General features: G+C 39.0%; 46 protein-coding genes and 1 tRNA gene (2 of these 47 cut by a window edge). 17 read left to right on the top strand and 30 right to left on the bottom strand.

The features are described 5' to 3' along the window. Both mrdA and rodA read left to right on the top strand, forming a co-directional pair. Positions 1–1,840 carry the 3' portion of a penicillin-binding protein 2 gene (gene mrdA, locus ML462_RS15145; RefSeq protein ID WP_240714674.1) on the top strand. Its footprint begins 32 nt before the window's first position, so the window shows 1,840 of its 1,872 coding nt (coding positions 33–1,872); its start codon lies off the left edge, out of view; its stop codon occupies positions 1,838–1,840. Then, positions 1,841–3,088 (top strand): rod shape-determining protein RodA, encoded by a 1,248-nt coding sequence (gene rodA, locus ML462_RS15140; RefSeq protein WP_240714673.1) that lies wholly within the window; start codon positions 1,841–1,843, stop codon positions 3,086–3,088. Between the two features lie 135 nt (positions 3,089–3,223). On the opposite strand, the gene ML462_RS15135 is transcribed toward rodA, so the two are convergent. Then, positions 3,224–5,377, bottom strand: coding sequence for a carboxy terminal-processing peptidase (locus ML462_RS15135; protein ID WP_240714672.1), 2,154 nt, complete (start codon positions 5,375–5,377; stop codon positions 3,224–3,226). A 148-nt stretch (positions 5,378–5,525) separates the two neighbouring features. Here ML462_RS15135 and surE point away from each other — a divergent pair, with 148 nt between their 5' ends. The 5 genes from surE to ML462_RS15110 all read left to right on the top strand — a co-directional run bounded on the left by surE (position 5,526) and on the right by ML462_RS15110 (position 10,404). Beyond that, positions 5,526–6,308, top strand: coding sequence for a 5'/3'-nucleotidase SurE (gene surE, locus ML462_RS15130; RefSeq protein ID WP_240714671.1), 783 nt, complete (start codon positions 5,526–5,528; stop codon positions 6,306–6,308). After that, complete coding sequence (locus ML462_RS15125; RefSeq protein ID WP_240714670.1) at positions 6,301–6,582, top strand: hypothetical protein; 282 nt, start codon at positions 6,301–6,303, stop codon at positions 6,580–6,582. The genes surE and ML462_RS15125 overlap by 8 nt, the downstream gene beginning before the upstream one ends. Before the next feature lie 83 nt (positions 6,583–6,665). After that, the gene (gene lpxB / locus ML462_RS15120) at positions 6,666–7,781 is read left to right on the top strand and encodes a lipid-A-disaccharide synthase (RefSeq protein ID WP_240714669.1); all 1,116 of its coding nucleotides are present in this window, start codon (positions 6,666–6,668) and stop codon (positions 7,779–7,781) included. Between the two features lie 7 nt (positions 7,782–7,788). Further along, a complete protein-coding gene (locus ML462_RS15115; RefSeq protein ID WP_240714706.1) occupies positions 7,789–8,334 on the top strand; it encodes a C40 family peptidase in 546 nt (181 codons plus the stop codon). Between the two features lie 75 nt (positions 8,335–8,409). After that, positions 8,410–10,404 (top strand): ComEC/Rec2 family competence protein, encoded by a 1,995-nt coding sequence (locus tag ML462_RS15110; RefSeq protein WP_240714668.1) that lies wholly within the window; start codon positions 8,410–8,412, stop codon positions 10,402–10,404. 11 nt (positions 10,405–10,415) lie between these two features. Here ML462_RS15110 and ML462_RS15105 read toward each other — a convergent pair whose 3' ends face one another. From ML462_RS15105 to ML462_RS15095, 3 genes are all read right to left on the bottom strand, one after another. Further along, a complete protein-coding gene (locus ML462_RS15105; protein ID WP_240714667.1) occupies positions 10,416–10,958 on the bottom strand; it encodes a thioredoxin family protein in 543 nt (180 codons plus the stop codon). 80 nt (positions 10,959–11,038) lie between these two features. Further along, positions 11,039–12,619 (bottom strand): peptide MFS transporter, encoded by a 1,581-nt coding sequence (locus ML462_RS15100; RefSeq protein WP_240714666.1) that lies wholly within the window; start codon positions 12,617–12,619, stop codon positions 11,039–11,041. A 17-nt stretch (positions 12,620–12,636) separates the two neighbouring features. Then, on the bottom strand, positions 12,637–14,850 hold the full coding sequence (locus ML462_RS15095) for a S9 family peptidase (RefSeq protein ID WP_240714665.1): 2,214 nt from the start codon (positions 14,848–14,850) through the stop codon (positions 12,637–12,639). 184 nt (positions 14,851–15,034) lie between these two features. On the opposite strand from ML462_RS15095, the gene ML462_RS15090 reads away from it, so the two are divergent. Both ML462_RS15090 and ML462_RS15085 read left to right on the top strand, forming a co-directional pair. Beyond that, complete coding sequence (locus tag ML462_RS15090; protein WP_240714664.1) at positions 15,035–16,351, top strand: hydroxymethylglutaryl-CoA reductase, degradative; 1,317 nt, start codon at positions 15,035–15,037, stop codon at positions 16,349–16,351. After that, complete coding sequence (locus ML462_RS15085; protein WP_240714663.1) at positions 16,351–17,274, top strand: GYDIA family GHMP kinase; 924 nt, start codon at positions 16,351–16,353, stop codon at positions 17,272–17,274. Before ML462_RS15090 ends, ML462_RS15085 begins: the two co-directional genes overlap by 1 nt. Positions 17,275–17,325: 51 nt before the next feature. On the opposite strand, the gene ML462_RS15080 is transcribed toward ML462_RS15085, so the two are convergent. The 7 genes from ML462_RS15080 to ML462_RS15050 form a co-directional block, all read right to left on the bottom strand. Beyond that, positions 17,326–19,446: a peptidylprolyl isomerase gene (locus ML462_RS15080; RefSeq protein WP_240714662.1), complete on the bottom strand. Its 2,121-nt coding sequence runs from the start codon at positions 19,444–19,446 to the stop codon at positions 17,326–17,328. Between the two features lie 94 nt (positions 19,447–19,540). Beyond that, the gene (locus tag ML462_RS15075) at positions 19,541–20,827 is read right to left on the bottom strand and encodes a hemolysin family protein (protein WP_240714661.1); all 1,287 of its coding nucleotides are present in this window, start codon (positions 20,825–20,827) and stop codon (positions 19,541–19,543) included. A 5-nt stretch (positions 20,828–20,832) separates the two neighbouring features. Then, the gene (locus ML462_RS15070) at positions 20,833–21,024 is read right to left on the bottom strand and encodes a hypothetical protein (protein WP_240714660.1); all 192 of its coding nucleotides are present in this window, start codon (positions 21,022–21,024) and stop codon (positions 20,833–20,835) included. Then, complete coding sequence (lptC, locus tag ML462_RS15065) at positions 21,017–21,586, bottom strand: LPS export ABC transporter periplasmic protein LptC (RefSeq protein WP_240714659.1); 570 nt, start codon at positions 21,584–21,586, stop codon at positions 21,017–21,019. Before lptC ends, ML462_RS15070 begins: the two co-directional genes overlap by 8 nt. After that, positions 21,587–22,960, bottom strand: a complete 1,374-nt coding sequence (locus ML462_RS15060) for a hypothetical protein (RefSeq protein WP_240714658.1) — start codon at positions 22,958–22,960, stop codon at positions 21,587–21,589. 23 nt (positions 22,961–22,983) lie between these two features. Further along, positions 22,984–24,228, bottom strand: coding sequence for a BamG family beta-barrel-assembly machinery protein (gene bamG, locus ML462_RS15055; protein ID WP_240714657.1), 1,245 nt, complete (start codon positions 24,226–24,228; stop codon positions 22,984–22,986). Then, a complete protein-coding gene (locus ML462_RS15050) occupies positions 24,225–24,956 on the bottom strand; it encodes a type III pantothenate kinase (RefSeq protein WP_240714656.1) in 732 nt (243 codons plus the stop codon). The genes bamG and ML462_RS15050 overlap by 4 nt, the downstream gene beginning before the upstream one ends. Positions 24,957–25,060: 104 nt before the next feature. Here ML462_RS15050 and ML462_RS15045 point away from each other — a divergent pair. After that, positions 25,061–25,133: transfer RNA gene (locus ML462_RS15045), tRNA-Phe, on the top strand. A 208-nt stretch (positions 25,134–25,341) separates the two neighbouring features. Here ML462_RS15045 and ML462_RS15040 read toward each other — a convergent pair. The 3 genes from ML462_RS15040 to era form a co-directional block, all read right to left on the bottom strand. Further along, positions 25,342–25,491: a hypothetical protein gene (locus ML462_RS15040; protein ID WP_240714655.1), complete on the bottom strand. Its 150-nt coding sequence runs from the start codon at positions 25,489–25,491 to the stop codon at positions 25,342–25,344. A 347-nt stretch (positions 25,492–25,838) separates the two neighbouring features. Then, positions 25,839–27,143 (bottom strand): ribosome biogenesis GTPase Der, encoded by a 1,305-nt coding sequence (gene der, locus ML462_RS15035; protein WP_240714654.1) that lies wholly within the window; start codon positions 27,141–27,143, stop codon positions 25,839–25,841. Positions 27,144–27,220: 77 nt separating this feature from the next. Then, a complete protein-coding gene (era, locus tag ML462_RS15030) occupies positions 27,221–28,108 on the bottom strand; it encodes a GTPase Era (protein ID WP_240714653.1) in 888 nt (295 codons plus the stop codon). Positions 28,109–28,355: 247 nt separating this feature from the next. Between era and ML462_RS15025 the strand changes: the two genes are divergently transcribed. After that, positions 28,356–29,894, top strand: a complete 1,539-nt coding sequence (locus ML462_RS15025) for a SulP family inorganic anion transporter (RefSeq protein WP_240714652.1) — start codon at positions 28,356–28,358, stop codon at positions 29,892–29,894. Here ML462_RS15025 and ML462_RS15020 read toward each other — a convergent pair. Continuing rightward, on the bottom strand, positions 29,891–30,301 hold the full coding sequence (locus tag ML462_RS15020; RefSeq protein ID WP_240714651.1) for a VOC family protein: 411 nt from the start codon (positions 30,299–30,301) through the stop codon (positions 29,891–29,893). The genes ML462_RS15025 and ML462_RS15020 overlap by 4 nt on opposite strands. A 338-nt stretch (positions 30,302–30,639) precedes the next feature. Between ML462_RS15020 and ML462_RS15015 the strand changes: the two genes are divergently transcribed. Then, positions 30,640–32,100, top strand: coding sequence for a TonB-dependent receptor (locus ML462_RS15015; protein WP_240714650.1), 1,461 nt, complete (start codon positions 30,640–30,642; stop codon positions 32,098–32,100). Here the strand turns inward: ML462_RS15015 and ML462_RS15010 are convergent, their stop codons facing one another. Then, positions 32,101–32,565 (bottom strand): RNA methyltransferase, encoded by a 465-nt coding sequence (locus ML462_RS15010; RefSeq protein WP_240714705.1) that lies wholly within the window; start codon positions 32,563–32,565, stop codon positions 32,101–32,103. A gap of 149 nt (positions 32,566–32,714) precedes the next feature. Between ML462_RS15010 and ML462_RS15005 the strand changes: the two genes are divergently transcribed. Further along, on the top strand, positions 32,715–33,344 hold the full coding sequence (locus tag ML462_RS15005; RefSeq protein WP_240714649.1) for a diheme cytochrome c-553: 630 nt from the start codon (positions 32,715–32,717) through the stop codon (positions 33,342–33,344). Between the two features lie 12 nt (positions 33,345–33,356). On the opposite strand, the gene ML462_RS15000 is transcribed toward ML462_RS15005, so the two are convergent. The 4 genes from ML462_RS15000 to ML462_RS14985 all read right to left on the bottom strand — a co-directional run bounded on the left by ML462_RS15000 (position 33,357) and on the right by ML462_RS14985 (position 38,376). Next, complete coding sequence (locus ML462_RS15000) at positions 33,357–34,091, bottom strand: MIP/aquaporin family protein (protein WP_240714648.1); 735 nt, start codon at positions 34,089–34,091, stop codon at positions 33,357–33,359. Positions 34,092–34,100: 9 nt separating this feature from the next. Then, the gene (gene glpK, locus ML462_RS14995; protein WP_240714647.1) at positions 34,101–35,594 is read right to left on the bottom strand and encodes a glycerol kinase GlpK; all 1,494 of its coding nucleotides are present in this window, start codon (positions 35,592–35,594) and stop codon (positions 34,101–34,103) included. Then, entirely contained in the window at positions 35,594–37,213 is a 1,620-nt protein-coding gene (locus ML462_RS14990) for a glycerol-3-phosphate dehydrogenase/oxidase (protein ID WP_240714646.1), read from the bottom strand. Before ML462_RS14990 ends, glpK begins: the two co-directional genes overlap by 1 nt. A 176-nt stretch (positions 37,214–37,389) precedes the next feature. Then, entirely contained in the window at positions 37,390–38,376 is a 987-nt protein-coding gene (locus ML462_RS14985) for a hypothetical protein (protein ID WP_240714645.1), read from the bottom strand. Positions 38,377–38,605: 229 nt separating this feature from the next. Here ML462_RS14985 and ML462_RS14980 point away from each other — a divergent pair, with 229 nt between their 5' ends. The 4 genes from ML462_RS14980 (at position 38,606) to ML462_RS14965 (ending at position 46,581) form a co-directional block, all read left to right on the top strand. Next, positions 38,606–40,549 (top strand): alpha-1,4-glucan--maltose-1-phosphate maltosyltransferase, encoded by a 1,944-nt coding sequence (locus ML462_RS14980; RefSeq protein WP_240714644.1) that lies wholly within the window; start codon positions 38,606–38,608, stop codon positions 40,547–40,549. A 4-nt stretch (positions 40,550–40,553) separates the two neighbouring features. Then, positions 40,554–42,200 carry a maltokinase N-terminal cap-like domain-containing protein gene (locus tag ML462_RS14975; RefSeq protein ID WP_240714643.1) on the top strand — a complete coding sequence of 549 codons (1,647 nt, stop codon included), beginning with the start codon at positions 40,554–40,556 and terminating at the stop codon, positions 42,198–42,200. A gap of 9 nt (positions 42,201–42,209) precedes the next feature. Next, positions 42,210–44,117, top strand: coding sequence for a 1,4-alpha-glucan branching protein GlgB (gene glgB / locus ML462_RS14970; protein WP_240714642.1), 1,908 nt, complete (start codon positions 42,210–42,212; stop codon positions 44,115–44,117). Between the two features lie 64 nt (positions 44,118–44,181). Next, positions 44,182–46,581, top strand: a complete 2,400-nt coding sequence (locus tag ML462_RS14965) for a glycoside hydrolase family 31 protein (RefSeq protein ID WP_240714641.1) — start codon at positions 44,182–44,184, stop codon at positions 46,579–46,581. A 70-nt stretch (positions 46,582–46,651) separates the two neighbouring features. Here ML462_RS14965 and ML462_RS14960 read toward each other — a convergent pair whose 3' ends face one another. The 10 genes from ML462_RS14960 to ML462_RS14915 form a co-directional block, all read right to left on the bottom strand. After that, complete coding sequence (locus tag ML462_RS14960) at positions 46,652–50,512, bottom strand: hybrid sensor histidine kinase/response regulator transcription factor (RefSeq protein ID WP_240714640.1); 3,861 nt, start codon at positions 50,510–50,512, stop codon at positions 46,652–46,654. A gap of 300 nt (positions 50,513–50,812) precedes the next feature. After that, the gene (locus tag ML462_RS14955; RefSeq protein ID WP_240714639.1) at positions 50,813–50,950 is read right to left on the bottom strand and encodes a hypothetical protein; all 138 of its coding nucleotides are present in this window, start codon (positions 50,948–50,950) and stop codon (positions 50,813–50,815) included. Between the two features lie 3 nt (positions 50,951–50,953). Further along, complete coding sequence (locus ML462_RS14950; RefSeq protein WP_240714638.1) at positions 50,954–51,679, bottom strand: sulfite exporter TauE/SafE family protein; 726 nt, start codon at positions 51,677–51,679, stop codon at positions 50,954–50,956. Position 51,680: 1 nt separating this feature from the next. Beyond that, positions 51,681–52,130 (bottom strand): FixH family protein, encoded by a 450-nt coding sequence (locus ML462_RS14945; RefSeq protein WP_240714637.1) that lies wholly within the window; start codon positions 52,128–52,130, stop codon positions 51,681–51,683. Between the two features lie 107 nt (positions 52,131–52,237). After that, complete coding sequence (gene ccoG / locus ML462_RS14940; protein WP_240714636.1) at positions 52,238–53,659, bottom strand: cytochrome c oxidase accessory protein CcoG; 1,422 nt, start codon at positions 53,657–53,659, stop codon at positions 52,238–52,240. Positions 53,660–53,785: 126 nt separating this feature from the next. Then, positions 53,786–54,736 (bottom strand): cbb3-type cytochrome c oxidase N-terminal domain-containing protein, encoded by a 951-nt coding sequence (locus ML462_RS14935; RefSeq protein WP_240714635.1) that lies wholly within the window; start codon positions 54,734–54,736, stop codon positions 53,786–53,788. 83 nt (positions 54,737–54,819) lie between these two features. Further along, complete coding sequence (locus ML462_RS14930; RefSeq protein ID WP_240714634.1) at positions 54,820–55,026, bottom strand: CcoQ/FixQ family Cbb3-type cytochrome c oxidase assembly chaperone; 207 nt, start codon at positions 55,024–55,026, stop codon at positions 54,820–54,822. A 12-nt stretch (positions 55,027–55,038) separates the two neighbouring features. Beyond that, positions 55,039–57,234: a cytochrome-c oxidase, cbb3-type subunit I gene (gene ccoN / locus ML462_RS14925; RefSeq protein WP_240714633.1), complete on the bottom strand. Its 2,196-nt coding sequence runs from the start codon at positions 57,232–57,234 to the stop codon at positions 55,039–55,041. Between the two features lie 2 nt (positions 57,235–57,236). Next, on the bottom strand, positions 57,237–57,431 hold the full coding sequence (gene ccoS / locus ML462_RS14920; RefSeq protein ID WP_240714632.1) for a cbb3-type cytochrome oxidase assembly protein CcoS: 195 nt from the start codon (positions 57,429–57,431) through the stop codon (positions 57,237–57,239). 64 nt (positions 57,432–57,495) lie between these two features. Beyond that, positions 57,496–57,671, bottom strand: the 3' end of a protein-coding gene (locus ML462_RS14915; RefSeq protein ID WP_240714631.1) for a heavy metal translocating P-type ATPase. It continues 2,245 nt past the right edge of the window; only the last 176 of its 2,421 coding nucleotides appear in the window; the start codon falls outside the window, past its right edge — the gene reads right to left on this strand; it ends in the stop codon at positions 57,496–57,498.

Here is a 57,671-nt window from a genome sequence, read left to right as displayed (position 1 = left end):
AACTACCGGGCTCATCTTTATTGGAAGACTGTTCTATCTTCAAATCGTAGACACTTCTTTGGCTATAAGATCACAGGACAATGCTATTAAGGTTGTTTATGACTACCCTCAGCGTGGATACATTTACGACAGGGATGGTAAATTAATGGTTTCGAATCAGCCATCTTATGATGTAATGGTGATTCCGCGCAACCTGAAACCTTTCGATACTACCGAATTCTGTGGCATTCTAAATCTTTCCAGGGAAGATCTGGAAAAGAAGCTTGATAAAGCTCGGATTTATTCTCCTATGCTACCCTCAGTGGTAATACCACAGCTCACCAAAAGTGAATATGCAATATTACAGGAAAAAATGAGGAAATATGAGGGTTTCTACATTCAGAAAAGGTCACTTAGAGATTACCAGGTAGACCACAGCGCAAATGTTCTTGGATATATCGCTGAAGTGAACCAGAAAATAATAAATGAGAATCCATATTATATCTCTGGTGACCTTATTGGTCGCGCCGGGGTTGAAAGTTATTACGAGGAATTATTACGGGGCGTTAAAGGCGTGAAACATATACAGAAGGATCGCTTTAACCGTGATATTGGCCCGTATAAAAATGGAATTTACGATACTCTTCCTGAAAAAGGGAAGGATATTTCGCTTACTGTAGATGCTGAACTTCAGGCCTACGGAACGAAATTAATGAAAAACAAAAGGGGCGGAATCGTTGCCATAGAGCCGGAAAGCGGGGAAATCCTCACCTTGATCACGGCTCCTACATACGATCCTGCGAAACTGGTTGGAAGAAAACGTTCCCCGAATTTCACCGAATTGTACTACGACACCATCGCCAGGCCACTATACGATAGGGGTTTACTGGCGGAATATCCACCTGGATCTCCCTTTAAAACATTAAATGCACTTATAGGGCTCCAGGAAGGTGTAGTTGATACTAACGATAAATTCTCTTGTAACCACGGATATGCTTATGGTAGCCGTGGGAGAAAACTAGGTTGCCATGCACATAAAAGTCCGTTAGATATGATCCCGGGAATTGCCCAATCCTGTAATGCCTATTTTGCCAATGTTTACAGAAGGGTGATCGAAAAATATCCAACTTCACAGGAAGGGATGGATGTATGGAATTCTCACCTGAAAAGCTTTGGTCTCGGGGATTACCTGGGCTCTGATCTTAGTACGGGCCGCCCTGGAAAAATCCCAGATTCAGAATATTATAACAGGATATACGATTATCCCACTTATAACTGGTATGCTACCGCAACCATTTCCAACGCTATTGGTCAGGGAGAAGTTCTAATGACACCAATCCAATTGGCAAATATGGCGGCAACTATTGGAAATAAAGGCTGGTATTACACACCTCACATCCTTAAAGAAATAGATGGCAAACCAATAAAAGAAGAAAAGTACACCACCAAAAATCACACTACTATAGATCCAAGGCATTTCGATCCAGTAGTTGAGGGAATGCATGAAGTTTATAAAAGTGGTACAGCCTCTACTTTAAGGATACCGGGAGTGGAAATAGCTGGAAAAACCGGTACCGCAGAAAACTTTGCCAAGATCGATGGAAAAAGAGTTCAGCTTACAGACCATTCAATTTTTGTGGCTTTTGCGCCTGTGGATAATCCTAAGATCGCCATTGCTGTTTTTGTTGAAAATGGTTACTGGGGAAGTAGATATGCAGGAAGAATGGCGAGTTTAATGATAGAAAAATATTTAAAAGGGACGATCACCCGAACAGATATGGAAAGCTGGATTTTAAGTCACAGCCTTGAAGAAGAATATGCGAAACCAATAAGCGGAGAACCTTTCATAATTAATCAGTAAATGACCAAGAACAGCGCGGGATTTGACTGGATCAGTATCTTTATTTATTTAGCACTTATTACCTTTGGATGGGCCAATATTTATTCGGCATCCCTGGGTTCCAATGCCGGTTCATTTTTCGATTTGAGCCAACCCTACGGTAAGCAGGCATTATTCATAGGATTAAGTATTTTTCTCATCGTTATCGTATTATCACTGGAGGCCAAGTTCTACCAGCGGTTCTCGAGTGTGATATATATATTATCCTTATTATCCCTAGCCGGGCTTTTTGTATTCGGTAAGACCATATCTGGTGCCACCTCTTGGTATTCCTTCGGTAGTTTTGGAGTACAACCCTCAGAGTTCGCTAAATTTGCCACGGCACTGGCTCTCGCTAAATACTTAAGCGATATACATACCAACATCAAAAAGTTAAGCAACCAGATAAAGGCATTTATTATTATAGCCTTACCGGCATTACTAATTATCCCACAGCCAGATCCTGGAAGTGCACTTGTCTATGCAGCTTTCTTTTTTCCTTTATACCGGGAAGGTCTTTCAGGGTTTTACCTTTTTGCAGGATTATCCTGTGTAGCGGTTTTCATTCTAACGCTCTTAGCAGGCCCTATCTGGGTAAGCGCCGGAGTTATTTTAGTTGGGCTTTTCCTGTTCTTCAGAAAAAGAAAAAAACGTCCAGGGCGCATCCTAATTACCTTTTTTGGAATCATCGCAATAGGATTGAGTTTCTCGGTGAACTATATTTTTGAGAATGTCTTCGAACAAAGACACCGGGATAGGTTCAATATTGTTCTTGGCAAGGAGGTAGACTCCAAAGGAATAGGATATAATACCAATCAAAGTGAGATCGCCATAGGTAGTGGAGGCTGGCTTGGCAAAGGATGGACCCAGGGCACACAAACCAAAGGTCAGTTCGTACCAGAACAGCATACAGATTATATTTTCAGTACGGTTGGTGAAGAATGGGGGTTTCTTGGAAGCGCTACAGTGATTTTGCTTTTCGTCCTGCTTTTATTGAGACTCATAAGACTTGCTGAGAGGCAACGTAATCAGTTTTACAGGGTTTATGGCTATTCGGTAATAGGAATACTTTTTATACACTTTCTGGTGAATATAGGAATGGTAATAGGCATCTTCCCTACCGTTGGTATTCCATTACCCTTTTTCAGTTATGGAGGTTCAGGTCTATGGGGTTTCACCATTTTGCTCTTTATATTTATTAAGCTGGATTCAGACAGGTTATCTTTTTAAGAACACTTTTCAGAAAGAAGAAGAATTGTAGCTACAATAAGAATTAGTATCGGGTAGGTATATTTTCTTTTCATAATATCTAAAGCATAAAAAAACCCGGAAGAAATATTCCGGGTTTTAGTTATTTGAAATATGTTAATTCTTTACTTTTTTATTTCCATCAACATCTGCCACTTTATTCCTGGTGATATTGTTCATTTTCATATCTGATAATACATTAATCGCTTCTTCGATATAAACATCTTTACTCAGGTTCTCATGCCATCTTTCTCTTTTCTCCTTCAGGATTGTATCTGTAGTAAAAAGATCTTGTTCATAAGGAAGTGAAGTATAGGTAAGATCTGTCTTATACTCTTTGATCGCTTCGAACTGTTTGGCCATTTCTTTATCTTTTTCAGCCTGTTCAGCATATTCATTATAGTTCAACGGGTAGCTACTATCATCACTTTGATTTTTCACCCATTTTGCATTTTCTTCTATTAGTCTTAACTGATCATTAGTACTCATTCTTTCCTTACTGGCCTCGATCGCTTCATCATATCCCACATAACCATTCCAGATATCATATTTCGCTGCATCGATCTTATCCCATGGAAGCGGATTCTCCTGATCTTTTTCACCTATATCTACAAAGCTATACCTGTCTGGAACCACAACATCACTTTTTACACCCTCAAGCTGGGTAGAACCACCATTCACTCTATAGAATTTTTGGGTAGTTATTTTCAGAGCTCCCATATCTCCCATATCGTTATTTCGGAGCCATCTGTTCAGATCAATTACATTCTGAACGGTTCCTTTACCATAGGTTTGTTTACTACCTATAATAATCGCTCTCTTATAATCCTGCATAGCTGCTGCAAGAATTTCTGAAGCCGAAGCTGAAAGTTCATTAACAAGGATCACTAATGGACCATCCCATACAACCTGTGGATCTTCATCCTTAAGCACTTCTTTTCTCTGACCATTTGACTTTACCTGAACAATTGGACCTTCCTCGATGAACATTCCTGCTATATCTACAACTGTTTTCAAAGATCCACCCCCATTATTTCTAAGGTCCAGTACAAGACCTTCCATACCTTCTTTTTTCAACCTGATGATATCTTCTTTGATATCTGAAGCGGCATTACGGTTGTTATAATCTTCCATATCAAAATAGAACTTTGGTAGGTTTATAACACCATATCTTCTTCCATCCTTTTTAACCATAGAGGTTTTAGCATAGGTTTCTTCAATCTCTATGACATCTCGGGTGAGGGTTACTTCCTCGATATTACCCATTACTTTTTTACGAACGGTAAGAGTTACCTTGGTATCTTTTGGTCCTTTTATCAAATCTACTGCATCATCTAGTCTCATCCCCACGATACTTACAGCTTCTTTTTCTTCTTCCTGCTTAACTTTCAAAATCACGTCACCTTCTCCTATCGCGTCACTCCTCCATGCCGGACCTCCGGAAATCACTTCGGTAATAGTTATATTATCGCTATCTTTTACCAAACGAGCACCGATACCCTCAAGTTTTCCAGACATGGCAATATCGAATCTGTCCTTATCCTGTGGAGCGAAATAGAAAGTGTGAGGATCAAACTCCTCTACAATAGCATTTATATAAACTGAAAAATAGTCGTCCCTTTCAAGATCATCCGTAAAATCATAATATCTGTCGATGTTGGAAAGGGTGGTTTCTCTAGCCTCTTTTTCAAGTTCAGCATCAGATTTCATCTGGTAAGAAGCATCGTCCTTCTTTTTATTCTTTTCGTCCTGCTTTAAATCGTAATACGTAATTAAAGCATTGAACTTCAACTGCTCTTTCCACCTTTTTCTCATCTCTTCTTTCGAAGAAACATATTCAAGGCTGTCATAGTCTGTATTTATTTTCTCCTTTTCATTAAAATCGAATGGCTTCGACAAGATTTCTTTATAAAGAGATCTGGCTTCTTCCATACGTTTTCCCAAACGACCGTAGGTTAGATTAAAGAATTCAATATTCTTAGCTTTTATCTGATCATCTATCTTATCCTTGTAAGCATCGAATTCCTTGATATCTTCTGCGTAAAAGAATCTTTTTGAAGGATCCAGGCCTTCCAGGTAACCTTCATAGACATTCTCTGAAAAACTGTCATTTATATCCTTGGCATCATAATGTCCCTGGTTCAGGACATAAGTGATAAGGTCAATAAGTAGTTTATCCTTGTTGGGGTCATCAAATTTTTTGGTAGTAAAACTACAAGAAGCAGCAGCCATTAGGAGAACTACTGCTAAGATCTTAATATTCCTTTTCATAACTCGTTTTATTTTCTTCATCGTTTGGTTACCAATATTATAGTAAAAATTGTGCCAATAAGGTAAATTACAGCCATCAATTTGTAACACCACTAATATAAGCTTTCCTTATTTAAATTCTTATTTTAGCAAAACCAAATACTAATGCATGAATAAGAAAAAACCATTGATCCTGGTGACCAACGATGACGGGATTACCGCACCCGGAATTAGAACCCTCGTTGAGGTAATGAAAGAACTGGGAGACGTGATAGTTGTAGCCCCGGATAGTCCCCAAAGCGGAATGGGTCACGCCATCACTATTAGTGACACTCTTTTTTGCGAACAGGTTACCATCAAAGAGTCTTATAAGCATAAAGAATATAGTTGTTCTGGCACCCCGGCTGACTGTGTGAAAATTGCCACACAGGAAATCCTGCATCGCAAGCCTGATCTTTGTGTAAGCGGAATTAACCATGGTTCGAATTCTTCTATTAACGTCATCTACTCTGGAACCATGAGTGCTGCCGTTGAGGCCGGTATTGAGGGTATTCCTGCCATTGGATTTTCACTTTTGGATTATTCACTTAATGCCGACTTCGAACCGACGAGAAAATTCGTTAAAGCTATTACACGGAATGTGCTGAAAAATGGCCTTCCTAAAGGTGTGGTTCTAAACGTGAATTTCCCTAAACTTAAAGAGAAGGATATCAAAGGTATAAAAATTTGCAGGCAGGCAAATGCGCACTGGGAGGAGGAATTCGATAAAAGAACCAATCCACAGGGTCGCGAATATTACTGGTTAACCGGTACTTTCGTAAATAAAGATGAAGGTGAAGATACCGACGAAAGAGCCCTGGAAGAAGGTTATGTATCTGTGGTTCCTGTACAGTTCGACCTAACTGCCCATCATTTCATCAAAGACTTAAGTAGCTGGCCTCTTAATGATTAAACAGAATTTACTCACAGGATTTCTAACTGGCATTGCGGCTAATATTGCAGGGGTAATGCTATATATTACTTTATTTTCCCAGGCAGATATAGATACAACCTTAAAAAATGCCATTGCAAATGATTATTTAGGTAAGATCATCGCTCTTGGAGCAGTCCTGAATTTTCTTCCATTTTTTGTATTTCTGAAGAAAAAACAAAATTATCATGCTCGCGGAGTGTTACTCGCAACGGTTAGCGTGGCGGTCGCGATTGCGATCTATAAATTCATATAATTGAAAGCCCGTTTGAGGCGTTTAAAATTGGAGGACCTTTTTATTTCAGTTTTTGGAAATAGAACAACCGAAAAAATAAAAGAATGAAATATTACATCATCGCCGGTGAAGCTTCAGGAGATCTCCATGCCTCCAATTTGATGAAGGCCCTGAAAGAGGTAGATCAAAATGCTGAATTTCGATTTTGGGGTGGTGATCTCATGGAAAAGCAAGGTGGCACCCTGGTAAAACATTATCGCGAACTCGCTTTTATGGGGTTTTCTGAGGTGATCATGAACCTAAGAACCATCTTTAAGAATATCAGTTTTTGCAAACAGGATATTTCGGAATATAACCCGGATGTGATCATTTTCATCGATTACCCCGGCTTCAATATGCGTATTGCAGAATGGGCCAGAAAAGAAGGCTTTAAAACCCATTATTATATCTCTCCGCAGATCTGGGCCTGGAAGGAAAACCGGATTAAAAAGATCAAAAGGGATGTAGATGAGATGTATGTCATCCTGCCATTTGAAAAGGATTTCTACACTACAAAACACGATTTCCCGGTTCACTTTGTAGGTCACCCTCTATTGGATGCTATAGATAATAAACCTCCTGTAGATGTAGACTTGTTCAAAAGAAACCATGGCCTGGATCAGCGCCCGGTAATTGCGTTGTTACCCGGTAGCCGAAAACAGGAGATCGAAAAAATGCTGAAGGTCATGCTTAGTATTACTTCAGAATTTGAAGAACACCAGTTCGTAATTGCCGGAGCTCCAAGTCAGGATGAAGAATTTTACCAGGAATTCATGAAGAAGTCCAACATCAGGTTAATCATGAACAAAACTTATGATATTTTAGGAATTGCCCATGCCGCTTTGGTCACTTCTGGAACCGCAACACTGGAAACTGCTTTGTTCAAGGTACCTGAAGTTGTCTGCTATAAGGGCAGCTATATTTCCTATCATATCGCCAAACGCATTATCAACCTGGATTATATATCCCTGGTAAACCTCATTATGAACCGGGAAGTAGTGAAAGAATTGATCCAGAATGACTTTAATTCAGCGAACCTTAAAACTGAATTAAAAAAGATCCTCGATCCTGAAAACCGTAAAAGGATTTTTTCCGATTATCATGAATTAGAAAAAAAACTGGGAGGAAAAGGAGCCAGTAAGAATACTGCTGAGTTAATTTTCGACAAAATTTCTGGTTAACATGAAAATGAAAAAATTACTCAATATATCGATCTATATTCTTCTTGGAGTTTTTATAACTTCCTGCGGGTCTTCAAGGAATAGAGTTATCACGACCAAAGAAGAATATAGAGAAACCGAAATGGCGGTACCAAATTATGATCGAAATCCCGAAGCTGAACCAGAAAATAGAACTGCTCTTAAAGTAGTTCGAACGGCTAAAAAATTTGAAGGTACCCGCTACAAATATGGTGGTACAGATAAGAAAGGCATGGACTGCTCTGGCCTCATCTATGTTTCTTTCCAGGAGGAAGGTATTTCTTTACCTAGAACTTCTCGTGATATGTCCCTCAAGGGAAAACGTTTATATCTAAAGGAAGTGAATGTTGGAGATCTACTATTTTTTGAAACTAACAAAAATCGCAAGGTCATTAATCACGTCGGGCTCGTGGTTGAAGTCAATGAAGATGGTATTTATTTTATACATTCCTCTACTTCCAGAGGAGTAATTATCTCCTCTCTATCAGAATCTTACTGGTATAATAATTTTGTAATGGCCAGAAGGATTATCTGATTTTTAATTACCTTTTGAAAGTAAATCACCCGGGTGAAAAACTTTCAATTCATTTTTTTACGCCTATCTGTTTATTTGATAGCAGGTATACTTCTGGCTTTCTATATCCATTTAAGCCTGCAAATTATCCTGGCATCTGGTGTAGTAATCTTGTTGTTTTTTCTTTTTGCGTATTACCGCGCCGGAAGAAGCCTGTTCCCAGACGCCCTCTTTGGTTTTGCCACCTTCTCCCTAGTACTTTATATTGGATTTAGCAGCGCTTATTTCAGTATTCCTGAAAATCAGTCAGGACATTATATTAACCAAAATTTAGAGCCAACCGATAGTTTGCTGGTTAGTGGAACTATAACAGAAGAATTGAAACCTACTCCCTATTCGCAAAGATTCATTCTTGAAACTGAAATCCTTTTCGAAAAAAGTCAAAAAAGAAAAATAAAGGGGAAGATACTTTTAAACTTACCGCCCGATTCGCTAAAAGCATCAGCGCTAAAGCCGGGATCAAGGATTTTAGCTCCATGGTCTCCTGAAATTATCAAAGCACCTTTAAATCCTTTCCAATTTAGCTACAAGGAATATTTAAAACACCTGCAGATAGAAAGGCAAATGAATCTGAATTCTGCACAGGTTCTTCTAATTGGCCATGAAACCAGCATCAAAGAACAGGCCTGGAGTTTCAGAGAAAGACTAATTTCGAATCTAAAAAGATATGATTTTGAACAAAATGAACTGGCAGTTTTCCAGGCACTAATTTTAGGTCAGCGTCGCGACTTAAATAATGAAATTTATAAAAATTATGCTGCTGCGGGGGCTATACATATTCTGGCTATTTCTGGCCTTCATATAGGGATATTACTGCTGATCCTGAATTTTCTTTTCAAACCCCTAGATTCATTAAAAATAGCAAGGTTTATAAAACCTGCTTTAATAATCTTGCTGTTATGGAGCTTTGCATTTCTCACAGGTTTAAGCTCATCTGTGGTAAGAGCGGTTTGTATGTTCTCATTTCTGGCCATAGGATTGCAACTAAAAAGAAAGACGAGCAGTCTTAACAGCCTTTTCCTATCACTGTTCTTTTTACTACTCATCAATCCTTATTATATTTTTCAGGTTGGTTTTCAGCTAAGTTACCTGGCTGTATTTAGCATTGTTATTTTTCAACCCATGATTTATGGCCTGTTCAGTACCAAAACCAGGTTCCTTGATTATTTCTGGAAACTAACTACAGTGAGCCTGGCTGCACAAATTGGAGTGATCCCGTTAAGCCTCTTTTATTTTCATCAATTCCCCGGAATGTTCCTGGTAAGCAACCTTATTTTGATTCCATTCCTGGGCCTTGTTCTTGCAACTGGAATTCTTGTGATCATTCTTGCCTATTTTAATTTACTCCCAGTTATTCTGGCACACCTCTACGAATTCCTTCTTAATTCCATGAACTACTCTATTGAATGGATTGCGCAAATAGATTCACTGGTTTTTACAGAGATTAAAATGAGTCATCTTCAAACTCTTGCCCTTTACCTCATAATCCTAACATTTATACTTTTATCTCGTAAACCGGATTTCAAGGGTCTTGTTAAATTCCTGGTTGCGGTAATCCTTTTTCAGACTTCAAGCCTTTATGGAAGATGGACGATTCCCGAAAATGAATCGGTGGTTTTTCATGCATCAAAAAACTCCGTAATCGTCCAAAAGGGAACAGAGCATTTAATCGTTTATGCCGATAAAAAAATCGAAAATAAATTAATTTCAGATTATATCAGGGAACGGAATATCGAAAAAATAAAAACTGAAAAGATCCCCAAGATCATGAAAATGGATAATAAATTAATCCTGGTTCTGGATTCAGCAATGAATTATGACCTGAATAATTTCCAGCCAGACCTAGTTATACTGAGAAATTCACCAAAAATTAACCTCGACCGGTTATTATTAAAATTTTCTCCGCAACAGCTTGTGGTAGATGGAAGCAACTATAGAAACTATATCTCTCGCTGGAGAATTACAGCTAAAAACAAAAAAATCCCTTTCCACTATACCGGTGAAAAGGGATCATACTTTATAAATAAATAGATTAAATCTGCCTAACTGGAGAAAGTTCCTTCAAATTCTTCCTGGTACTTCTTCCACTCATCTTCTGTCTTTACATTCTTATAGTCATCGGTGGCAAAGATCTTGAGAAAAATTTCCAGTTTTTCCGGAGTTAAATATCCTTTAACAGGAGAAAGAAATCCACCGTTCTCATCAAAGAATACCATTGTTGGATATGCGGAGACACCCATGGCCTGGGTGAATTGATGTACAGCGTTCCGACCTTTCTTTTCAGGATCATAACCTGGATTTTTAAAAACTTTATCTTTAAAATAGATTACCTCGTCACCTTCTGCATTGAATTTTACGGCATAGAAGTGCTTATTGATATATGCTGCCACATGCTTATTGGAAAATGTATTTTTATCCAGCATTTTACAAGGTCCGCACCAATCTGTATAAGCATCAACAAATATTTTCTTTGGTTTTTCTTTTTGAGCCGCCAGTGCTTCGTTCATGCTCATCCACTGAATTTCCTGAGCCTTCAGAGCTGAAACACATAAAAATAAAACGGCAAAAAAGAGTAATTTTTTCATAATCTAAATTTAACTAAAACAGGTCAAACAAAAAACGTTCCTAATTTATAGGAACGTTTTTTTGTTGAAAATTTATATTTCTAAGATATTCCATGCATCTTTTTCACAAGCATCCTGCTCAACAAAAGCATGATCAAAGCAGCACCTATTGGCACCAAGGTAAAGATCAGGAAGAATGTGGTCATAGAGTAGTTCTCAGTAATAGTATCGATATAACTTCCGGTTACACCAGCTAAAAGATTGGCTATGAAGTTTGCCATAAACCAAACTCCAAACATTAATCCTACCAATCTTGCAGGTGAAAGCTTACTGATATAAGATAATCCTACCGGGCTAACACAAAGCTCTCCTAGTGTATGGAATAAATATGCCAACACTAACCAGATCATACTTACAGATGCAGTTTGAGCTCCCTGAGGGATTCCATAAGCTCCATATGCCAATGCTCCAAAACCAATACCTAGCAATCCAAGTCCGATAGCAAATTTTACAGGGCCCGATGGGTTAAACCTACTTTGCCAGATCTTAGAGAATACCGGAGCGAAAAGAATAATAAATAATGAGTTCAATACAGAGAACCAGGAAGCAGGTACTTCAGTAGCATCAGCTAAAAATTCTCTATAAAGCATCCAGATCACAATTCCCCATATGATAACAAAACTCAATCCCAGGAAAATATTCGATTTGGCGTAAGCGCTAAAAATGTTTTTGAACAACATTGCCAGAACCCAGGTGATCACAACCATAGGCACGATTGTAATTACGGCATTTATGATTTTAAATGTCATCGCCTCACTTCCAACCAGAACTCTATCTGTGTAATCTGCAGCAAAGATGGTCATAGAACCACCAGCCTGCTCAAATGCCCACCAGAAGAATATGGTAAAGAATGCAAAGAATCCAATTACGATTAGTCTATCCCTTTGTACAGATGCTGAAACTTCCTCTTCCTTCTCTTCTTCGATCTTTTCGTCTCCTGTAGCGACACCGTGTTTGAAGGCCTCAGCTTCTTTTGGATTCAATCCTATTTCACCAAATAATTTCTGACCAAAATAGAATTGTAACATTCCAAGGAACATGAATACCCCGGCAAGACCAAATCCATAATGCCATCCTACTTTTTCACCAATGTACCCACAAAGAAGAATTCCAAGGAACGCCCCGGCATTAATTCCCATATAGAAAATGGTATAACCAGCATCTTTTTCTTTTCCGTTGGTTTTATATAACTGTCCTACAATTGAAGAAATATTCGGCTTGAATAAACCATTACCAAGAATTAAAAGTAATAGCCCCAGATAAAAGAAAATATTGGTAAAACCTTCCAAGGCCATAGATGCGTGTCCAAGGGTCATCAATAAGGCACCCCAAACAACTGCATTTCTATATCCCATGATTTTATCGGCTATAAGGCCACCAAAAATTGGAGTAATATAAACCAGTCCTGTGTACCAACCGTATAGCACTAAGGCATCTTCCCTGGGCCAGCCCCATCCACCTTCATCCATTAAAGAAGCAGTAAGGAAAAGCACTAAAAGTGCACGCATTCCGTAATAGGAAAAACGCTCCCACATCTCGGTGAAAAATAGTACAAATAAACCTGAAGGATGCCCTAAGACGGTCCTTTGATTATATTCAGAACCTCCGAATCTAAATTCCATTTCTTATCTAGTTTTAATTAAAGTTTTTCAAGTATAAAATCGGTCATCTTGTTGTATAGATGCAATCTTGTATTGCCCCCATAGATACCATGATTCCTGTCTGGATAGATCGCCCATTCGAATTGCTTGTTCGCCTGAACAAGCTCTTCTACCATTCTCATGGTATTCTGCACATGAACATTGTCATCTCCTCCTCCATGAATCAATAAATAATCTCCTTTAAGTTTCTCAACATGGTTCAAAGGCGAGTTCTCATCGTAACCTGAAGGATTTTCCTGTGGAGTCCTCATATACCTTTCAGTATAAACCGTATCGTAAAATCTCCAGCTTGTTACGGGTGCTACAGCAATGGCCATAGAGAAAGTTTCGTTTCCTTTCAGGATCGCATTTGAAGACATGAAACCTCCGTAACTCCATCCCCAAATTCCAATTCTCTCTTTATCGATATAATTTCTTTCTCCTAATTTTTTAGCTGCTGCGATCTGGTCTTCAACCTCGAATTTTCCTAGTTCCTGGTAGGTCACTTTTTTGAAATCGGCTCCTTTAAATCCGGTTCCCCTACCATCTACACATACAATGATATAACCTTTATCTGCAAGAAGCTGATACCAGTAATCGTTCGTGCTGAAATATGAATTGGAAACAGACTGTGATCCAGGACCTGAATACTGGAACATCAATAATGGATACTTTTTAGTCTTATCAAAGTCTGTAGGTTTGATCATCCACATATTTAGATCATTCCCATTGATATTGATGGTTGAAAGCTCTTTCGGAGAAAAATCATATGCTTTATTTTTCTCTAAAAGAGTATTATTATTCAGGATCTCACGAACCTTTTCCCCGTCCTTAGCCTTACGCAAAGTGTAAACCGGCGGAGTGTTGGTATTTGTAAAAGTGTTAATGAAATAAGTGAAATCTGCACTGAAATCTGCGGAATTCATTCCGTCTTTCTCAGTAAGCCTCTTTTTACTGTTACCGTTAGGTTTTATCGAGTAGACATCACGATTTACACTACCGTTTTCGGTACTCTGAAAGAATATTCTGTTCGATTTCTCATCGTAACCGTAATAATTGGTCACTTCCCAGTTGCCCTCTGTCACCTGGTCTAACAATTCTCCATCCTCGTCATAATGGTAAATATGATTGTACCCATCCATTTCAGATGTCCAGATAAAGCTGTTATCTTCAAGAAAAGTAAGATTATCGGTAATATCTACATAAGCCTCATCGGTTTCATTTAGGATAAGACTGGTTTGATTATTCTCTGCGTTCAAAAAAAGTAGATCCAGATCGTTTTGATGTCTGTTCAGAACCTGAACACTCAAGGTCATTGGCTCTGCAGACCATTTAATTCTTGGAATGTAAAAATCCGAATATTCAACCTCCGGCTTCGAATCTTTTGATGCTACATCTATTTGATCTTCAAGATCGATTTCACTTGAAGTTTCCTTGTCTAGATCATAGATATGAAGGCTTACCTTAGAATTTGCTTCACCAGCTTTAGGATATTTAAACACATGCTGACTTGGATAAAGGTCCTTTCCGAACATATCCATGGAAAATTCTGGAACCTCAGATTCGTCAAATTTCAAATAAGCGATCTTTTCACCTGTTGGATTCCATTCAAAAGCCTTTACAAAAGAAAATTCCTCCTCATAAACCCAGTCGGTGATACCGTTGATAATACTATTTATCTCTCCATCATTAGTGATTTGGCTTCTTTCCTGAGTTTTAAGGTCAAGAATATAAATATTGTTTTCAAAAACATAAGCCACTTTTGAAGCATCTGGAGAAAATGAAGCTTCCTGTATCTTATCTTTACTCACCTTCACCAGGTTTTTTGAGCTTAGATCGTGAACATAAAAGATCTCTTTTGAAGATCTGCGATAGATAGGTTCAACCTCGGTTGATAATAGTACTTTTCCTTCATTTTCACTAAATTTAAATCCCTGGAAAGAATCGATACCTTCCAGATCTGCACTATTCACCAAAGTTCTGGTCTTCTTACCAGTTTTATAACTATAGACATCTATGGTTGTGTTCCCCGATTCGCGATCGCGGTTTAAAACCACATATTCCTCGCCATTGTTTAAAGATTGTAGGGATTGAAGTCTTTCTTGTCTAAAGGTCCCGCTCCATATTTCTTCGAGACTGACTTCCTTTTTTTGTGCCGTAAGCACGGAAGTTGTTGCCAGAATAAAAGCAACAAGTATTTTAGGGAATTTCATAAATATTACAAAAAATTTAATGCAGGCCAAGTTTACTAAAATTTAACCAAAAAATGACCATGCCGGTTTGTTAAATACTAACAATCTGTTAAGAAAAATTCGACTTTACCTACTTCATCCAGACCTTTTTATAAGTCTCTAAAAAATATGCTTTGTATCTTTGACCACCTGAAATACCTAAAAAATGACAAAGCCCGTAAACGGATTTTCGAAACTTAGTAAGAATGAGAAAATTAAATGGCTGGCTGCAAATTACCTTCATGAGGATCAAAAAGCCATCTCAGTCCTTAAGCAGTATTGGAACGACGATAACGAATTACAGAAACTTCACGATGAATTTATTGAAAACACCGTTTCAAACTTCTACCTTCCATTAGGCCTGGCGCCAAATTTCCAGATTAATGGCAAATACCACGTATTGCCTATGGCGATTGAAGAAAGTTCCGTTGTTGCAGCCGCCAGTAAAGCGGCAAAATTCTGGAACGAAAGAGGAGGTTTTAAAGCCAGGGTGATCAATAATAAAAAGATCGGCCAGGTACATTTCCTTTTTCAGGGGGATTTCTCCAAGCTCGACACATTGGTTACAAATATTGAGCCGAAACTCAGAGAAGCGGTTAAACCCATCACCCGAAACATGGAAAAAAGAGGTGGCGGGATACTTGATATCAATCTTATCGATAAAACAGACGAGCTGGAAAACTACTACCAGCTATTTGTGCATTTTGACACCAGGGATTCCATGGGTGCTAATTTCATTAATTCCTGTCTTGAAAAATTTGCCGAGGTCCTTAAGGATGAAACCATGAAAAATCCTGATTTTTCCGATAAGGAAAAAGAACTGGAAGTGATCATGAGCATACTTTCCAATTATGTGCCGGAATGTACAGTAAGAGCAGAAGTGTCCTGCCCGGTAGAAGATCTATCTGAAGGCAGCGAACTAAGCGGAGCGGAATTTGCCAGGAAATTTGTGCAGGCCGTTAAAATTGCCGCGGTTGAACCTTACAGAGCTGTCACCCACAACAAGGGAGTAATGAACGGAATTGATGCCGTTGTACTCGCTACAGGAAATGATTTTAGAGCCGTTGAAGCCGGAGTTCACGCTTATGCTTCAAGAAATGGAAGGTATTCCAGTCTTACTCACGCAAAGGTCGAAAACGGAATATTCACATTTTGGATGGAAATACCTCTTGCCCTGGGAACCGTTGGCGGACTCACAAGTCTTCACCCACTGGTTAAACTTGCCCTGGATATACTTCAGAGGCCTTCGGCCAGTGAACTGATGGAGATCACTGCGGTCGCAGGACTTGCTCAGAATTTCGCCGCACTAAGATCACTAATTACTACAGGAATTCAGCAGGGACACATGAAAATGCACCTGATGAACATTCTTAATCAAAACCAGGCGACGGAAAAAGAAAAGGAAGAAATGGTAGAATTCTTCACCCATCATACTATCACGCACAGCAGTGTAATTGAACAACTGGAAAAAATAAGATCTTAATGCTACAATTCAGAAGCAATGGAAAACTTTTAATCACAGGAGAATATGCGGTTCTTGACGGCGCAAAATCTTTAGCAGTACCCACCTCAAAGGGGCAGGAAATGCGAGTTGATCAAGGTGAACCAAACCTAATTGACTGGAAGGGCATTGATGAAAAAGGTGATACCTGGTTTCAGACTCAAATAAGAATAGACAAAGGAAAATTCAACATCATTTCCACTAACAATGAGCCAGAAACTGCTGAAATAGAAAAAAGACTACAGCAAATATTTATTTCGGCTTACCAGTTGAACTCTAAGGCATTTTTAGATAATGGCTACAACATCACAACGGTTTTAGATTTCAACCGGAAATGGGGCCTCGGAACCTCCTCTACTCTTATTTCGAATCTCGCCCAGTGGCTTAATATCGATCCTTATAAATTGCTTGAAAGCAGTTTCGGCGGAAGCGGTTATGATATTGCTGTAGCAGGAAGTCAGCATCCGGTTAGTTTTCAATTGACAAAAAACGGACCTTCTTCTTTTACTGCAGATTTCAACCCAGTTTTTAAAGATGATCTATTCTTCGTTTATCTGAATCGAAAACAAAATAGCCGAGAGGCTATTGCTCATTACAAACAACAGACGATTAAAAATAGAGAAGAGCTGGTGGAAAAGATCTCTGGAATAACCGAACAGGTCATAAAATCTGAACATCTCGCGGAATTTGAGATGCTTCTAAAAGCTCATGAAACCCTGATTTCAAAAGCTATTAATCTCCCGAGAATAAAAACACAGCTTTTCCAGGACTACCCAAAGCTGATTAAAAGCCTTGGAGGCTGGGGCGGAGATTTCATCATGGCTACCGGAAGAGAGGACGAGAAAGAATATTTCAGACGGAGAGGTTACAACACAATCTTTAATTACTCTGAACTCATTAAATGAAAAAACCTCACCATTTGGTGAGGTTTTCAGTTTTATAATAGGTCCTGTTTCCTAGTAGAACCTTGATCTGTTATCTTCAATTTCAGCTTTATTCTTTAAAGCTTCAAATACTCTTGACGTAGCCTGTACTCTTCTTGCAGCACTTTCCTGTTGAGCATAACTCTTATAAGAATCCATCTCTGGAGCTTCAAATTTGCTAACCAGCTCGGCTACATAAACACCTTTCTCACCAGCGATTGGCTCACTAACTTTTCCTGTCTCTAAAGAAAAAACAGCTCCAACTACTTCCGGCTCTTCTCCTGCACCAGCAAGGGTAGGACTACTAAGGTTAACCGCATCTGCCGTTTGAACACTTACACCCTGATTACTTGCGATCTCCTGAAGCGTACTTCCTTTAAGTCTTTCCTTAATGATCTCAGCTTTCTTTTCTTTCTTGATAATTGGAGTAACTATAGAAGAAGCCTCCTCTACACTCATTAAGCCTTTATCCTTTTTAGAAGTTAGTTGAGCTACGATATAACCATTATTAGTATCAAATCTTCTTACATCACCAACTTTAGCTTCATCGCCAAATGCCCACTGCACTACTCTTCTCTGAGCACCAGCACCAGGAATATTCTCCTCAAGCGCCTTGATATCTTTCACAGTAAGTACTTCGTAGCTTCCTTCTTTGGCAACTTCTGAAAAATCACCTTCTGAAGCTGAAATTTCAAATTTGGTCACTTCATTAAAAAGATCGTTCATAGTCTTTTCTGAAGCTTCAATCTCTCTGGCGATAGTCGCAACCTTCACCGCTCTGGCAGCATCGGTTTGCTCATCTATAGAGATCACGTGGTAACCAATTGGAGTTTCCACAACCCCTATATCTCCTGTTGAATTATCAAAAACGTAGTTTTCAAAAGCAGGGATCATCATTCCAGGAGTAAAGTATCCAAGATCTCCACCTTCTTCTTTATTTGAAGTATCTGCTGAAAATTCTGAAGCGATTTCAGCAAATTTGTCTTTATCATTTCTCACAACACCAGCAAGACTATCTGCTAACGCCTCAGCTTCAGCTTTAGTTCTTCCAGAACCAGCGCCTAATTGGGTTCCTTCATAAGCGATAAGAATATGACTTGCTTTTACAGAATCTGGGATAGTTTTGGTCTCAACCACTTTACTTAACTTCCAGTATCCATTTTCTTCATAAGGCCCAAAAGTTTCACCTTCATTCAGGTTGAAGATGGCTTCCGCATTCTTCCCGGTGAAATCATTTCTGAATTTAAACCTGTCTTCGAAAGGAAGATCTGAATTATTGCTGATGAAATCAGCATAATCTTCAGTATTATCAAATCCTGGAAGTGTATCATTAGCGCCAATTGCTGCATTGTACTCTACACGCTCACCTCTAAGAGAACTAATTGCTTCCTTTGCGTCAGATTTATCTTCAGAAGACGCACTTTCATTAAAGATCACATATTGAAGACTTCTTGAAGCATCAGTTTCGAAACGAGCTTTGTGATCTTCAACATAAGATTTAATATCAGACTTAGTTACTTCAACTTCAGAATCTGGAATGGAAGAGTAAGGGATTTGTACAAACTTCATGTTGATATTGTCATTCTGAAGTCTGTATGCCTGCTCTCCTTCAAGAAGAGTAGCCCCAACACCTGCACTCACCATATTATAGTAAGTATTCAACTTGGCAGTTTTTGCAAGGTTTGAGGTAAATTGTTGCCACTGCTCGTAAGCCTGTGGAGAAGTCTCCTTTAGGTTAGCAACATATTCCCTTAGTCTGTTCTCATCGAACATTCCAGCTTCATTTGTGAAATTAGGATTTCCAGCCATCTGGCTTCGAACAAGACTTGTGATCTGTCCTTCCCCGGCTCTAATTCCTAAATCTTCCACCTGCTCTTCAAGGATCACTTCTCTTAACTTCTGATCCCAGATACGGTTTACAGCCTGAGTAGTACTTACATTTCTACCCATATTTCTTTCAAATGCTTCCACTTCACGGGCAAATTCTTCTCTTCCAATTTCTTCACCGTTTACCGTAGCAATTACGTTCTGAGAATTCTGCGAGCTAAGCCCTCCGTTTCTAATAACATCGGCCAATACGAAAGAAAATAGGGCCAACGCGATAATGATAATCAAGAAAACAGACCTTTGTCTGATTTTATTTAATACTGCCATTTGAATGTATAATTTGTCAAAATATAGGGGGCGAAAATAAGGTTTTTAGCCTAATAATAAAATTTAAAATTAGCAAATTCTTAACTTTCAGAATTTAATCTTCAGGATTGATTTTCAGCTCTACCAATTCGATTTTGGTATTGGAAGTTTCAAGAATTTTTATTTCGAATTCTTCGATCTGGATCACCTCTTCCTGTTGCGGAATTTCTTCAGTATGGTTTACAATAAAACCACTTAAAGTCTCGTAGTTTTCACCTACAGGAATATTTACTTTATAGATCTCATTTAGATAATCTACTTCCAGCCTTGCCGAAAACTTATAGTGATTCTCTTCAAGCTTCTCTTCGATCATTACGGCAGAATCATGTTCGTCTTCGATCTCCCCAAAAAGCTCCTCCACGATATCCTCTACGGTCATCATACCACTGGTACCACCATACTCGTCAATTACCACGGCGATACTCTTCCGCTTCTTAATTAGAATATTAAGCACATCTTTGATCCACATGGTTTCCGGAACAAAGATCACCGGCAACAAAATAGATTTTATAGATTTTGGCCTTTTAAAAAGTTCAAAGGAATGCACATAACCAATAATATCATCTATGGTTTCATTATAAACCAGCAGTTTTGAAAGCCCGGTTTCGGTGAAGGTTTCAATAAGGTCGTTTGGCGCCTGGTTTTGATCTACTGCAATGATCTCTGTTCGCGGGATCATTACTTCCCTGGCTTTAATATCTGAAAAGGAAAGAGCATTCTGAAAGATCTGTATCTCACTATCTACGTCCTCGTGCTCCTCTACCGTTTCCATTTGCTCACTAATGAAATTCCCTAATTCCACTTTACTGAAAGCCAACTGCACCTCATCTCCTTCAGTTTTAAAGAATCGCTTCAGGATAATATCTGAAATCCATATAACGAACGATGAAACAAAGCTGAAAATGATATAAAAGATATAGGCCGGTACAGCAAAGAATTTCAACATGCTGTTTGCGTAAATCTGAAAGAAAACCTTAGGAAGAAATTCAGCTGTAAGAAGAATAATCAAGGTTGAGATTACGGTTTGGGTAAGCAGACTAAGATCTGATATGAGATACTTCACAAAACCACTATCGGTTTCAATACCACTTAACCAGGTCATCAAAAGATCACCCATAAAAAAACCATAAACTACCAGGGCAATATTATTACCCACAAGCATGGTTGCTATAAATTTGGAAGGTTTTTTAGTAAGTCTTTTTAGAACCTTAGCCAGAAAATCATTCTGTCTTTTTTCGATCTCAATGAAGATCTTATTTGAAGACACGTACGCAATCTCCATCCCTGAGAAAAATGCAGAAAGCAGTAGAGAGCAAATTATAATTATTATATCAACCTCCATTCAGGTTATTTATTGCGATCTTCATATTTACGCCTGAAGCGCCTCTTAAAGAAGTACATAAAAATAGCGATACAAACAAAAAACAGGAATAAATATGCCCTATTCCTTTCAGTATTCCATATTCTTATCGCTTCAAAAATGAAGAATGCTGCGAAAAACAGGTACGCATACTCAAAATATCTAAAAAACTTATTCATCCTTTTCTTCTTCTATAACTTGTATACCTGTATTAGTTCTTGAACGAAAATTACTGAAATCCTGATTAGAATCAAAACCAAGATCATCGGTAAAGGAACCATCAGGAAACCTAATAGTATTTGGCTTATCTGTAAATATCCAGTTTCGCTCCTGATCCCAAAAAATCTGACTGGCTTCTAATTTTGTACTATCTGCAGTATGAATAACTACATTTCCCTGAAGGTCTATCAGGTTGGTCTGTTCATAGACGATCCCATAATCTGCATCTACCGTATTTTTTTTATTCTGCTCATCAAAGAACTCTACCTGAACTCCATCTGGAAATTCACGATACGGGAAAGCCTTATTGGTATAATCCAGCATTTTAGGACTCCTAAGGTTCGCCACCAGCCTGCCGGAATCTGTAAATTTTAAATTGATGCCTTCGGCGATTGCCTGTGGAGCGTCTTCCTCCAAGCTAAAAGCTCTCACCTCCTGCAAATTACCTTCGCATGAAAAAAGCATTGTCACGCCTATGAGCGTGACAATGCCTGAAATTATATTGCTATATGTGAGTTTCATTTATAGGCTCGGGATACGAACAGTCTCACCGATCCAGCATCCAATAGAGATCGCGTCTCCAGCATTTTTACTAGACTGGAATACATCAGATTTCTGTGGAGCTCTACCTCTATATGCAGCAGCAGCCTGATTTGCGTTGCTGGCGATAGATGGATCTACTCTCGCAGCTCTGGAAGCATAATCGGCAGCTAACCAGTACACCGCTCTTTTACTAAATGCATCCTCACCACAGTTGTTTGCACTCTGGGCATACATACTCGCGATTTGAAGGTATGCACTACCAAGAGAAGGCTTCTGGTTTAGAGCTTTTCTATAAAAGCTTCTTGCCTGCCCATAACTACCTTTATCCTTGTAGTTATTCGCAATTCTATAATAGATCTTCGCTTTATCAGACTTGTTTGTTTCAAGTTCAGCAGCTTCATTATAGTACTCAAGCGCTTTTGAGCTGTTTCCTTCAGATTCAGCAAGCTGACCTAAAGAATATGCAGATTTTGCAGAAGGCTCTAGTTTGTGAAGCGCTTCAGAAACCTGGATAAATAATGGATCTTCTGTACAGTCTTTAGCTGAAAGTCTTGCGTTAGCATTTTTCAACCATGCCACATCAGATTTTTTAGCTTCAAAGTCTTTGCTGTAAAGAGGGATCAGGTTATCACAATCTGCTCTCGCACCAAGCTTCGCGTTTATCGCTTCCTTAACTTTACTATAGTTAGCAAGGTTGATCTCAGCATACTTGATCTGCTTTTGCTCTTTAGAAGTAAGATCTTCTCCATTTTCCTGCTTCTGTAAAAGTGGAGCAAGGTTTTCTGCAGCTTCATTTTCTTCTTCTTCGATCTTGGTGAAAACTCTATCGTAGTTATCAAAAACATCTTGAAGACTTCTCTCCCCTTCATCCTGCATTTCGGCCATCAGGTCGAAATAAGCATAAAGACCTTTTGGACTTTTAAAGTTGTCTTTATCTTCGGTATAAGCTCTATCAAAAGCATTATATTGGTCTTCTTTACTTCCGATCTTATTATCGAATTTAAGCAAAGCTATGTCTGAATAGATCTTACCTTTTGAAGTTTTCTCAGGGTAAAGCTCAAGTCTTTGCTCCCAAACTCCAATTAGTTCCTCAACTAATTCCTTTTTATCTCCTTGCTCAGCCTTATCTATCTTAGCCTCGATAGCTCTTTCCAGATACTGGTAAGTAGCTAGACTATATTTTGGACACTCTTCCCTTACTTTCTGTAAAGCCGGGTAAGCAGCATCATAATTTTTCGCTTTAGCATCATCGTAGGCTAATGCAGCCATCGTAGTACAATCTCCAGATTGTGCACTTACAGACTCTAAACCTAACAAGGCAATTGTTAATAGTGCTAGAAATCTTTTTTTCATCTTCTTATGTGTTATTGCAGTGGTTAATTAAATTTTCTCTTCGTGAACCATTTATCATTTAAAGACAAGCCTATAGACAGTCTTAAAAAGTTCTCCCTAATTAATCCGGCGTCCATGGTACCTCTCTGTCCAAGCTCGATTCCAAGATTAATGTTGGAGAAATTTGATCCAACTGGCAAACCTAATCCAAAAGACATGCCAAACTCATTTATAGATTCGTCGTTCACGATTAAACCGGTCTCGTCATATCTAAATCCAGCCCTGTAAACAACTCGTTCAAAATAACTTGTGAACGAATTATAATTAGGAATATAAAAACCTCCTAAAGAAAATTCAGAAGCATCTTCATATTCACCATTATCTCCTCTAAAACTGAAACTATCCGCATAAGACGAAGAGCCAACATTTGCATACTCAGCTCCTACAAACCATTTATTCATCTCTCCAATACCAGCACCAAAAGATAGCTTTGAAGGAAACTCAAACTGAGTATCGCTTAAATCCAACTCCCTAAAGTCGATAATTCGCCCAGTTCCACTGGAAAAATCTACAGTAGAAATAGATCTTGAATTCTCTGAATCAAGATCCATTGCCGGGGCATAGGTAGATGAAACATGCAATTTCAATGTTTCAGTAAGTTCCTTTTGATAGTTCACCCCAAAGTTAAAGGTAAATCCTTTAATATCAGAACGATTTACATCTGTTGTACCATATTGCAATTCCTCGCGATTGATACTTTGTGAATTCTGGAAATTACCAAAATTATAATTAGCATCAACGCCAACGCTTAATTCTTCGGTTATTGCCCAGCCGGCAGCGAGAAAAACTCGGTTCATTCCGCCCCTACCATCTAGCAAACTGGCAGAACCTTCATCCATATCGAGGATTCGGTAACCAACCGAAGTATAAGGTAAAACCCCTAATCCAATTCCAACTTTATCACTAACAGGAAAGGCTAAAGATAAATAATCCAGAGAAGTGATCTTTGAATTATCGCTGGCAGTCTCACTATCAAGTTTTATACGGTCGTGACTTGCTCCAATAGAATAGTTTGTAAGCTTTAACTCCCCATAACTTGCAGGATTTTGCATATTTAAATGGATACTATCTGCAAAGATACTTAATCCTCCCATAGATCTGTTCTCTACAGTCCCCTTAAAGTTAGTTAAGCCAATGCCGTAATATGAATAAGGCGAAGATACGTTTTCCTGTGCCTGGGCTAAAACGCCCGAAAATAAAGCTACGATTACTATAAATCGTTTTATCATTGAGTCTTGTTAAATTCTAGAATGAAATTAAGTCCTTCTATCAAAAAATTTGAGTTGGCAAATATGCTATTTTTTAATGGTATAGACAAAATTTGAGAATCTCCACCTGTAAAAATAACTGTTAAATCTTCGAATTGAGAACTGTAGGATTCTATACATCCTTTTAATTCCATTTTTATTCCGTTAATAATTCCGGACAAAATACTGGTTTCGGTAGTATTGCCAATTAGATTGGCTTCCGGCTTCGGTTCTACTAACGGTAAATTTGCGGTAAACTTGTGTAGACTTCGAAATCTCATATTTAATCCTGGTGAAATCGCCCCTCCCAGATAAACCTCTTCTGAGGTTTTAAAATCATAGGTAATACAGGTTCCCGCATCGATCACCAATACGTTTTTACCAGGAAAAGAATTCACTGCAGAACTTATTAAAGCGATACGGTCCTTTCCCAGTGTTTCAGGACTCGCATAATTATTTTTGAAAGGAACTTTTGTTTTATTATCCAAAACGAGCACTGGAAGCTCTTTTTTGACCTCTGAGAACATCTTGGATTCTCCATGAGTGACGCTTGAGATGATGGATTTCCTTATTTCAGGATATTTATTTTTAATTTTTTCGAATTCTTCTGAAAATTTTTCACTCTTAAATTCCCAGCGCTGCTCCATCGTATTGTTTTGAAAAACAGCGACCTTTACAGAGGTATTTCCTGCATCGACGACTAGATTCATTCAGATTTTCTTAGAAAAGCTAAAATACAAAAGCATTTTTTTAAAATTTCCTTTGTGAGTTCCTAAAAATGAAATTATATTTGCCACCGCTTAACAAAGCAACTGGTGCCTTAGCTCAGTTGGTAGAGCAAAGGACTGAAAATCCTTGTGTCCCTGGTTCGATTCCTGGAGGCACCACCTTTAAAAACCCGCTTCAATGAAGCGGGTTTTTTTATTTTCGAATATTTTTCTGAGCTTTTGGTTTCCTTCCATAAAAAAAATCCGAACGATAATCCGGATCTTCTTATATAATAATTTTTTAATCTTTCTATAAAACAACAATTCCTATCGGCCTAATCTAAGGCCGGGAAATATCGTTTAAACTGGCTTTGCTTACAATTCAATTTTAAACATTGAATACAATTACATTCACAATAGCCCCGATTACTGCAAGAAGAATTAATGCTAAAGCAAGAGTAACCCCTATTTTAGCAAAAATATTCAGGCCTCGCAGGGATCTGTTATAATTATCAACAAAATCTGTAAAAATTTCCATACGCCTTCCTCTTTAAATGTTAATATTCAACTCCCTTAAAAATAAGGAGTTAGAAGACGAATTCAAAAAATAATCGTTGAACACACAATATTCTAGCTATAAGAAACGTTACCCAGAATTTTCCTAGAAATTTTTTGTTAAAATACCACAAAATTGAGCAGAAGTTTTCGCTTGTAAACCTAAAAAAACCACTATTCCAATAATTACGGATTTTTCTATTTTCAATTAATACAGCCGGAACTAGCTTAAATTAGAGTATTTTCAATTCTATCGCCTAATGGATCCATCATTCTCATGCCTGGAAACGAGAAATTAATAAGTATTGAAGCTTGGCTACTAGCAAAAGTTTATTTCTTTCTGAAGAAAATAGAAATTGGAACTCCCTGAAAATCGAACTCCTGCCTTAGCTTATTCTCAATAAACCTTTTATAAGGATCTCTCACATATTGTGGTAAATTACAGAAAAAAGCAAATTGCGGATGTGGAGTTGGTAACTGCATACAAAATTTGATCTTCACAAATTTCCCTTTGTAAGCAGGAGGCGGGTTCTTTTCTATAATTGGAAGCATCACATCATTTAGCTGACGTGTTTTTATCTTTTTACTTCTACTCTCAAAAACCTTCACCGCAGTTTCTATAGCCTTGAAAACCCTTTGTTTATTAAGAACCGAGATAAATATGATAGGTACATCAGTAAAAGGTTCAATCTCACGACGAATCACGGCTTCATATTCTTTCATGGTATTGGTTTCCTTATCAACCAGGTCCCACTTATTCACCAGGATCACGATCCCTTTATTATTTCTCTGAGCCAGCCAGAAAATATTCTGAACCTGACCATCAAAACCACGAGTAGCATCAAGCACCAGCAAACAAACATCTGCATTCTCGATAGCCCTCACAGATCTCATAACAGAATAAAACTCCAGATTTTCTTTAACCTTGGATTTTCTACGAATTCCGGCAGTATCTACCAGGTTAAATTCAAATCCGAATCTATTGTATCTAGTATCAATAGAATCACGGGTTGTTCCGGCAATATCTGTAACTATATATCTGTCTTCACCAATTAAGGCATTGATGAATGAAGATTTTCCTGCATTTGGCCTTCCAACAACGGCAAATCTTGGCAATTCAGATTCCTCATCGTCTTCCACCTCAGGAAGAGCTTCAATTAAAGCATCCAGAAGATCTCCGGTTCCACTACCATTAGTACTGGCAATTGGGAAATAATCGCCGAGACCTAGAGAATAAAATTCAACCGCATTGGCAAGTCGTTTATTATTATCAACTTTGTTCACCGCAAGTAAAACCGGTTTGTTGACCCTTCTTAAAAGATTGGCAACTTCTTCATCCATCGAAGTCACTCCACTCTCAACATCAACCATAAAAATTATAGCGTCTGCCTCCTCGATAGCAAGTTCCACCTGCTTATCTATCTCCTCTTCAAAAATATCATCACTCCCTTTTACGTAACCTCCGGTATCGATAAGAGAAAATCTTTTCCCATTCCAGTCAGACTTTCCGTAATGTCTGTCACGGGTTACCCCACTCACAGAGTCGATAATAGCCTCTCGACGCTGAATAAGTCGATTAAAAAAAGTTGATTTACCTACATTAGGCCTACCCACAATGGCGACAATGTTGCCCATAACTATAAATTGATTTCAGGGAGCAAAATTAGTGGTTTTTAACTAATTATACTTTCCCGTATTTTAAGCTGAAAAGATTATTTTTTATCTGTGTACCCGAATCTGCGTAGCTGCTTACTATCACTTCTCCAATTTTTATTCACCTTTACGTATAATTCGAGATGCACTTGTTTTCCGAAGAATTTTTCAAGGTCCTTCCTGGCTTCTACCCCTACCCGTTTCAGAGCTGAACCTTTATGACCTATAATGATCCCCTTTTGAGTTTCCCTCTCTACCATAATCACACTTCGCATTCTGATGATCTCCTCTTCTTCAAAAAACTCACTTGTTTCGATCTCGACACTATAAGGGATCTCCTTTTTATAATGCATCAGGATCTTTTCACGAATAATTTCATTCACGAAGAACCTTTCAGGCTTATCGGTTAGAGTATCCTTTGGGTAAAAAGCTGGTGATTCCGGAAGAAGCTCAATGATCCTGTTGAAAACTTCAGAAACATTAAATCCTTCCAGAGCAGAAATTGGGTGAATTTCTGCAGTTGGAACTTTTTCTGTCCAGTAAGTTACCTGCTCCTCCAGCTGTTCCTGGTTAGATCTATCTATCTTATTCAGAAGTAGAAGAACCGGCACCTCAGAATTCGCGATTTTATTGAAAAATGCCTCATCTTTCAATGCTTTCTCTCCAATTTCAACAATATAGATAAGCACATCAGCATCCTCAAAAGCAGATTTCACAAAATCCATCATTGACGCCTGCAATTCGTATGCCGGCTTGATGATTCCAGGCGTATCACTTAAAATGACCTGAAAATCCTCACCATTTACGATCCCTAAAATCCTATGACGGGTAGTTTGCGCTTTAGAGGTGATAATTGAAAGTCGTTCTCCAACGAAAGCATTCATCAGAGTTGATTTTCCCACATTGGGATTCCCAATAATATTTACAAATCCGGCCTTATGTGCCATAACTATATTTTTTGCAAAGGTATTTCATTTGATTTCTGCCACCTAATCTTTATTGATTTTCTAACAATTGAGCTTCAGCCACTTCCGCAAATCAAATATTTGGGCTGCACCTTAGCATATCAATATTTATAAACTGCTGAAAATCATAATTTAATAAATTTTTCAATCTAAGCCGAGATAGAATTGTGCTTCTGTTTTTAATAACTATTTTTGCCGCTTCTTAAAATCAAGCTGAAAAAGACCGATTATGAAAAAAGTTTTGAATTTATTCGACTTTAAGCAACAGGTTAATTATAAAACAGAAGTTCTTGCCGGCTTAACTGTAGCAATGACGATGATCCCTGAGTCATTATCCTTCGCTATTCTTGCCGGATTTCCTCCACTAATGGGATTATACGCTTCATTTATAATGGGTCTGGTCACGGCAATTTTCGGCGGAAGACCCGGAATGATCTCGGGTGGGGCCGGAGCAACTGTAATTGTATTAATCGCCTTGATGAAATCTCATGGCTTAGATTATGTTCTAGCTGCTGTTGCTTTAGCAGGGGTGATTCAGATCGTGATTGGGGTCTTTAAGCTTGGAAAATTTATAAGATTAGTGCCTCACCCTGTAATGTTCGGGTTTGTGAATGGACTGGCGATCATCATTTTCATGTCACAATTAAATCAGTTTAAAACCGCGGTAAACGGTGAAATGGTCTGGCTAACAGGAACTTCTTTATATATCATGGCAGGACTGGTGGCATTAACTATTGGTATCGTGGTATTATTACCCAAATTAACTAAAGCGGTACCTTCTTCATTAGTAGCAATTATTGTAGTTTTCATATTGGTTTACTTCCTGGGAATAGACACAAAAACGGTGGAAGACATTGCCTCTGTAAGCGGTGGATTCCCTCCTTTTCATATTCCGGAAATTGATTTAAGCTGGAAAACTTTAGAAACTATCGCACCATATTCTATGATCATGGCTGCAGTTGGATTAACCGAAGGTCTACTCACATTGAACCTGGTAGATGAAATTACGCAAACCAAAGGAAGTGGAAACAGGGAATGTGTTGCACAGGGAAGTGCTAACGTACTTAATGGGTTCTTCTTCGGAATGGGTGGTTGCCCTATGATCGCTCAAACCCTTGTAAACTTATCTGCCGGTTCCAGAGCAAGGCTGTCAGGAATAGTTGCTGCTTTCACCATTCTTATTATAGTGTTATTTGGAGCGCCAGTAATTGAACAGGTGCCTATGGCTGCCCTTGTTGGCGTAATGATCATGGTGGCAATCGGGACTTTTGAATGGGCCAGTTTGAAGATTTTCAATAAAGTACCTAAAAAGGATATTTTCCTGGTGATCATAGTAGCTCTAATAACCGTTCTATTGCACAATTTAGCATTAGCGGTTCTGGTTGGTGTGATACTTTCAGCACTGTTCTTTGCCTGGGAAAGCGCAAAAAGAATTAGAGCGAGAAAACATATTGATGAAAATGGTGTTAAGCACTATGAAATTTATGGTCCGCTATTCTTTGCTTCTACCACGAATTTTGCTGAAAAATTTGATGTAAAAAACGATCCGGAGGAGATTATAATCGATTTTAAGGATAGTCGAGTCGCAGACATGTCTGCCATTGAAGCCCTGAATAATGTGACTCAACGATATAGTAAAGTTGGTAAAAAAGTACATCTAAGGCATTTAAGCAATGACTGCCGAAGACTATTAAAGAATGCAGATGCTCTTATAGAAGTAAACATTCTGGAAGATCCAACCTATAAAGTAGCTACAGATAAGGCTTAAAGTTCACCATCATTAACTTCGATCCAGTATCCATCAGGATCCTGAAAGTAGATCTGCTTTACACCATCTGGCCGGGTATTGGTCTTCCCGGCCTCTCCAGACCAGTTTTCAAAATGAATTTTCCTGGAATTCAAGAATTTCATTAGTTCTGTAAGGTTACTTGTATTTAGCGCCATGTGAACACCTTTATTTTTTTTAGGAAGTTCCTCACTCTCTATTAGGTGAATCTGTATTTTGTCATTCAACTGGAACCAGCGAATGTGGTCTGGTAGTCCACCATTCGGAATCTCTTCTAATCCCAGTATTTCTCCATAAAATTTTGCGGAAGCATTTACATCCAGTACCAGGATAGCATCATGATCTTTATTCAATCCGTAAGGATTGGATTGTGCATTTGAAACAGCCATAACTAAGATTAATATTATTGTTAATTGAATTGTTTTCATATGAAATTTAAAAGTCATCTAAAATTAATTGATTTCTCCCGATAATTGAATACATCAGGATTCACCACTGAAATTAGTCAAATTATAAAAGAAGAAGATGTTGGAATGGCAGATCTTAAACTATGAAAATTCAGAGTTCGGTGAACTTAAAACCACATTCAGGAAAGATCAAAAACAATTTAATTTCATCGGTTAATTCCCGGAAAAACTTGATAAAATTCTTTTAAACATTACTTAAAATGGACTATAAGCACGCATAATATTCCTAACTTTCAGAGACCAAAAAATCTATAAAACATATGACCGCCCTTAGTGAAGACCATTTTGAAAATATTCTATCCATTCAGAACAAATGCACCAGATTGAATTTGAATGAGAATATCTACGGAACCTTCGCCGAAATTGGTGCCGGGCAGGAAACGGTTCGGCATTTCTTCAGGGCTGGCAACCCAAAGGGAACTATCGCTAAAACCCTGAGTGCCTATGACAAGGATTTCAGTGATGCCATTTATGGCCTGGATCCCCAAAACCGCTATGTGACAGTGGAACGTCTTAAAAAGATGATAGATTATGAGGCTGAGTTGATCGAGGAAAGGCTTTCCAGGAAAAAATATCCCGATAAACTTTTCTTTAGTTACGCCAATACAGTAGCCACTATAGATTGGGCTAAAAAATACAAAGGACACGGTTGGCTTGGAATAAAATTCCAGCGAGAACCCAAGCAGGAATATAGCGAGATCATCCTGCATGTACAGTTTCATGAAAATAATGCTTCGCAGCAGCAAATTAGCCTCGGCATCATGGGGGTGAATTTAATTTATGCTGCATTCTATCAAAGTGACGACCCCAGGGTTCTTATTGAAAAATTATACGATCATTTAAGCAAGGATAAGATCGAAATAGATTCTATTAATTTTCGTGGTCCGGTATTCAAGGATGTAGACAACAGGTTAATGAGCCTGGAACTCGTAAAGGAAGGTATTACCGAAGCCGTTATGTTTTCTCCTGAAGGGAATAACATTCTTCCCGCAAATGTGCTCTATAAAAAGAACATACTTACCTTGAGAGGAAGTTTTAGACCTGTAACCAACCTCAACCTAAACATGTTCATGAATTCCAGAAAACTTTTCCTGGAGCAGGAAAATGTAGATCCAGATAAGACAGTGATCATTTTTGAAATGACCCTTAATAACCTAAAATCTGAAGGAGAAGATAATGGAGATGGAATTAACGAAAAAGATTTTCTTGACCGGGCAGATCTTCTCTGCGCTTCAGGGCAGACTGTAATGATATCAAATTTTCAGGAATATTATAAGGTGGTGGAATATTTCGCGATGCACACCAAAAAAGAACTCGGATTAGTAATGGGAGTAGATAATCTCGTGGATATATTCAATGAAAGGTATTACCGCCACCTTAGTGGAGGTATTCTTGAAGCCTTCGGAAAAATGTTTTTTAAAAGTTTAAAAGTATACCTCTACCCTATCAAAGATGAAGAAACCGGAGAGATCATCAACAGTAAAAACCTTAAGGTACATCCCAGGGTAAAGGAACTTTATAAATTTTTTGTTGATAATGGCAAGGTAATAGACATTGAAGATTACAAGGAAGAATACCTTGATATCCACCCGAGAAAAGTATATAACATGATTCTTGAAGGTGATGAGGAATGGGAAAATTTGGTTCCCGGTCTCACCGCAAAAATGATCAAGGAGAAAAATATGTTCCGAAAAGAAAAAGCTTCACAAAGCCAGGATTGATCAGGTTGAAAACTCTGTCTTTAAACCCCGATCATACATAACAATACTTCCTGCAATCGATACATTCAGGCTTAACGTCGATTTGAATTTCACTAGGAAATGAGCTTTTTCGATAGCTGCGTTTGACAATCCGTGATCTTCGGCACCAAGAAGATATACACATCTTCTAGGATGTTTGAACTCTTCAAGAGGCGTCGCTTCTTCGGTTAATTCAACTCCAACCAGCATAGCTCCCTTGGGTAGGTGAGCATAAAAATCTTCGAAAGTCTCATAATGAATATAGGGCATTGCGCCAACAGCTTTGTGAGTATCGCAAGCCTGTTTGGAATAGCGATTTCCAATTGTAAAAATAAAACTGGCTCCCATATTTTGAGCCGACCTCCATAAGACCCCTAGATTTTCAGGAGTTTTACCGTTTTGAATGCCAATCCCAAAAAATCCCTGTTTCAAATTATCTGTATCCATCTGGCAAAAATAATATTCCTGAGATATTCTACCCAAAAACGGACAGCTTCAATTATTCATCACTACAATTAAAATTTGGTACACAATTAACTGTATTTCAATGTTTTATATTAATTTAGATATCATATTAACCAAACCAATCAACAAATATGAATAGATATAGTCTAGATTTCAAAATTCCAAGGAGTATTCTAATACATCTATTTCTTTTCACAGCAATACTATTTCTGGCTTCATGTAATAACAAGGAGTACAATGAGGTACCAGAAGAAAAGAAAATGACCTTGAACGACAGCATTAAGCGTGGAGAATACCTAGTAAAAACTATTGGCTGTCATGATTGTCACTCACCAAAACGAATGACCGAAAGAGGACCCGAAGAAATACCTGAACTTGCATTAAGTGGTCATCAGGCCGGAGATTCATTGCCTCCTTTAAACCCTGAAACTCTTAAAAGTGGTTGGATGTTGATGAGTGGAGACCTCACGGCTGCAGTAGGCCCATGGGGAGTTTCATTTGCCGCCAATTTAACGTCTGATGATACCGGAATTGGAAACTGGACAATGGCGAGATGGAAAAAGGCAATGAGAGAAGGTAAACTAAAAGGAGATGAAGGCGGAAGAATGATACTTCCACCAATGCCCTGGCAAAATTTTGCCAAATTAAATGATGAAGACCTTGAGTCTATGTTCAAATATCTAAAAAGCACAAACCCGATAGAAAATGCCGTGCCTGCACCAATACCACCGAATAAACTTGACAGTCTAAAAACATCCTAATCAAAAAGGTATTTAATTACCAAGAATTAGAAATAAAAATGCAGCTATCCCGGCCCCTATTATGGGGCCAGTTACCGGGATCCATGAGTAGCTCCAATCGCTATGAGTTTTATTCTTTATTGGAAGTATTGCGTGAATAATTCTTGGCCCAAGGTCCCTGGCCGGATTAATGGCATAACCTGTAGTCCCACCCAGGCTCAACCCAATTCCCCAAACTATAAATGCTACCGGAAGAGCCCCGATAGAACCAAGCCCAACTTTGGTCTGGCTTCCGTCATTTATTTCGGCCTCGGTAAAATAAAATACCGCGATAAGTAGAACAAAAGTACCAAGAATCTCACTCAACATATTTCTCCAGGTATGCGGAATGGCGGGCGAAGTACAGAAAACAGCCCTTTTAAGATCAGCATTATTAGTTCTGTCAAAATGATCTTTATACATAAAATAGACCAAGCTTGCACCTATCATGGCACCAACGAATTCACCAAGGATGTAAACAGGAACCTCCCCCCATGGAAATAAACCTCCTAAGGCAAGTCCGATTGTAACAGCTGGATTCAAATGAGCCCCACTATGCGGTCCAGCGACTACTACTCCCGCAAATACGGCAAGTCCCCAGGCTGTGGTTATACTCATCCATCCGGTTTTGTAGCCCTTAGTCCCTACCAGGACTTCATTAGCCACATTCCCCCCTCCTAACAGGATAAGTAATCCTGTACCTAGAATTTCAGCAATAAAAGGTGTCATATTAAAAGGTTAAAGTTCAGTCCAGTGTTCCACGGTTTTCACAGCCTTATACCAGCCTTCTATCCCTTCACCAATTGCCGTCCTTTCTGTAGCCGGATCAAATTTCTTATCCTCGATCCAAATTTTTTCAAGAGCTTCGATATCTTCCCAGAAACCGACAGCCAATCCGGCAAGATAGGCAGCTCCAAGAGCAGTGGTTTCCGTAATTTTTGGTCTAACTGTAATCGTATTGAGCACATCAGATTGAAATTGCATTAAAAGGTCATTTACTGTTGCACCTCCATCTACCCTTAATTCTCCAATTTTAATCCCGGAATCGGCTTCCATGGCTTTCATTATATCCATAGACTGGTATGCTACCGCTTCCAGGGAAGCCCTGGCAATATGCGCATCGGTAGAACCGCGGGTCAATCCTAAAATAGTTCCCTTTGCCTTCTGATTCCAGTGTGGTGCCCCGAGCCCGGCAAAAGAAGGAACAAAATACACTCCTCCGGAATTTTCTATGCTGGCAGCGAGTTTTTCAACATCTTCAGATCTTTTAATTATACCAAGGCCGTCACGTAACCATTGAACAACTGCACCTCCAATAAATATACTTCCTTCCAAGGCATATGCCACCTCATCACCTATTTTCCATGCTACGGAAGTGAGAAGATTATTACCTGAAAGCACCGGTTTTTCACCAATGTTCATAAGCATAAAACAGCCAGTACCATAGGTATTCTTCACCATGCCCTTTCTAGTACATAACTGGCCGAAAAGCGCTGCCATCTGATCTCCGGCAATTCCGGAAATTGGTATTCTTGACGCGAATAGGCTGGATTCTATATGACCATAGATCTCACTGGAGTCTCGCACTTCAGGCAACATCGAGAATGGAATATCAAAAATTTCCAAGAGTTCTTTATCCCATGATAATGAGTGAATGTTATAAAGCATGGTTCTTGATGCGTTGGTGACATCGGTGATATGCAATCGTTTCTTACTGAAATTATATACCAGCCAGGTATCTATGGTTCCAAAGGCAAGATCTCCAGATTCGGCCATTTCCCTCGCCCCATCAACATTGTCCAGTATCCATTTCACTTTAGTAGCAGAAAAATAAGAATCTACGATAAGCCCGGTTCTTTCCCTTATGAATCTATCTTTTACGTCGTTTTTCAGTTGTTCGCAATATTCAAGTGTCCTTTTATCCTGCCAAACAATGGCGTTATAAATAGGCTTACCGGTTCTTTTATTCCAGACCACACAGGTTTCACGCTGATTGGTGATTCCTATGGCAGCGACATCTTCTCCTTGAATGCCTTCCTTGGTTACCGCTTCAGCCGCAACCCCGGCCTGCGAAGACCATATCTCCATGGGATCGTGTTCAACCCAACCCGGCTTTGGGAATATTTGCCTGAATTCTTTCTGGACCTTCGAAACAATTTTTCCTTCTTTATCGAATAAAATTGCCCTGGAACTAGTGGTGCCCTGATCTAAGGCAAGGATATACTTTCCCATTATTTTTGAATTTTTATTTGCTCCATGGATGTTTTTTCAGGAGAGATCAGATAATGGTTTTTTACCAGTTCTCTAAAATCCTTTACCTGCTCGTCTATCCAATCATCATCGCGTTCAAGTTCTTCGGCCATAAGCCTTGCGACCATTGGCGCAACTTCATAAGCTGCCCTGGCATCGAGGAATAGCAATCTCACCCGGCGAGCTAACACATCTTCAAGACTTCTGGCCATTTCGAATTTCACCGCCCAAACCACTTCAGCCTTGAGATAAGGTAGATCCTCATATATCCTTTTTCCAAGCTCCGGTCTTTCTGCGATAAGATTTTTGATCAGGGATTTATCACTGCCATAAATATGCAGGTGGCTTTTGTGATTCTTATGACTTTTAGCACCGTGAATTAAAAAACTTTCCGTGATACATTTACGTGGGGGAAGCCTGTTACGTTCTATAGCATAATCCAGTGTATCCTCGGCCATTTTCCTGTAGGTGGTCCATTTCCCTCCAGTAATGGTTAAAAGACCATGGTTCGAAAATTCAATTTTATGTCCCCGGGAAATTTCTTTCGTACTTTTTTCCTCGCCATTGCCGGCCGCGAGTGGTCTGAGTCCGGCAAAAACACTTTTTACATCAGATCGATTTACCTTCTTTTTAATGTATCTATTAAAAGTATTCATAATGAAATCGATTTCCTGTTCGAGGGCTTTAGGCTCCAGTTCAGGTTTTTCCAGAAGCGTGTCTGTAGTACCCACCAGCACCTTTCTATTCCAGGGAACAGCGAATAAAACTCTTCCATCATCGGTTTTAGGGATCATCAAAGCATCATCTCCAGGGAAAAATTTTTTATCAAAAACCAGGTGTACGCCCTGGCTGGCCCTGATCAGTGGTTTTGCCTCCGGATTGGCCATTTTTCGAATATAATCTACAAATACGCCAGTGGCATTTATCACAAGCTTGCCTCTAAACTCGTAGAATTTGCCAGTTTCGGCATCCCTGGCTTTAACCATATTTACAGTATCATTTTCTTCGGAAGAAATACCTATCACTTTAAAATGATTAAGAGCAACTCCCCCATTTTCAATACAGGTCTGGGCAATATTTACGGCGAGACGGGCATCATCAAATTGGCCATCCAGGTAGATCACTCCGCCACGAAGATCTTCGCGAACCAAAGATGGAAGGCGATCTATAACTTCTGAATTAGTTATCCTCTCAGATTTCCCCATGCTTAATTTTCCAGCCAGAAAATCATAGGTCTTTAAACCAAAATTATAATACAGGCCTTCCCACCACAGGTAATTAGGAATAACAAACTTCTGCTTTTTGACTAAATGAGGAGCGTTCTTAGCAAGCAATCCTCTTTCATGAAGCGCCTCTCTTACTAATTCGATATTTCCCTGAGCCAGATAACGTATACCTCCATGTACAAGCTTTGTGCTTCTGCTTGAGGTTCCTTTAGCGAAATCTACCTGTTCAAGGAGTAAGGTTTTAAATCCACGGGTCACGGCATCTAAGGCAATTCCCAGGCCAGTTGCTCCACCACCAATAATAATAATATCCCATTTATCACACTTTTTAGCTTCTTCGATCAGTCGGCTCCGAGAAAAAACAGAATGTTTCACTAGTTAATTTAAATTATCATTTTTTCTAATTTACATTTTTAATTTCAATATCATATTTATTATCAGAGCTTTATAATTCGTTTAGTTTTAATAATTATCTTAAGATTTGACGGAATAGACCAAGCTAAATTGCCCTTAATCTGTAAAAAATTCCCTCATTTGGCGGGATCTTTAATCTATTTTACGGTAAAAGTTTTGAGCATACCTTTACTTTCAGGATCTGGTATTTCTGAAACCAGCACATAATTACCCGGTCTTAGCTCAGCTGTAAAATAACCTGTTCCGCCCTCTTTCATTTCCTGCATCCCTCCCAGAAATTTAAATCCTTCCGGTGCAGGAGTCTTAAATCCGTTTGGATCTGCCCAGTTTAACCAGCTATTCAGCTTAGACATATCTGCTCCATCTTCAGTACGAACAAGGTGTACGTCGTGCATTACAAAATTTTCATGAACTTTCTGTTCTCCAAAATTCACTTTAAAGACCTTTTCTCCTGGCGAGAATCTTTCGTTAAAAGTAATCCCTTCATTAGCAGATATAGAAATATTATAATCTTCCTGAATATCTACCGCAGAACTATCTGCTTCAGAAACGTTAATTTGCATGGCCATGCCTTGGGTATTATGAAATACTCCGTTGGCCATTTTCACATAACATTCGATCACGTAAGTTCCTGGTTCAAGATAAAAAGTTGACTGAGCTGTGCTTTTGGGAGAGATTAAACCTACTCCTCCTGTAAACTCAACCTGCTGAAACCATTCCGGTAGTTTCCCAAAAGCCTCGTTTGCCTTTTCCATTTCTCCTGCGGCAATTAAATCCATACCTTCCTGGAACGCAGGACCAACCTCTTTTTCGGCATCTTCTATGGTTTTACCTTCCGGATATTTATCAAAAAGAATAAAATGTGTCTCGTTAGAGTTGTTCCTGTATCTAACTGTTTTCCACCCAGAGGTCCAATCTTCTTTGGTTTTAAATTCCATTGCGTTCGTAACTATGGTAACCAAATCTAAAGGTGATTCCTCTTTTACCTTTTTTTCTTCAGTTGCAGTTTCACTTTTCTCATCGGTGTCCTTTTTCTTGTTATCCTGACATGCAACAGCCAGTGAAAAGACAGAACTTAAAAGGAAGACCCGGAGAAATAACGAACTTAATTTGCTTATTTTCATATGTATGATTTTTGGTTGTTTTCAAATCAAAAATTCTCAGGGCTTAATCTAAATTCCTAATTTTTAATGAAAACACCAAGATTTATCAGCTTATACTAATCATATAAACACCTAAACCTTAATTAATTGTCAAAAAATTAAACAAGTTCATGAATATGATCGAATTTCGAATTCAGTTTATTAAATTTAAGATTCTGGTAATTCAAGAACCTAAAAAAATAGAATGCTTATGCAGGAAAAAAGCAGAATTGTAATTGAAAATATTAAACCTGTTATTAACGGCGGAGATTATCCTGTAAAAAGAGTGGTAGACGAGATCGTAGAGGTTAATGCAGATATTTTCGGAGATGGCCATGATATAATTCAGGCCTCTGTTTTTTATAAACATAAAAAGGAAAAGAATTGGAAAGAAGCCAGAATGCACCCAACAGCGAATGACAGCTGGAATGGTTTTTTCAGTGTTGAAAAACAGGGTGACTACCAATATTATTTGCAAGGCTGGGAAGATCACGGTCTTAACTGGCATCATGGGATCATAAAAAAGATCGAAGATGGGCAACATGTAAAATCTGAATTGCTGGAGGGAGCCGAATTACTAAAACCAATTCTCAAGAAATGCAATAAAACAGAAGCTGAAATTGTAAAAAAAGCTCTTAATAGCTTTAAAGATGAGGAAAAATATGAAGAGGCAGTTAATATTTGCCTGGATCCTGATTTGAAAAACATATTTCTGAATCACCCAATTAAAGCAGTTCCATTTGAATCTCAAAAGATCCCTGTTTACGTAGACCGGAAAAAAGCCAGATTCAGTACCTGGTATGAATTCTTTCCAAGATCATCCTCTTCTGAAGAAAATAAGCACGGAAACTTTAAAGCTTGTGAACAGATCCTGCCAAGGATTGCTGAAATGGGCTTTGATGTACTTTATTTTCCTCCGGTTCACCCAATAGGAGAAGTAAACAGAAAGGGAAAGAACAATGCCACAGATGCTGCTCCAGATGATGTAGGTTCTCCCTGGGGAATAGGTTCGGAAAAAGGAGGGCACAGGGATATCCACCCTCAATTGGGGAGTTTGGATGATTTTAAAGAATTGGTTAGAAAGGCAAATGACCTGGGAATTGAGGTTGCTATGGATTTTGCCTTGCAGGCTGCCCCAGACCATCCTTATGTAAAAGAACATCCAAAGTGGTTCAAATGGCGCCCAGACGGAAGTATTCAATATGCTGAAAATCCACCTAAAAAATACCAGGACATTCTGCCTATCTATTTCGAATCTGAAGAATGGAAAAAAATGTGGAACGAGTTCCGTGACCTGGTAATTTACTGGATCGAGGAAGCAGGAATTAATATTTTCAGGGTAGATAATCCGCATACCAAGCCTTTTTATTTCTGGGGATGGTTGATCGCAGAGGTGAAGAAAAAATATCCTGACACACTTTTCCTTTCGGAAGCTTTTACCAGGCCCAAGATCATGGAGCAGCTCGCAAAACAAGGTTTTACCCAATCTTATACTTATTTCACGTGGCGCACCAATAAACATGAGCTTACTGAATATGTGAACGAACTCACAAAAACAGATCGCAAAGAATATTTCAGGCCTAATTTCTGGCCAAATACACCAGATATTAACCCATTTCACCTACAAGGAGCTAATGAATCCATGCACATGATAAGATATTTCCTTGCGGCAACCTTGAGTTCCAATACAGGTATTTACGGACCAGTATTCGAATTTATGGTTTCAGAGGCAGTGCCCGGAAAAGAAGAATATCACGATTCAGAAAAATACCAGATAAGACACTGGGACTGGAAAGCCGAAAATAAGTTAATGCGGGTGATCACCAGGATAAATGAAGCAAGAAAAACCAATCCTTCGCTTCAGCAAACCAATAATATACAGTTCTGCGAGATCCATGATGAAGGCATGATGGCTTATTATAAATTCGACCAGAACAGGGAGAACCATACCCTGATGGTGGTGAGCCTGGATCCGCACAACTCAAAACAAGCTTCGGTAAAAGTGCCAAGACATGAATTGCAACTTGATTTTGGGCAATCCATAACCGTGGAAGACCTGATCACGGGTAATTCATATAACTGGGATCAGGAATGGTGCTTTATAGAGCTGCACCCGGAAATGCCATTTCATTTATTCAGAATCCATAAAAATTAACAGTATGTCAAAGAAGGACGAACCCGACTTTAATACTTCAGATTTTCAATTCAAATGTACCTGGGAAGAGGCATTTGAAGACCAGGAATTCATAAAGACTTTCAGCACTGAAATTCTAGAGGATTATATCCTGAAAAAACGTTGGTACGCGGGAAAATCGAGTACACTGAAATATATTGAGGTAGTAGACCATGGCAAACTGAAATCAGAAAAACACACCTATTACGGTGTACTAATAGAAATTAATTTTAGCGAGGCTTTTTTCCAGGATTATTTTATTCCGCTGAGTTTTATCCCAGAGTCGAAGGAAAAACTTAAAACAAATACCGTGATCGCGCCCGTTACCTTCCAGGGAGTTCAGGGTTATTTAATAGACGCTATTCATATAGAGGATTTTCGCCATCTGGTTTTTGATAAGATCATGGCCTATTCTTCAGACCAGGAAGACGATAAAGTAATTTTTCATCGATCTGAAACCATTAAACCTTCAAAATACAAATCGTCTAAATTTATGGGAGGTGAACAGAGCAACACGTCCATTATTTATAATGACGAATTCGTGATGAAGTTCTTCAGGAGGATCTATACCAGTAAAAATCCAGATTATGAGATTAGCAGATTCCTCAGCGAGAAAAGCAATTTTAAAAATACACCGGCTTATGTGGGTAGTATCAACCTGGCGCTTGACAGCGGTGATACCATCACCCTTTCCCTCATGCAGGAATTGCTCGAGAATGAAGGTGACGCCTGGAAATATATGCTTAAAGAATTAAAATCGGTTTACTCAAATCTCGATCAAAAGAATATTAATGTTAACAAACTGCCAGACATTTCATTGTATCAGAGACAGCCAATTAATACTATTCCGCCAGAGATCATTGATTTTGCCGGTTTAAATATTTTCCTGAAGACCTCAAAACTGGCCTTAAGAACCGCCGAAATGCATATAGCCTTGGGTAGTGACATGCAGGATACGGCTTTCACTCCTCAAAAATACAATGGCGATTATGCAGTATGGTTAAAGAACAGGCTTATCTATATGTTCCAGAACAGGCTTAACACCATCGAAAACAATATGCATAAACTGGAAGGTGAGGCACTGAAACTGGCCAAAGAATTCCTGGATAATAAAAAAGAGATAAGGGAACACTTCCTCAATTTCAACTGGACCAAAATGAAAAGTGAAAGGATTAGGATCCACGGCGATTATCATCTGGGCCAGGTGCTGGTAAATCATGATGATTTTTACCTGCTCGACTTCGAAGGGGAACCGGAAAGCACCATTCAGGACAGGAAGGTGAAACAACCTCCATTAAAAGATGTTGCGGGCATGTTCAGATCTTTTCATTACGCTATTTATTCCACTATTTTCAATAATGATGGAAGCTTTACGACTTCCCACGAAGATATTTGTAAGGCCGGGGAAGTACTCTATAAATATATGATAGGGGTCTTTATGGAAACCTATGTTCATAAAGTGCAGAATGAAAATCTCAACATAGGTTATAAACAGGAAATCGAATTTTTATTGGATTATTGCCTGCTGGAAAAAGCCGTTTATGAGTTGGGCTACGAGCTGAATTCAAGGCCTCGCTGGACCATCATCCCGTTAAGAGGAATAGCCAGCATTTTAAAGAATAAGAAAAACTAAAAACCAACTATGAAAAAAGAAGTTCAGGTACACTCTTTATTTTCAGATTTTGATATATCCCTATTCAGAGCCGGAAAACACTATCGGCTCTATGAAAAATTCGGCGCTCACATAACGGAAGTTAATGGAGAAAAAGGGGTTTATTTCGCCGTTTGGGCACCTTCAGCCAAATCGGTTTCGGTAATTGGAGATTTTAATTACTGGTTAGAAGGCGAGCATCCTTTAAACGTTCGTTGGGATGAAAGTGGTATTTGGGAAGGCTTTATTCCCGGTGTGGAAAAAGGCGCGAAATATAAATACAAGATCCACTCCCATAATAACGATATGAGGCTCGAAAAGGCAGATCCATATGCGCTTAGGTGTGAACATCCGCCAAATACAGCTTCCATTGTATGGGATCTGGATTATAAATGGAAAGACAAAAAATTCCTTTCAAAAAGAACAGAAATTAATTCTTTAGATAAACCATATTCAATTTATGAAATGCACCTGGGATCATGGAGAAAGAATATGGATGAACACCGCTCTCTCACCTATACCGAAATGGCCAAGGAATTAGTTTCATACGTCAAGGAAATGGGATTCACCCATGTAGAGTTCATGCCAATTATGGAATACCCATACGATCCGTCCTGGGGTTATCAATTAACCGGGTACTTTGCCCCTACCTCCCGATTCGGAACTCCACAAGAATTTATGGAATTAATGGATGCTTTTCATAAGGCAGGAATTGGAGTCATCCTGGATTGGGTTCCTTCACATTTCCCGGAAGACAAGCACGGTCTGGGTATGTTTGACGGCTCTCATCTATATGAACATCCCGATCCCAGGAAAGGCTATCACCCAGATTGGAAAAGTCTGATTTTTAATTATGGTCGAAACGAAGTGCGTTCTTTTTTGATTAGCAATGCAGTATTCTGGCTGGATAAATATCACGTAGACGGCCTTAGGGTTGATGCCGTTGCTTCAATGCTTTACTTAGATTATTCACGTGAGGACGGAGAATGGGAACCAAATGAACATGGCGGAAGAGAGAATTTGGATGCCATCAGTTTTATAAGGGACCTTAATACTGAAGTTTATAAGAGTTTTGAAGGAGTTCAAACGATCGCCGAGGAATCCACTTCCTTCCCCATGGTTTCCAAACCGGTAGACCTGGGCGGACTAGGATTTGGAATGAAATGGATGATGGGCTGGATGCACGACACCCTGGAGTTTTTTAAGAAAGACCCTATTTACAGGCAATATCACCATAATGATATCAGCTTTAGCATGACCTATGCCTTCACTGAAAATTTTGCACTTCCCCTGAGTCATGATGAGGTGGTTTACGGAAAAAATTCTTTGCTGGGAAGAATGCCCGGCGATGAATGGCAGAGATTTGCCAATTTAAGGCTATTATATTCCTATATGTTCACCCACCCAGGAGCAAAACTTCTGTTCATGGGGGCTGAAATAGGACAATATGACGAGTGGAATTATAATACAAGCCTTGACTGGCATTTACTGGAATACGAGCCTCATAAGGGAATCAAAAAGCTTCTGATAGATTTAAACAAACTATATAAATCCAGACCGGCATTACACGAAAAACAATTCTCTGCTGAAGGATTTGAATGGATCTCTTACGATGATAGTCAGAACTCTGTTTTATGCTATTTAAGAAAAGGTAAAAAGCCAGAAGACAGCCTCGTTGTAGTCTGCAATTTTACGCCTACGGTTCTCAAGGACTATAGCATAGGGCTGCCATCAAAAGGAAAACTAAAGGAAGTTTTCAATTCAGACAACAAGAAATACTGGGGTTCAGGTTCACAAAACAAACCTTTAAAAATCGAGGAAACTTCTTTTCACGACAGGGATTATTCAGCAAAAATCAATATTCCACCTTTGGCAACAGTTGTTTTTGAAATTTTATGAACAACTAAATAAAAATTAAGAAGAATAGATTTCTTTTGTATTTACCAAAAAAGATTGCAAGGCTATGATTACCAATACAGAACTAGAACACAAAGGGAATCTATATCCCACCGCATTAATATCATTTGAACACGATCAGGATACCATAAGTTTTATAACAAAAAACGGAGTTAGGTTACTAATCCAGGTTCTTAGGGACAATATGCTTAGACTTCGATATACAACAACAGGTATTTTCGAACATGATTTTTCTTATGCTGTGGATGAAAACCATCCACACGGGTTCAATCAACTGGAAATTCATGAAACCGATACGCATATTGAAATCACTACAGCAAAAATTATTTGTAAAGTAGCCAGGGATGATATTCGTGTTGGAATGTACAATTTAGAAGGTAAACCTATTCTGGAAGATGAATTAGGCTTTCACTGGGAGGAAAGCTTCGAGTTTGGAGGAAACTTCGTAAAAATGAGTAAATCATCCAGAGATCAGGAAAACTTCTTTGGTCTTGGAGACAAACCTACTAACTTCAATTTGAAAGGTAAAAGACTCAGTCTTTGGAATACAGATCAGTATGCATATGGCAAGGACACTGCCGAACTATACAAGGCAGTTCCGTTTTATATGGGTTTGCATAGCAGTATGTCTTACGGAATCTTTTTTGATAATACCTTTAAAACACATTTTGACTTTTGCCATGAGCGCAGGAATGTGACAAGTTTTTGGGCAGATGGAGGTGAAATGAATTACTATTTCATTTACGGGCCTGAGATGAGTGACGTGCTTACAACTTATACCGATCTTACTGGAAAACCAGAGTTACCTCCAATGTGGGCTTTAGGTTTCCATCAGTGTAAATGGAGTTATTATCCTGAAAGCAAAGTTAAAGAGATCACCTCCAAGTTCAGGGAGTTGAATTTCCCTTGTGACGCAATCTACCTGGACATAGATTATATGGATGGTTTTAGATGTTTCACCTGGAATAAAGAATATTTCCCAGATCCTAAAAGAATGGTGTCTGAACTTGAGGAAATTGGATTTAAAACCGTAGCGATCATAGACCCTGGAATCAAGATCGATCTTAGCTATAATATTTTCAAGGAAGCTCTGGAAAAGGATTATTTCTGCCGGAGAGCAGACGGGCCTTATATGAGAGGAAAAGTTTGGCCGGGAGAATGCTACTTCCCAGATTTTACCAACCCCGAAGTGAGAGAATGGTGGAGTGGACTTTATCGAGAAATAATTGGCGAAATAGGAGTGAAGGGTATCTGGAACGATATGAATGAACCTGCCGTGATGGAAGTTCCTGGAAAGACATTCCCATTAGACGTACGCCACGATTATGATGGCCACCGATGTAGCCATCGTAAAGCTCATAATATTTACGGAATGCAAATGGCGAGATCTACCTATGAAGGTGTTAAGAAGTTCAATTTCCCCAAAAGACCATTCATTATTACCAGGGCAAATTATTCCGGTGGACAGAGATATACTTCTACCTGGACTGGCGATAATGTGGCTACCTGGGAACACTTGTGGCTGGCAAACATACAGATTCAAAGGTTATGCATGAGCGGAATGAGCTTTTCAGGATCTGATATTGGTGGTTTCGCAGAGCAACCTTCAGGAGAGCTCTATACACGATGGCTTCAACTTGGTATCTTCCATCCTTTCTGTAGAGTACATTCTTCCGGAGATCACGGTGAACAGGAACCATGGTTCTTTGGGGAGGAAGTGCTGGATATTTCCCGAAAGTTTGTAGAGTTAAGATATCAGTTGCTGCCCTATTTGTATACTACCTTTTATAAATATGTTCAGGAAGGTATTCCAATCTTAAAGCCACTGGTTTATTTCGACCAGGCAGACGTTCAGACTCATTACAGGTCCGACGAATTTATTTTTGGAAGTAAGATCCTGGTCTGCCCGGTTCAGGAACCAAACGTACAGGGACGAAGAATGTATATTCCTCGCGGACGATGGTATAACTACTGGAATGATAAACCTGTACAGGGCGGTAAGGAAATGTGGGTAGATGCTCCACTAGACATTATCCCTATTTTTATTAAAGAAGGTGCCGTTATTCCAAAATATCCCGTTCAACAATACGTAGACCAGTTAGAGATTGAGCAGTTACACCTCGATGTTTATTATAAACTGGGAAAAGAAAATTCAGATTTCTATGAAGATGCACATGACGGATACGAATACCGTCAGAACATCTACAGTTTGCGAACATTCAAATTAACCGGGAAGGAAGATGAAATCATTCTTCAGCAGCATAAGAGCGGTAGGTATTCTGCGACCTATACAACTTTTAAATTGAAATTACACGGACTTCCTTTCAAGATCAAAAGAGTTTTCTTTGAGAATGAAGAAGTGCCTTTAGAAAAGATTAAATTTAATGCCGAAGAACATACGATAATAATTGATAAAGAATTTAGTGAGCTGCATTTAGTAGGATAACCAAATATAACTTAGTATAATTAGCCTGTCAGGAATAGTTCCCGACAGGCTAATTTTTATTAGGGCAAAATTATTCTGAATCTTTATCTACTGCTTCAGTTAGACTGTAGCCATAAAATTTTTTATAAGACTCATAAAAGATACTCGGGCTTGAGAATCCAGATTTATAAGCAATTTCCATCACATTCATATCTGTATGCTCCATTAGATCCCTCGCGTAGTTCAATCTCGTAAACTCCATAAAATCCTGCGGAGACAGGTCTACCAGACTTTTGAGCTTCATGAATAAAGTATTACTGCTAACTCCAAGTGCCGAGCTTAGGTCATGAACAGAAAAACTTTCATTTTTGATATTCTGAATAGTCCTATCAGTTAGATCCTGGATGAACTTCTTATCCCTTTCACTGCGAAATTCAGGTTTGGTATGATCTATATACGATTGAACGAAACTTTTTCTCAGATCCTTTTGCCAGTTCAATACTTCGGTAAGCTTACCAAGCAGAAGATTCATATCAATCGGTTTTTTTATAACTATTGAAATCTCCTCTAATTGAAGGTCATGAATGGCCTGGTTCTGTTCTGCAAGGAGAAAAATATTGATATGATTTAAGCCTGTATTTCTTTTGAGCATTTTTGAAAGCTGAACCGCGTTCATATCTGGAAACATTGCAGCTGAAATAATAATATCTGGAAAGATCATTCCTGCTTTATCCAGGCCTTCTTCAGCTGAAACAGCCTGATATACCTGACAATATTTGCCAATTTCATTTACCAGCAATTCCCTGCTCTCTAATTCATTTTCAATAATAAGGATTTTACACTCGCTTAGATTTTTGATACCGGGTAGAACTTTTGTTTCCGTAACTGGCCTAATACTTTCTTTTTTAAGAATGGAGGCAGCTCTTTCCGGAACTTTTCTGTAATCTCCCTTTCGATTCTTTACTACAGCAGTAAATGTAGAGCCTTCATTTAATTCAGTTTCATAAGAAAAGCTTCCACCTGCCTCGAGTATCAGCTCTTTGGCTTTGATAATATATCTAAGACCACTTTTATCCCTTAGCCTTTTGGTAGTATTGATAGATCTTTTCTTTTCAATAACCTTAAGATCATTTTCGGGTATACCTCTTCCATTATCGGTCACCTGAATTTTAAGATCTCCTATATTGGTTTCGATAAGGTTAAGAATTATCTTAGCCTTATTATTGGTGTAGCCCGCACTACCTGAGATCATGCTGAAGATGACCTTATCCAGTAACTCCAGGTTATAGTAAAATTCAGATCCTCCCCACTGATTGTTAAGGATTACTTCCAGGTCCCTGCTCTTGAAAACCGGCTTTATCTCATCCAGCACTTTCGGAATATGTACCTCAAGATTAATCTTTGAGATCTCATAAACTGAACCCTGGTAATTAAAATTGAGTATCTGGTTGAATAGATCATCGAATCTCGCGGCGTATCGTTGAAGATCTTCCGGATCTCCCTTAAGCGCCTCTGCAGAGATCTTATTCAGGGATTTTACGGCACTTTCCACCGGTTGTTTAAATTCTTTTTGCAGATTCTGGCGCAACTCTTCTCTAGCTGCCTTATCGGCATTTCGGGATCTTTTTATGAACACCACGACAAAAATTGCGACCATGGCCAGTACGCTGATTCCCATAAACAAATAAACGCTGCTAACGGAACTTCCTAATCCTGCAACATTTAGATCAATAGATTCCGGCTGGGTCCAACCAGAATCTACCAGTTTTGCTTTCACAAGAAAAGTATAATTTCCAGGAGCCAGATTCGCATAGTTTGCATGATTAACTGGTATTGGTTTGCTCCATTCCTCTTCCAGACCAGTAAGTTTCCAGGAATACAGTATAGAATCAGGAGCCAGATGGGAGATCCCGGCAAAATTTATCCTGAAACCTGAATTCTCATCGATTTCTACCTGCCTGTTAACCGCAAGATCAATATTTTCATTTCCATTATTCTTTTCTTTTGGCACCGTAAAGGACCTCAACTCAAGTCTAGGTTTAAAGTCCTGTTGCGCGAGCATAGTTTTAGGTTTAAAAATATTGACCCCTTTACTACCTCCAAAAACCATGGCTCCATTTTCCAGCTTAGCGAAAGCTGTATTGATTTCGGTTGAAGACAATCCATGTAATTCAGAATAAAGCTTTACATTTTCATCTTCAGAATTGTAAAAAACAAGGCCTTTATCTGAAGTGAGCCAATATCCACTATTATCATCCAATTCGATCCCATTGATATTATTGCTGGGCAGGGCATTTTGTTTATTTAGAACAGTAATTTCTTCTGTTTTGAAATTATAGCTGATCAAACCAGCTCCTTTTGTCGCAAATAAGCCGATCCCGGAGTGGGTAATCTTCAGGTCATTAACGGCATAATAATCCATTTCGCTATTTGCATTGAGTTTTTCAAGATCGGTAATACGGCCCGAATAAGGATCAAGCGAATGAACCCTTGATCTTGTCGCGATAATTATCTTTTTCGGACCTAATTCGCCAATGGCCTGAACCTCTATCAAGGGATAATTCTTTATCTGGTTATTTGGAGAAATCCTGGTTAAAAATCCATCGTTTCCTCCTATCCAAACATTTTCCCCAGCATCTGTGAAAACCGTATTCGCAGCCTTAATCTTCGTTTTATATAAAGCATCTGTAGAATAATGTGCTCTTAAAAGTGTATGGATATTGATCTTATAAACACCATCATTGGCAGTAGCAATCCACATATGATCACCAGCGGCTACCAGATCTGTGATCTCATCTGGATCTTCAAAATTTCGTTTGAAATTCAGGTTTTTTATATGTCGCCATCTATCGGTCCTGGTGTCCCAAATGCTAAGCCCATCAGCAGTTCCAAACCAAACTGAACCCTTTGAGTCCGTTTCTACCGCTGTTACAAAATCATTAGCCAGGCTTGAATATCTTGCAGGATCATTCTGTAATTTCTTAACCGCATATCCTGAAAAATTACTCAGGAACAATCCTTCTCTGGCAACCATCCACAGCAGATTGCTATCATCAAGATAAATACTATAGATATCGTCCGGGAATTTATTATTTACAGGGATATAAGCAAGATTCTTATCCAGTCTCGCTATTCCTGAACCTTTTATTGAAAGTAAAACCTCATCATACAAAAATTCCATCCCGGTTATTTTCTTATTCCCGAATTGGGCAGGAAGAGTATATACTTTTTGAAAATTGTTAAGGTCGGAGTCAATTTTGAAAAGACCTTTACCATTTGTCCCGACCAGGATGTTACCCCCTACGGCTTCCACCGTGGTAATTGGCAGATCCTGGAAATATCCCATATCTACCTTCTTAAATTTACCTGAACGCCTGTCTATACTAAGAATACCGTTGGGACCGGCAAAGATTATTTTATCATTGAAAAGGGCAATATCTACTGCCATAGTATTTTCAGAAAGGAACCTTGAAATACCAAAATCCTTCTTATCTGAGTCTATATTTAGTTTAAAAACTCCGTTTTCGGCAGCGATCCAGAGTTGATTACCTGAATCTTCACGCATGGAATAAATCTTTCCCGTGATATCGCTAACGAATTCAAAACTGTCTTTCCCGGGCTGGAATATAGCGAGACCCTTTTCAGCATAGACCCAGATATTATTCTCTGAATCTGAATAGGTTCCCTGGTAATCTTTCCCTATTTCCGTAGGCATGCCGCGGAATTTATTATAATCCTGAACCTCTACAGAATTATACCTCGTTACCTTTACCGGCGTCGTGATCCAAAGGTTTTCTTCTTGATCTTTTTGTATATGAACCTCTTCAGCTTTGAGAAAGGCATCTATCGCCTGTATTTTTTGAGCAGATACCGTGGTTTGACCATAAGAACTACTGCTGCTTCCTGAAAGAATCACCAGGAAAAGCAGAATTTTAAATTTAAAATGCCCCAAATCTTATATTTTAAATTGTTAAAACAATGATAATTTAGGAATTATCGTTATTACAATTTGCTCTAGAATAGATTTTTAGGATTGAATTATCAATACGATATTAACAAAATTTGGAAAGAATTTTCATACATAGAAAAAAAACTCAAAAACAAAAAAGGCTAACCAATATACAAACGCATATTCAGTTAGCCTTCGTGTTATCGTTTTACCAAATTACAACATAATAAATTTACGAAGTAATTTTTAAAATTCAAATCATCTTCGGATAAAAGACAAATAATACAGGATTTTCTGTATTCTTTAATTATCCTTTCTTCCTCCGTTTTTAATCATATGATTAACAATAAGGATCAATGCCAAACAAACGATCCCGAAAAACAATATGATACCCGTTCCCAAACTCCAGTTAACCCAAGGGATGTTGATTAATACTAACATAATTCAAGATTTTGTGATTTGTAATGGTTGATGACATTCAAATTCTGAAGAAACCCTTTCAGTTTGTTGTTTTGGAGAAACATAGGGAATTCCCAATCCCAAGCCTCGCAGGATAAACATGATCGCGATTACACCCACAAAAAGCGGGATGAACCTGCGAATATATTTGCGGCTTTTTAACGAAATTATGTTACTAAGCCAGATCGCACTAGTCATTAAAGGGATGGTTCCAAGACCAAAAAGAACCATATATAAAGAACCTTCCAGAGCACTCCCGCCGGCAATGGCGCCTAAAACTGCCATATATACCAGTCCGCAGGGAAGAAAACCATTTAAAAAGCCTACTGTGAAAAATGTATCTGGCTTTTTCTTTTGAAGTTCTTTTCCAAGATGATTTTTTAGATTAGAAACGAATTTAAAACCCGCATTTTCAGGATTTAATTTCCCCAGTTTCCGCTTCGGAATTAGAACCAGTAACAGCATTATAGTTCCCATGATAATTGATAACTGCTGTTGTAATCCGAATAAGGACAAACCTTTCCCCACAATACCGAAGGCTAAACCGATCACGGCATAGGAAAAGATCCGGCCGGAATGATAAAGGAAGATCTGAAGTAATCTTCTCAGGTTATTTTCCCTATCCAGGGGTAGTAAAAATGCAATGGGGCCGCACATTCCAATACAATGAAAGCTTCCAAGTAATCCGAATATGAGTGCCGATATGAACATTTTAGTACACGATTTCTTCCTTGAATAAAAATTCCTTTCCTTCTTTTTGCCAATACACTTTTATATTCCACCTGCCCTGTATCAAGGTGGCTTCCGGAACTTCCAGTTCCTGTCCTTTGATATCTGATAACGGAATATTGAAATCCAGCAGTTTATTTGAAGGCCGGTAGAAATTCACATTACCTTCAAGTTTAGTCAGATCCATATCTCCGGGAAATTGAAGAATTAGTTTGGAGCCTTCTCTCCTAAGGTTAATCTTTTGATCCATGGCCAGAGCATTCTTTTCAGCATCTATGTCCTGCTGATAGTGCAATTCTTCTTTATAGTAATCTTCCACAACCAGGTCGTGATCATAATCTGAACTGCTCATCATGGTCACTACAAAATACATGATGAAGGTGATGAAAGCGACCATCCCAATTACCAAACCTGTTCCCCAATTGATCTTCATAATTTATTTTTTTTAAAATTCTATTTTTTCGGCTTTCACTTTTTTCAGCCTTCGATTGCGCTCAGGCTGACAATCCTTTCTAAGATCTCAATACTTATATCTCACTTCTAATTATAACTCCGCGGACCTAAGAAAGTCGTCCCCGTGGTTTCTATAAGGTTCTCACCGTCATAGACAGCAATCTTCAATTTATCTTTTTCGGTTTCCAGAGCGGCTTTGTTTATTTCAATAAAAAGCGTGCCTTCAGCCAGTCCATTCGCGGGAACGAGAATAGAACTTCCCTTTACTGTCCTGATGCTCCCCTTATGGGACATTAGTTTAAACTGAACATTCTCATAATCCTTCGAAGTCTTATTTATCAGCTTATAGGTATAAACATTACTAATAATATTGTTCTCCTTATGTTCGTAAAGTTGCCCGGGAAGTCTTAAAATATTTGCTTCCACATCGCTTCTGAGAAAAAGCATTCCTGTTAAAACCGAAACCAGGATAAATAACACCGCTGCGTAACCCTTGATTCGCGGAGTGAACTTGAACTTCTTCCTCTTTTCAATATTCTCCTCGCTGGCATATCTAATTAAGCCTCGAGGAAGATCCACAGCATCCATAATGTTATTGCAGGCGTCGATACATGCGGTGCAATTCACACATTCCAGTTGTGTCCCATTCCTGATATCGATACCGGTTGGACAAACCTGCACACATTGCAAGCAATCTATACAATCTCCTTTCCCGCTAGCTTCTCTATCCTCATTCTTTTTGAATTTCGCTCTCCCCTTTTCCTTTTCGCCTCTTTTATGATCATAGGCCACAACTATAGATTTCGTATCTAGGAGCACTCCTTGCAACCTTCCGTAGGGACAGGCGATGACACAAACCTGCTCCCGAAACCAGGCAAAAACAAAATAGAACACCCCGGTAAAGATGAGCAATGAAATAAGGGTGCTAATATGAGCAAGGGGACCTTCCTGGATATATAAAAGCAACCTGTCGCTTCCAATTAGATAAGCAAGAAAAACATTAGCGATCAAAAAGGAGATGATGAAGAAAATGAACCATTTTGACGCTTTTTTCCTGATCTTCTCGGCATTCCAGTTCTGCTTATCCAGTCTTATTTGTTTACCACGGTCACCTTCAATCCAGTATTCTATTCTTCTGAAAACCATTTCCATAAAGATCGTTTGCGGACAGATCCATCCACAAAAGATCCTTCCGAAGGCGACGGTGAATAAAACCACGAAGACCACTCCTATCAGCATCATTAAAACGAACAGGTAAAAATCCTGTGGCCAGAATATATCCCCGAAAATATTGAATCTTCTCTCCAATACATTGAACATTAGAAACTGGTTCCCGTTCAGTTTTATAAATGGAGAAACGAAAAGGAAAATAAGCAGGAAGTAGCTTACCCATTTACGATATTTATATAATATCCCATCAGGTTTTTTGGGATAGACCCAGGAACGTTTCCCTTCGGAAGTAACCGTACCTATACTATCCCTGAATCTTTCTTGCTCCTGCTTTTCCAAAATTGAGCTTGTTTTTTTAATTTTTGGTTACCCAACAAAATTTGTGTTCCCGTCAAGCTGAACTTGTTTTCAGCTTCTTTATCATTTGGACCCGGGATCCTGAAATAAATTCAGGATGACGTTTAGTTATTCGTAATCCATTTTGATCTCTACTGAAGTTGAATCGGTCATTTCCACCTCAACCTCATCTACTCTTGCATCGGGGTCTACCCAAAGTTCGCCTTCAGGCGCCTTGGGATCTGCAGGTGTTGTGCTATGTAAACTCAATACATAACTGGCCACCTGCGCGATTTCATCAGGTTTCAGATCGGTTTTCCAGGCAACCATTCCTTTCCCGGCACGGCCACCCTCAGAGATCGTATTGAACACATTTTTGATACCTCCTCCCAGGATCCAGTAAGAATCGGTTAGGTTCGGGCCAATTCCCCCACCTCCATCGATCTTATGACAGGCAGCGCAGTTTCCACTGAAAATTGCTTTTCCGGCATTAATATCTTTTTCACCGGTTAAAAGTTCAACTGTATTCGCATCCACCAGGCCTTTGGCATTCTTTTTATACTCTTCCACAGCTGCTTTGGCTTCAGCAACTTCTACCAGGTACTCTTCTTTTTGAGAAGCACCGTCAAAAATGTGATACCTGGCCAGATAGATTCCCGCGAAGATGATGGAAGCATAAAATCCGTACAACCACCATGGCGGAAGGTTATTATCCAGTTCTTTGATCCCATCATAATTGTGATCCAGGATGATCTCTTCTTCTTTCTCGATTGGTTTTTTGTCCAGAAGTTTATCATAGGCCTCCCTGAACCAGGCAAAACGCTGTTGCTTTTTCACGGCCATGGCGTTTTCATATTTAGCCCGGGAATCTGGCTTCAGGGATAAATAAAGTGTTCTTTCCAATGCAGCTACCGAAACTTCAATGGCCACACCAATAAGCAGGATCACCCCAAGGATCAACCAGATAATAGGATAGGCTTCAAAAATTGATTGCTCACCGGTTTCCAGGATGGAATTGGCCAGAACAATGGCTAAAACCAGTAGACCTAATATTCTTAATGCTGAAAATAGTCTTTTCATCTGTTTATATTTTTTTGTAATCGGTCAGATGCAATGTGCCAATAGTAATTTCAATTAACATTGAAACCCTTTCCTGGCTCATTTCATGATCTGCTTTCTTTTTGGTTAATTATGCTATTGTCCTCCATATCCAGGGGAAGATCACTTACCTTTTTTATATAATCCTTCTTGGCAGTAAACACCCACCAGAAAAGGGCGGTGAAAAAAATGAAGAATATAAGCAGGGAGATGATCGGGTATATCTCTACCCCCTCTATACTTTCCAAGGGACCTTTTACGAATTTCAACATGGTCTCAGGTTTTTATTTGGTTGATACTTGTTTTAAATCTTCGGCCTTGATATCTGTACCCAGTCTTTGCAGGTAAGCAATAAGCGCCACGATCTCTCTATCTCTCATTTCCGTGAATTCTTCACCGTTCTCCTCGGCAAACTTTTTATCGGCCTCATAGCTGGTTGCGAAATCTGGATCTGAATAAAGGTTCTGCTCTATCTGAGTACCTTGCTCAGACATCCACTGCTGGGCTCTTTCTATCTCCTCATCGGTATAGGGAACTCCAAGGGTTTGCATTGCCCTCATCTTATCTTCGGTTTTGGATTTATCGAGTTCATCCTGAACCAGCCATTTATAGGACGGCATGATAGAACCTGAAGAGGTGCTTTGTGGATCGTACATATGGTTCAGGTGCCAGTTATCTGAATATTTCTGACCTATACGGTGCAAGTCCGGCCCGGTTCGTTTACTTCCCCATAAGAACGGGAAGTCATACCTGTATTCTCCTGCTTTGGAATATTCACCATATCGCTCTACCTCGCTTCGAAAAGGTCTCACCATTTGCGAGTGACAGGATACACAACCTTCTCTAATATAGATATCACGACCTTCGAGTTCTAAAGGTGTATATGGTTTTACACTGGAGATCACCGGCACATATTCATCTACCATCAGTGATGGAATGATTTGCACCATCCCTCCAATAAGTATCGCGATAGTGGCGAAAATGGTAAGTTTTACCGGTCTTCTTTCCAACCAGCTGTGGTAAGCTTCTCCAGCGGTTCTTTTCTTGGTTACAGGTTGTAAAGCGGCAGCTTCAGCAAGTTCATCCTCAACTGCGCTTCCCTGTCTAACAGTTTTTACGATGTTATAAAGCATGACAAAAGCACCAAGGATATACAAACTTCCTCCTATTGCTCTCATCCAGTACATCGGGATGATCTGGGTTACAGTTTCAAGGAAATTCCCGTAAGTAAGGGTTCCGTCTGGATTGAATTGTTTCCACATAGAGGCCTGAACAAAACCGGCAACGTACATTGGCAATGCATAGATGATAATTCCTAGGGTTCCCATCCAGAAGTGGGTATTCGCCAATTTAATAGACCATAATTTGGTTTTAAACAATCTTGGTACTAGCCAGTAAACCATTCCGAAGGTTAAGAAACCATTCCAGGCAAGAGCACCAACGTGAACATGGGCAATGATCCAGTCACTAAAGTGAGCGATGGCATTCACATTTTTAAGCGATAACATCGGGCCTTCAAAAGTAGCCATCCCATAACCGGTGATTGCAACCACCATAAATTTTAAAACCGGGTCTGTTCTAACCTTATCCCAGGCTCCACGCAGGGTTAACAATCCGTTGATCATCCCTCCCCAGGATGGGAATAATAACATTACAGAAAATGCTACTCCCAGGTTCTGGGCCCAGTCTGGTAAAGCAGTGTAAAGTAAATGGTGAGGCCCTGCCCAGATATAAATGAATATTAGTGACCAAAAATGGATGATCGAAAGTCGGTAAGAATAAACAGGCCTGTTCGCCGCCTTAGGCACGAAATAATACATCAGTCCAAGAAAGGGTGTAGTAAGGAAGAAAGCCACCGCATTATGCCCATACCACCACTGAACAAGCGCATCCTGAACTCCGGAATAGAATGAATAACTCTTTAAGGCAGAAACTGGAATTTCAATATTATTAAAAATATGAAGCACGGCAACGGTAACGAAAGTAGCCAGGTAAAACCAGATCGCCACGTAGAGATGACGTTGCCGTCTCTTAATCATGGTTCCGATCAGGTTTGCTCCAAAAGCTACCCAGATTAAAGCGATGGCAATATCAAATGGCCATTCCAGTTCAGCGTATTCTTTAGAAGAGGTATAACCTAAAGGCAGGGTGATCGCTGCGCCAACGATTATAAGCTGCCAGCCCCAGAAATTAATATTACTCAGGGCATCGCTCCACATTCGAGCTTTCAGCAATCGCTGGGTGGAATAATAAATCCCGGCGTAAAGCGCATTTCCCACAAATGCAAAGATCACCGCATTCGTATGCAGAGGCCTTAATCTTCCGAAGCTTAACCAGGAGATACCATCGGTGATATTAGGAAAAATAAACATAAAGGCGAGCAGTAACCCAACGCTCATGCCTATAATGCCCCAAAACATGGTGGCGATGATAAATTTCTTTACGATCTTATTATCGTAATAAAACTGCTGTACTTCCATAATTAATTAGATTTCACTTTATTGAGAGGTTGATTTTCCTTAGCATCAGGTTTTACAAGCTCATCATCGAAAAGCATTCGTACCGAAGGCGTATAAACATCATCATACTGTCCCTTTTTCACAGAAACTACGAAGGCGATAAAGAAGATGATGGCTACAATCACACTAATAGCCAGTAACATATATATAATGCTCATGATTCTTGAATGTTGATGTAAAAGTATTCTGAGAGCCAGGCCTAAAAAATGACTATTGTCAGCTTTAAGACCTTATTTCATTTTTTGAACTTTTTTTTGAAACAAACTGGGTTGCCAGGGTAGTGAATGCAACGATGCTAATCGAACTTAACGGCATCAGGATAGCAGCCACCACCGGCATCAGGTTTCCTGAAACTGCGAATCCGAGTCCTACAACATTGTAGCAAAGTGACAGCAGGA

Source organism: Christiangramia lutea, from assembly GCF_022489035.1.
Lineage (GTDB): Bacteria > Bacteroidota > Bacteroidia > Flavobacteriales > Flavobacteriaceae > Christiangramia > Christiangramia lutea.
The sequence above is the reverse complement of the archived record's forward strand: the minus strand, read 5'-3'. Positions and strand labels throughout refer to the sequence as shown.

Excerpts from the sequence above, each read along its gene's own strand:
- ML462_RS15010 (WP_240714705.1), bottom strand. The coding sequence starts at position 32,565 with ATGGATACAGATAATTTGAAACAGGGATTTTTTGGGATTGGCATTCAA.
- ML462_RS14980 (WP_240714644.1), top strand. The coding sequence starts at position 38,606 with ATGCAGGAAAAAAGCAGAATTGTAATTGAAAATATTAAACCTGTTATT.
- ML462_RS14945 (WP_240714637.1), bottom strand. The coding sequence starts at position 52,130 with ATGAAGATCAATTGGGGAACAGGTTTGGTAATTGGGATGGTCGCTTTC.
- ML462_RS15020 (WP_240714651.1), bottom strand. The coding sequence starts at position 30,301 with ATGGCTGTTTCAAATGCACAATCCAATCCTTACGGATTGAATAAAGAT.
- ML462_RS15085 (WP_240714663.1), top strand. The coding sequence starts at position 16,351 with ATGCTACAATTCAGAAGCAATGGAAAACTTTTAATCACAGGAGAATAT.
- ML462_RS15105 (WP_240714667.1), bottom strand. The coding sequence starts at position 10,958 with ATGAAAAAATTACTCTTTTTTGCCGTTTTATTTTTATGTGTTTCAGCT.
- ML462_RS14955 (WP_240714639.1), bottom strand. The coding sequence starts at position 50,950 with ATGTTAGTATTAATCAACATCCCTTGGGTTAACTGGAGTTTGGGAACG.
- ML462_RS14965 (WP_240714641.1), top strand. The coding sequence starts at position 44,182 with ATGATTACCAATACAGAACTAGAACACAAAGGGAATCTATATCCCACC.
- ML462_RS14985 (WP_240714645.1), bottom strand. The coding sequence starts at position 38,376 with ATGAAAATAAGCAAATTAAGTTCGTTATTTCTCCGGGTCTTCCTTTTA.
- ML462_RS15040 (WP_240714655.1), bottom strand. The coding sequence starts at position 25,491 with ATGGAAATTTTTACAGATTTTGTTGATAATTATAACAGATCCCTGCGA.
- ML462_RS15060 (WP_240714658.1), bottom strand. The coding sequence starts at position 22,960 with ATGAAAAAAAGATTTCTAGCACTATTAACAATTGCCTTGTTAGGTTTA.
- era (WP_240714653.1), bottom strand. The coding sequence starts at position 28,108 with ATGGCACATAAGGCCGGATTTGTAAATATTATTGGGAATCCCAATGTG.
- ML462_RS14930 (WP_240714634.1), bottom strand. The coding sequence starts at position 55,026 with ATGTTGAAATTCGTAAAAGGTCCCTTGGAAAGTATAGAGGGGGTAGAG.
- lpxB (WP_240714669.1), top strand. The coding sequence starts at position 6,666 with ATGAAATATTACATCATCGCCGGTGAAGCTTCAGGAGATCTCCATGCC.
- ML462_RS15125 (WP_240714670.1), top strand. The coding sequence starts at position 6,301 with ATGATTAAACAGAATTTACTCACAGGATTTCTAACTGGCATTGCGGCT.
- ML462_RS14935 (WP_240714635.1), bottom strand. The coding sequence starts at position 54,736 with ATGAAAAGACTATTTTCAGCATTAAGAATATTAGGTCTACTGGTTTTA.
- ML462_RS14975 (WP_240714643.1), top strand. The coding sequence starts at position 40,554 with ATGTCAAAGAAGGACGAACCCGACTTTAATACTTCAGATTTTCAATTC.
- ML462_RS15095 (WP_240714665.1), bottom strand. The coding sequence starts at position 14,850 with ATGAAATTCCCTAAAATACTTGTTGCTTTTATTCTGGCAACAACTTCC.
- ML462_RS15005 (WP_240714649.1), top strand. The coding sequence starts at position 32,715 with ATGAATAGATATAGTCTAGATTTCAAAATTCCAAGGAGTATTCTAATA.
- ML462_RS15080 (WP_240714662.1), bottom strand. The coding sequence starts at position 19,446 with ATGGCAGTATTAAATAAAATCAGACAAAGGTCTGTTTTCTTGATTATC.
- ML462_RS15000 (WP_240714648.1), bottom strand. The coding sequence starts at position 34,091 with ATGACACCTTTTATTGCTGAAATTCTAGGTACAGGATTACTTATCCTG.
- ML462_RS15115 (WP_240714706.1), top strand. The coding sequence starts at position 7,789 with ATGAAAAAATTACTCAATATATCGATCTATATTCTTCTTGGAGTTTTT.
- der (WP_240714654.1), bottom strand. The coding sequence starts at position 27,143 with ATGGGCAACATTGTCGCCATTGTGGGTAGGCCTAATGTAGGTAAATCA.
- ML462_RS15015 (WP_240714650.1), top strand. The coding sequence starts at position 30,640 with ATGACCGCCCTTAGTGAAGACCATTTTGAAAATATTCTATCCATTCAG.
- lptC (WP_240714659.1), bottom strand. The coding sequence starts at position 21,586 with ATGAAACTCACATATAGCAATATAATTTCAGGCATTGTCACGCTCATA.
- ML462_RS15075 (WP_240714661.1), bottom strand. The coding sequence starts at position 20,827 with ATGGAGGTTGATATAATAATTATAATTTGCTCTCTACTGCTTTCTGCA.
- ML462_RS15070 (WP_240714660.1), bottom strand. The coding sequence starts at position 21,024 with ATGAATAAGTTTTTTAGATATTTTGAGTATGCGTACCTGTTTTTCGCA.
- ML462_RS15050 (WP_240714656.1), bottom strand. The coding sequence starts at position 24,956 with ATGAATCTAGTCGTCGATGCAGGAAATACCTCTGTAAAGGTCGCTGTT.
- ML462_RS15135 (WP_240714672.1), bottom strand. The coding sequence starts at position 5,377 with ATGAAAAGGAATATTAAGATCTTAGCAGTAGTTCTCCTAATGGCTGCT.
- ccoS (WP_240714632.1), bottom strand. The coding sequence starts at position 57,431 with ATGAGCATTATATATATGTTACTGGCTATTAGTGTGATTGTAGCCATC.
- ML462_RS14950 (WP_240714638.1), bottom strand. The coding sequence starts at position 51,679 with ATGTTCATATCGGCACTCATATTCGGATTACTTGGAAGCTTTCATTGT.
- surE (WP_240714671.1), top strand. The coding sequence starts at position 5,526 with ATGAATAAGAAAAAACCATTGATCCTGGTGACCAACGATGACGGGATT.
- ML462_RS15090 (WP_240714664.1), top strand. The coding sequence starts at position 15,035 with ATGACAAAGCCCGTAAACGGATTTTCGAAACTTAGTAAGAATGAGAAA.
- ML462_RS15100 (WP_240714666.1), bottom strand. The coding sequence starts at position 12,619 with ATGGAATTTAGATTCGGAGGTTCTGAATATAATCAAAGGACCGTCTTA.
- glpK (WP_240714647.1), bottom strand. The coding sequence starts at position 35,594 with ATGGGAAAGTATATCCTTGCCTTAGATCAGGGCACCACTAGTTCCAGG.
- ML462_RS15025 (WP_240714652.1), top strand. The coding sequence starts at position 28,356 with ATGAAAAAAGTTTTGAATTTATTCGACTTTAAGCAACAGGTTAATTAT.
- bamG (WP_240714657.1), bottom strand. The coding sequence starts at position 24,228 with ATGATAAAACGATTTATAGTAATCGTAGCTTTATTTTCGGGCGTTTTA.
- rodA (WP_240714673.1), top strand. The coding sequence starts at position 1,841 with ATGACCAAGAACAGCGCGGGATTTGACTGGATCAGTATCTTTATTTAT.
- ccoN (WP_240714633.1), bottom strand. The coding sequence starts at position 57,234 with ATGGAAGTACAGCAGTTTTATTACGATAATAAGATCGTAAAGAAATTT.
- glgB (WP_240714642.1), top strand. The coding sequence starts at position 42,210 with ATGAAAAAAGAAGTTCAGGTACACTCTTTATTTTCAGATTTTGATATA.